The 54,117-nt window shown below is 62.6% G+C and carries 63 protein-coding genes, 1 tRNA gene and 3 pseudogenes (1 of these 67 only partly in view); 41 read left to right on the top strand and 26 right to left on the bottom strand.

Features of this window, described 5'->3' with window-relative positions:
• The 3 genes and pseudogenes from LVY65_RS10445 to LVY65_RS10435 all read left to right on the top strand — a co-directional run.
• Positions 1–375: the 3' portion of a DUF192 domain-containing protein gene (locus LVY65_RS10445; RefSeq protein ID WP_328282514.1), read on the top strand. The gene continues 81 nt to the left of window position 1, outside the view; the window shows 375 of its 456 coding nt (coding positions 82–456); its start codon lies off the left edge, out of view; the stop codon is at positions 373–375.
• 107 nt (positions 376–482) lie between these two features.
• Positions 483–866: an NADH:ubiquinone oxidoreductase subunit NDUFA12 gene (locus LVY65_RS10440; RefSeq protein ID WP_235068095.1), complete on the top strand. Its 384-nt coding sequence runs from the start codon at positions 483–485 to the stop codon at positions 864–866.
• A 149-nt stretch (positions 867–1,015) separates the two neighbouring features.
• Positions 1,016–1,249, top strand: a pseudogene (locus LVY65_RS10435) (DUF2155 domain-containing protein); the annotation flags it as partial.
• Here LVY65_RS10435 and aat read toward each other — a convergent pair.
• Both aat and arsC read right to left on the bottom strand, forming a co-directional pair.
• Entirely contained in the window at positions 1,243–2,043 is an 801-nt protein-coding gene (gene aat, locus LVY65_RS10430) for a leucyl/phenylalanyl-tRNA--protein transferase (RefSeq protein WP_235068093.1), read from the bottom strand. The pseudogene LVY65_RS10435 and the gene aat overlap by 7 nt on opposite strands.
• Before the next feature lie 13 nt (positions 2,044–2,056).
• A complete protein-coding gene (gene arsC / locus LVY65_RS10425) occupies positions 2,057–2,404 on the bottom strand; it encodes an arsenate reductase (glutaredoxin) (protein WP_235068091.1) in 348 nt (115 codons plus the stop codon).
• Between the two features lie 204 nt (positions 2,405–2,608).
• Here arsC and LVY65_RS10420 point away from each other — a divergent pair, with 204 nt between their 5' ends.
• Complete coding sequence (locus tag LVY65_RS10420; protein ID WP_235068090.1) at positions 2,609–3,169, top strand: YMGG-like glycine zipper-containing protein; 561 nt, start codon at positions 2,609–2,611, stop codon at positions 3,167–3,169.
• Complete coding sequence (locus LVY65_RS10415; RefSeq protein WP_235068089.1) at positions 3,169–4,512, top strand: L,D-transpeptidase family protein; 1,344 nt, start codon at positions 3,169–3,171, stop codon at positions 4,510–4,512. The genes LVY65_RS10420 and LVY65_RS10415 overlap by 1 nt, the downstream gene beginning before the upstream one ends.
• Here the strand turns inward: LVY65_RS10415 and LVY65_RS13365 are convergent.
• From LVY65_RS13365 to aroQ, 4 genes and pseudogenes are all read right to left on the bottom strand, one after another.
• Positions 4,509–5,234, bottom strand: coding sequence for an energy transducer TonB (locus tag LVY65_RS13365; protein WP_235068088.1), 726 nt, complete (start codon positions 5,232–5,234; stop codon positions 4,509–4,511). The two genes, LVY65_RS10415 and LVY65_RS13365, sit on opposite strands and share 4 nt — an antisense overlap.
• 31 nt (positions 5,235–5,265) lie before the next feature.
• Entirely contained in the window at positions 5,266–6,618 is a 1,353-nt protein-coding gene (gene accC / locus LVY65_RS10405; RefSeq protein WP_235068086.1) for an acetyl-CoA carboxylase biotin carboxylase subunit, read from the bottom strand.
• Between the two features lie 6 nt (positions 6,619–6,624).
• On the bottom strand, positions 6,625–7,107 hold the full coding sequence (accB, locus tag LVY65_RS10400) for an acetyl-CoA carboxylase biotin carboxyl carrier protein (protein ID WP_235068085.1): 483 nt from the start codon (positions 7,105–7,107) through the stop codon (positions 6,625–6,627).
• A gap of 52 nt (positions 7,108–7,159) precedes the next feature.
• A pseudogene (gene aroQ, locus LVY65_RS10395) lies at positions 7,160–7,597 on the bottom strand (type II 3-dehydroquinate dehydratase); the annotation flags it as partial.
• A 51-nt stretch (positions 7,598–7,648) separates the two neighbouring features.
• Here aroQ and thiS point away from each other — a divergent pair.
• Positions 7,649–8,641, top strand: a pseudogene (thiS, locus tag LVY65_RS10385) (sulfur carrier protein ThiS).
• Here the strand turns inward: thiS and LVY65_RS10380 are convergent.
• Positions 8,634–9,440, bottom strand: a complete 807-nt coding sequence (locus tag LVY65_RS10380) for a class I SAM-dependent methyltransferase (RefSeq protein ID WP_235068081.1) — start codon at positions 9,438–9,440, stop codon at positions 8,634–8,636. The pseudogene thiS and the gene LVY65_RS10380 overlap by 8 nt on opposite strands.
• A gap of 89 nt (positions 9,441–9,529) precedes the next feature.
• On the opposite strand from LVY65_RS10380, the gene LVY65_RS10375 reads away from it, so the two are divergent.
• Positions 9,530–11,509 (top strand): protein-L-isoaspartate(D-aspartate) O-methyltransferase, encoded by a 1,980-nt coding sequence (locus LVY65_RS10375; protein WP_235068080.1) that lies wholly within the window; start codon positions 9,530–9,532, stop codon positions 11,507–11,509.
• Between the two features lie 7 nt (positions 11,510–11,516).
• Here the strand turns inward: LVY65_RS10375 and LVY65_RS10370 are convergent, their stop codons facing one another.
• Positions 11,517–13,169, bottom strand: a complete 1,653-nt coding sequence (locus LVY65_RS10370) for a thiamine pyrophosphate-binding protein (RefSeq protein WP_235068078.1) — start codon at positions 13,167–13,169, stop codon at positions 11,517–11,519.
• 141 nt (positions 13,170–13,310) lie between these two features.
• Here LVY65_RS10370 and LVY65_RS10365 point away from each other — a divergent pair, with 141 nt between their 5' ends.
• Positions 13,311–13,625: an EthD family reductase gene (locus tag LVY65_RS10365; RefSeq protein WP_235068075.1), complete on the top strand. Its 315-nt coding sequence runs from the start codon at positions 13,311–13,313 to the stop codon at positions 13,623–13,625.
• Between the two features lie 50 nt (positions 13,626–13,675).
• On the opposite strand, the gene LVY65_RS10360 is transcribed toward LVY65_RS10365, so the two are convergent.
• Positions 13,676–15,103, bottom strand: coding sequence for an NAD-dependent succinate-semialdehyde dehydrogenase (locus tag LVY65_RS10360; RefSeq protein ID WP_235068074.1), 1,428 nt, complete (start codon positions 15,101–15,103; stop codon positions 13,676–13,678).
• Positions 15,104–15,184: 81 nt separating this feature from the next.
• Between LVY65_RS10360 and LVY65_RS10355 the strand changes: the two genes are divergently transcribed.
• The 19 genes from LVY65_RS10355 (at position 15,185) to nadA (ending at position 28,406) form a co-directional block, all read left to right on the top strand.
• Positions 15,185–15,487: an SCP2 sterol-binding domain-containing protein gene (locus tag LVY65_RS10355; protein WP_235068071.1), complete on the top strand. Its 303-nt coding sequence runs from the start codon at positions 15,185–15,187 to the stop codon at positions 15,485–15,487.
• A 4-nt stretch (positions 15,488–15,491) separates the two neighbouring features.
• Positions 15,492–15,845 carry an ACT domain-containing protein gene (locus LVY65_RS10350; protein ID WP_235068069.1) on the top strand — a complete coding sequence of 118 codons (354 nt, stop codon included), beginning with the start codon at positions 15,492–15,494 and terminating at the stop codon, positions 15,843–15,845.
• Between the two features lie 90 nt (positions 15,846–15,935).
• Positions 15,936–16,580 (top strand): glutathione S-transferase family protein, encoded by a 645-nt coding sequence (locus LVY65_RS10345; RefSeq protein WP_235068068.1) that lies wholly within the window; start codon positions 15,936–15,938, stop codon positions 16,578–16,580.
• An 88-nt stretch (positions 16,581–16,668) separates the two neighbouring features.
• Positions 16,669–17,142 carry a heme-binding protein gene (locus tag LVY65_RS10340; RefSeq protein ID WP_235068066.1) on the top strand — a complete coding sequence of 158 codons (474 nt, stop codon included), beginning with the start codon at positions 16,669–16,671 and terminating at the stop codon, positions 17,140–17,142.
• A gap of 55 nt (positions 17,143–17,197) precedes the next feature.
• Complete coding sequence (locus tag LVY65_RS10335) at positions 17,198–17,905, top strand: CoA transferase subunit A (protein WP_235068065.1); 708 nt, start codon at positions 17,198–17,200, stop codon at positions 17,903–17,905.
• Entirely contained in the window at positions 17,905–18,561 is a 657-nt protein-coding gene (locus tag LVY65_RS10330; RefSeq protein WP_235068064.1) for a 3-oxoacid CoA-transferase subunit B, read from the top strand. Before LVY65_RS10335 ends, LVY65_RS10330 begins: the two co-directional genes overlap by 1 nt.
• Complete coding sequence (locus LVY65_RS10325) at positions 18,558–19,409, top strand: aspartyl protease family protein (protein WP_235068063.1); 852 nt, start codon at positions 18,558–18,560, stop codon at positions 19,407–19,409. The genes LVY65_RS10330 and LVY65_RS10325 overlap by 4 nt, the downstream gene beginning before the upstream one ends.
• The gene (locus tag LVY65_RS10320; RefSeq protein WP_235068061.1) at positions 19,406–19,684 is read left to right on the top strand and encodes a DUF6694 family lipoprotein; all 279 of its coding nucleotides are present in this window, start codon (positions 19,406–19,408) and stop codon (positions 19,682–19,684) included. The genes LVY65_RS10325 and LVY65_RS10320 overlap by 4 nt, the downstream gene beginning before the upstream one ends.
• 11 nt (positions 19,685–19,695) lie before the next feature.
• Entirely contained in the window at positions 19,696–20,505 is an 810-nt protein-coding gene (locus tag LVY65_RS10315; RefSeq protein WP_235068060.1) for an N-acyl homoserine lactonase family protein, read from the top strand.
• Entirely contained in the window at positions 20,502–21,500 is a 999-nt protein-coding gene (locus LVY65_RS10310; protein ID WP_235068059.1) for an NADPH:quinone oxidoreductase family protein, read from the top strand. Before LVY65_RS10315 ends, LVY65_RS10310 begins: the two co-directional genes overlap by 4 nt.
• Positions 21,501–21,587: 87 nt before the next feature.
• Positions 21,588–21,914, top strand: coding sequence for a DUF1476 domain-containing protein (locus LVY65_RS10305; RefSeq protein WP_235068057.1), 327 nt, complete (start codon positions 21,588–21,590; stop codon positions 21,912–21,914).
• A 5-nt stretch (positions 21,915–21,919) separates the two neighbouring features.
• Positions 21,920–22,165 (top strand): BolA family protein, encoded by a 246-nt coding sequence (locus LVY65_RS10300; RefSeq protein ID WP_235068055.1) that lies wholly within the window; start codon positions 21,920–21,922, stop codon positions 22,163–22,165.
• On the top strand, positions 22,162–22,476 hold the full coding sequence (grxD, locus tag LVY65_RS10295; RefSeq protein ID WP_235068053.1) for a Grx4 family monothiol glutaredoxin: 315 nt from the start codon (positions 22,162–22,164) through the stop codon (positions 22,474–22,476). Before LVY65_RS10300 ends, grxD begins: the two co-directional genes overlap by 4 nt.
• A gap of 324 nt (positions 22,477–22,800) precedes the next feature.
• Positions 22,801–23,172 (top strand): BlaI/MecI/CopY family transcriptional regulator, encoded by a 372-nt coding sequence (locus LVY65_RS10290; RefSeq protein WP_235068051.1) that lies wholly within the window; start codon positions 22,801–22,803, stop codon positions 23,170–23,172.
• On the top strand, positions 23,169–24,683 hold the full coding sequence (locus tag LVY65_RS10285; protein ID WP_235068048.1) for a M56 family metallopeptidase: 1,515 nt from the start codon (positions 23,169–23,171) through the stop codon (positions 24,681–24,683). The genes LVY65_RS10290 and LVY65_RS10285 overlap by 4 nt, the downstream gene beginning before the upstream one ends.
• Before the next feature lie 301 nt (positions 24,684–24,984).
• Positions 24,985–25,779 (top strand): hypothetical protein, encoded by a 795-nt coding sequence (locus tag LVY65_RS10280; RefSeq protein WP_235068047.1) that lies wholly within the window; start codon positions 24,985–24,987, stop codon positions 25,777–25,779.
• A gap of 51 nt (positions 25,780–25,830) precedes the next feature.
• Positions 25,831–26,694: an MBL fold metallo-hydrolase gene (locus LVY65_RS10275; protein WP_235068045.1), complete on the top strand. Its 864-nt coding sequence runs from the start codon at positions 25,831–25,833 to the stop codon at positions 26,692–26,694.
• Positions 26,667–27,386, top strand: coding sequence for a DUF4230 domain-containing protein (locus LVY65_RS10270; protein ID WP_235068042.1), 720 nt, complete (start codon positions 26,667–26,669; stop codon positions 27,384–27,386). The genes LVY65_RS10275 and LVY65_RS10270 overlap by 28 nt, the downstream gene beginning before the upstream one ends.
• 18 nt (positions 27,387–27,404) lie before the next feature.
• The gene (gene nadA / locus LVY65_RS10265) at positions 27,405–28,406 is read left to right on the top strand and encodes a quinolinate synthase NadA (protein ID WP_235068041.1); all 1,002 of its coding nucleotides are present in this window, start codon (positions 27,405–27,407) and stop codon (positions 28,404–28,406) included.
• A 57-nt stretch (positions 28,407–28,463) separates the two neighbouring features.
• Here nadA and LVY65_RS10260 read toward each other — a convergent pair whose 3' ends face one another.
• Together LVY65_RS10260 and LVY65_RS10255 are read right to left on the bottom strand one after the other, a co-directional pair.
• Complete coding sequence (locus LVY65_RS10260; RefSeq protein ID WP_408021995.1) at positions 28,464–28,892, bottom strand: DUF4112 domain-containing protein; 429 nt, start codon at positions 28,890–28,892, stop codon at positions 28,464–28,466.
• 103 nt (positions 28,893–28,995) lie between these two features.
• Entirely contained in the window at positions 28,996–30,504 is a 1,509-nt protein-coding gene (locus LVY65_RS10255) for an ABC transporter substrate-binding protein (RefSeq protein ID WP_235068037.1), read from the bottom strand.
• A gap of 114 nt (positions 30,505–30,618) precedes the next feature.
• Between LVY65_RS10255 and LVY65_RS10250 the strand changes: the two genes are divergently transcribed.
• The 4 genes from LVY65_RS10250 (at position 30,619) to LVY65_RS10235 (ending at position 34,368) form a co-directional block, all read left to right on the top strand.
• Positions 30,619–32,613 carry a transglycosylase domain-containing protein gene (locus LVY65_RS10250; RefSeq protein ID WP_235068036.1) on the top strand — a complete coding sequence of 665 codons (1,995 nt, stop codon included), beginning with the start codon at positions 30,619–30,621 and terminating at the stop codon, positions 32,611–32,613.
• A gap of 158 nt (positions 32,614–32,771) precedes the next feature.
• Complete coding sequence (locus tag LVY65_RS10245) at positions 32,772–32,936, top strand: Flp family type IVb pilin (protein WP_235068034.1); 165 nt, start codon at positions 32,772–32,774, stop codon at positions 32,934–32,936.
• A 154-nt stretch (positions 32,937–33,090) separates the two neighbouring features.
• Positions 33,091–33,447 carry a hypothetical protein gene (locus LVY65_RS10240; protein ID WP_235068032.1) on the top strand — a complete coding sequence of 119 codons (357 nt, stop codon included), beginning with the start codon at positions 33,091–33,093 and terminating at the stop codon, positions 33,445–33,447.
• Between the two features lie 15 nt (positions 33,448–33,462).
• Complete coding sequence (locus tag LVY65_RS10235) at positions 33,463–34,368, top strand: ROK family protein (RefSeq protein ID WP_235068031.1); 906 nt, start codon at positions 33,463–33,465, stop codon at positions 34,366–34,368.
• Here LVY65_RS10235 and LVY65_RS10230 read toward each other — a convergent pair.
• From LVY65_RS10230 to LVY65_RS10200, 7 genes are all read right to left on the bottom strand, one after another.
• A complete protein-coding gene (locus LVY65_RS10230) occupies positions 34,357–34,767 on the bottom strand; it encodes a hypothetical protein (RefSeq protein WP_235068029.1) in 411 nt (136 codons plus the stop codon). The two genes, LVY65_RS10235 and LVY65_RS10230, sit on opposite strands and share 12 nt — an antisense overlap.
• A 125-nt stretch (positions 34,768–34,892) precedes the next feature.
• Positions 34,893–36,413, bottom strand: a complete 1,521-nt coding sequence (locus LVY65_RS10225; protein WP_235068027.1) for a hypothetical protein — start codon at positions 36,411–36,413, stop codon at positions 34,893–34,895.
• Positions 36,410–36,583 (bottom strand): hypothetical protein, encoded by a 174-nt coding sequence (locus LVY65_RS10220; RefSeq protein WP_235068025.1) that lies wholly within the window; start codon positions 36,581–36,583, stop codon positions 36,410–36,412. The genes LVY65_RS10225 and LVY65_RS10220 overlap by 4 nt, the downstream gene beginning before the upstream one ends.
• Positions 36,584–36,585: 2 nt before the next feature.
• Positions 36,586–37,098: a DUF302 domain-containing protein gene (locus LVY65_RS10215; RefSeq protein WP_235068023.1), complete on the bottom strand. Its 513-nt coding sequence runs from the start codon at positions 37,096–37,098 to the stop codon at positions 36,586–36,588.
• Between the two features lie 98 nt (positions 37,099–37,196).
• Complete coding sequence (locus LVY65_RS10210) at positions 37,197–37,778, bottom strand: NADPH-dependent FMN reductase (RefSeq protein ID WP_235068020.1); 582 nt, start codon at positions 37,776–37,778, stop codon at positions 37,197–37,199.
• A complete protein-coding gene (locus tag LVY65_RS10205; protein ID WP_235068019.1) occupies positions 37,775–38,923 on the bottom strand; it encodes a patatin-like phospholipase family protein in 1,149 nt (382 codons plus the stop codon). The genes LVY65_RS10210 and LVY65_RS10205 overlap by 4 nt, the downstream gene beginning before the upstream one ends.
• A gap of 1 nt (position 38,924) precedes the next feature.
• On the bottom strand, positions 38,925–39,749 hold the full coding sequence (locus tag LVY65_RS10200) for a 3-hydroxybutyrate dehydrogenase (RefSeq protein ID WP_235068016.1): 825 nt from the start codon (positions 39,747–39,749) through the stop codon (positions 38,925–38,927).
• Positions 39,750–39,991: 242 nt separating this feature from the next.
• Here LVY65_RS10200 and LVY65_RS10195 point away from each other — a divergent pair, with 242 nt between their 5' ends.
• The 3 genes from LVY65_RS10195 to LVY65_RS10185 all read left to right on the top strand — a co-directional run bounded on the left by LVY65_RS10195 (position 39,992) and on the right by LVY65_RS10185 (position 42,140).
• Positions 39,992–40,441 carry a cupin domain-containing protein gene (locus tag LVY65_RS10195; RefSeq protein WP_235068014.1) on the top strand — a complete coding sequence of 150 codons (450 nt, stop codon included), beginning with the start codon at positions 39,992–39,994 and terminating at the stop codon, positions 40,439–40,441.
• A gap of 99 nt (positions 40,442–40,540) precedes the next feature.
• The gene (locus tag LVY65_RS10190) at positions 40,541–41,737 is read left to right on the top strand and encodes an MFS transporter (protein WP_235068013.1); all 1,197 of its coding nucleotides are present in this window, start codon (positions 40,541–40,543) and stop codon (positions 41,735–41,737) included.
• Positions 41,730–42,140 (top strand): carboxymuconolactone decarboxylase family protein, encoded by a 411-nt coding sequence (locus tag LVY65_RS10185; RefSeq protein ID WP_235068012.1) that lies wholly within the window; start codon positions 41,730–41,732, stop codon positions 42,138–42,140. Before LVY65_RS10190 ends, LVY65_RS10185 begins: the two co-directional genes overlap by 8 nt.
• Here LVY65_RS10185 and LVY65_RS10180 read toward each other — a convergent pair.
• The 4 genes from LVY65_RS10180 to LVY65_RS10165 all read right to left on the bottom strand — a co-directional run bounded on the left by LVY65_RS10180 (position 42,107) and on the right by LVY65_RS10165 (position 44,466).
• Positions 42,107–43,000, bottom strand: coding sequence for a LysR family transcriptional regulator (locus LVY65_RS10180; RefSeq protein ID WP_235068011.1), 894 nt, complete (start codon positions 42,998–43,000; stop codon positions 42,107–42,109). The two genes, LVY65_RS10185 and LVY65_RS10180, sit on opposite strands and share 34 nt — an antisense overlap.
• Positions 43,001–43,091: 91 nt before the next feature.
• Complete coding sequence (locus tag LVY65_RS10175; RefSeq protein WP_235068010.1) at positions 43,092–43,727, bottom strand: DUF1109 domain-containing protein; 636 nt, start codon at positions 43,725–43,727, stop codon at positions 43,092–43,094.
• A complete protein-coding gene (locus tag LVY65_RS10170) occupies positions 43,714–44,283 on the bottom strand; it encodes a sigma-70 family RNA polymerase sigma factor (RefSeq protein WP_235068009.1) in 570 nt (189 codons plus the stop codon). The genes LVY65_RS10175 and LVY65_RS10170 overlap by 14 nt, the downstream gene beginning before the upstream one ends.
• Positions 44,284–44,304: 21 nt before the next feature.
• A complete protein-coding gene (locus LVY65_RS10165; protein WP_235068008.1) occupies positions 44,305–44,466 on the bottom strand; it encodes a hypothetical protein in 162 nt (53 codons plus the stop codon).
• A gap of 40 nt (positions 44,467–44,506) precedes the next feature.
• Between LVY65_RS10165 and LVY65_RS10160 the strand changes: the two genes are divergently transcribed.
• The 6 genes from LVY65_RS10160 (at position 44,507) to LVY65_RS10135 (ending at position 47,978) form a co-directional block, all read left to right on the top strand.
• Positions 44,507–44,785: a BufA1 family periplasmic bufferin-type metallophore gene (locus LVY65_RS10160; RefSeq protein WP_235068007.1), complete on the top strand. Its 279-nt coding sequence runs from the start codon at positions 44,507–44,509 to the stop codon at positions 44,783–44,785.
• 5 nt (positions 44,786–44,790) lie between these two features.
• Positions 44,791–45,633 (top strand): MNIO family bufferin maturase, encoded by an 843-nt coding sequence (gene bufB, locus LVY65_RS10155; RefSeq protein ID WP_235068006.1) that lies wholly within the window; start codon positions 44,791–44,793, stop codon positions 45,631–45,633.
• The gene (locus tag LVY65_RS10150) at positions 45,626–46,339 is read left to right on the top strand and encodes an HvfC/BufC N-terminal domain-containing protein (RefSeq protein WP_235068005.1); all 714 of its coding nucleotides are present in this window, start codon (positions 45,626–45,628) and stop codon (positions 46,337–46,339) included. Before bufB ends, LVY65_RS10150 begins: the two co-directional genes overlap by 8 nt.
• 20 nt (positions 46,340–46,359) lie before the next feature.
• A complete protein-coding gene (locus LVY65_RS10145; protein ID WP_235068004.1) occupies positions 46,360–46,815 on the top strand; it encodes a DoxX family protein in 456 nt (151 codons plus the stop codon).
• A 24-nt stretch (positions 46,816–46,839) separates the two neighbouring features.
• Positions 46,840–47,316, top strand: coding sequence for a YHS domain-containing (seleno)protein (locus LVY65_RS10140; protein ID WP_235068003.1), 477 nt, complete (start codon positions 46,840–46,842; stop codon positions 47,314–47,316).
• Between the two features lie 128 nt (positions 47,317–47,444).
• Positions 47,445–47,978: a hypothetical protein gene (locus LVY65_RS10135; RefSeq protein WP_235068002.1), complete on the top strand. Its 534-nt coding sequence runs from the start codon at positions 47,445–47,447 to the stop codon at positions 47,976–47,978.
• Positions 47,979–48,058: 80 nt separating this feature from the next.
• Here the strand turns inward: LVY65_RS10135 and LVY65_RS10130 are convergent.
• Positions 48,059–48,134: transfer RNA gene (locus LVY65_RS10130), tRNA-Ala, on the bottom strand.
• A 104-nt stretch (positions 48,135–48,238) separates the two neighbouring features.
• Complete coding sequence (locus tag LVY65_RS10125; protein WP_235068661.1) at positions 48,239–48,556, bottom strand: TIGR02300 family protein; 318 nt, start codon at positions 48,554–48,556, stop codon at positions 48,239–48,241.
• A gap of 124 nt (positions 48,557–48,680) precedes the next feature.
• Here LVY65_RS10125 and LVY65_RS10120 point away from each other — a divergent pair, with 124 nt between their 5' ends.
• Positions 48,681–49,313, top strand: coding sequence for a (d)CMP kinase (locus LVY65_RS10120; protein WP_235068660.1), 633 nt, complete (start codon positions 48,681–48,683; stop codon positions 49,311–49,313).
• On the opposite strand, the gene corA is transcribed toward LVY65_RS10120, so the two are convergent.
• Positions 49,310–50,278 (bottom strand): magnesium/cobalt transporter CorA, encoded by a 969-nt coding sequence (corA, locus tag LVY65_RS10115; protein ID WP_235068000.1) that lies wholly within the window; start codon positions 50,276–50,278, stop codon positions 49,310–49,312. The two genes, LVY65_RS10120 and corA, sit on opposite strands and share 4 nt — an antisense overlap.
• A gap of 239 nt (positions 50,279–50,517) precedes the next feature.
• On the bottom strand, positions 50,518–54,117 hold a 3,600-nt coding region (locus LVY65_RS10110; RefSeq protein ID WP_235067999.1), incomplete at its 5' end, for a beta strand repeat-containing protein.

Genomic DNA, 54,117 nt, shown 5'->3' with positions numbered 1-54,117 from the left:
GATCAAGTCCCGCTGACCATATCTTCGGGGAATCGCGAGCATCGCTTCACGGTCGAAGTTGCGCGGACGCCAGGCGAACAACAAACGGGGCTCATGAATCGCGCCAGCCTGTCGCCGGACCGAGGCATGATCTTCCCCTTCGATGCGCCGCAATATGCGAGCTTCTGGATGAAGAATACGCTCATCCCGCTCGACATGATCTTCGTCCGCGCCGATGGCACAATTGCCAATATCGAAGCGAATACCGTGCCGCTTTCGCTGCAGCCGGTATATTCCAACGAACCGGTCATGGCCGTGCTGGAAATCGCCGGCGGCCGAACGCTTGAGTTAGGCATCAAGGCCGGAGACAAGGTCAAATGGAGTTCCCCGGAATAGCTTGCCTCCCGGACAAGCCGCGGCCGAGCGCGAGGCAAGGCTCGCCCTCCAGGCAAGCTAGCATCGCGCTTGCCTAGCCACGCGTAACGGGGCAAAGGCGCTCGCCTATGGGAATGTTCGCAAACGCCTTCACCTGGTGGAACGGGGCCTCCTGGGGCACCACTTTCTTTTCTCGCCGCAACGGGGAGGAAGTCGGCCGCGACGAGGCCGGCAACATATATTTCCAGCATCGCGGGAATCCCGCCAGGCGCTGGGTGATCTATGACGGGTCGAACGACAGCAGCCGGGTGCCGCCGGGCTGGAACGCATGGTTGCGGGGGACAATAAACGACTTGCCGGACAAGTCATTGCCGCCGCGGCGCAAATTCGAACAGGCGCCGGAACCGAACCTTACCGGAACAATGGCCGCCTACCGCCCCGGCGGCTCGCTCGCGGCCAAGGGAATCCGGCCGGCATCGACCGGCGACTATGAGGCGTGGAAGCCCGAATAAGCGTGACTCGCGCCTTCGCCCTCTTGCCATTCGCGATTCTCGCCCTGACGAGCGCTTGCGACCGTTTCAAGCGATCTGACGAAGGCGGCAACCAGGTGGTGACAATCGACGTTCCCCGCGGTTCGGCGGAACAGCCGGGGGTCACTCCGATGGCCGAGCGGGTGGCGGTGCTGGGCTTGCTCAACAAGCGCAACGGCATCGTTCGCGACCTCACGCTGAAGCCCGGCCAGGCAATGCGCGTGAAGGACGTCACGGTCCGCCTGCGCGCCTGCGAAACCAGCGCTCCATGGGAAGCGGAAAAGCTGACCGGGGCCTTCGTCCAGATGGACGTGCGACGCACGGACGGCAAATGGGTGCGCCGCTTTTCCGGCTGGCTCTACAAGGAAAGTCCGTCGCTCAACGTGGTCGAGGACTCTGTGTACGACGTCTGGCCCAAGAGTTGCGCGATGATCTGGCCCGCCGGCCCTGCCGCACCCGCGGCGCCCGCCGCTTCCAGCAGCCGGTCGAGCGCCTCGAAGTCAGGGGGAAGCGACGCTTCCGGAGACGGATCGCCCACCGCCAACGGCGTTGCGCCGGGAGTGGAAACGGCGCCGCCGGCGGCTCCGCCCGCGGGCGACAGGGCCGACGACAGCAATCCGACATAGCGATCCCGGTTGACTGTCTTCGCACCGAGTGAAGCGAGGTGTGGGGTCATGAACTGGCAGTCGAGCAGCGTGAACTGCCCAACGCGCAGCCGAGCAACCAGCCAGGCCAGCGCAACCTTCGAAGCGTCGGTCATCCGGCTGAACATCGATTCGCCAAAGAAAGCCCGGCCGAGTTTCACTCCGTAAAGCCCGCCTACCAGCTGTCCTTCGTGCCAGCATTCGACCGAATGGGCGTGACCTACGGCATGGAGGCCGAGCGTTGCCCGCTCGATAACCTGGTTGATCCAGGTCTCTTCGCGGTCGGCGCAGGCTAGCAGCACTTCGTGAAAGGCCTGGTCGCGCGTAACGGTGAAGCATCCGGATCGGATGCGCTTGGCCAGCGAGTGCGAGAGATGGAAACCGTCCAGTGGAATGATCGCCCGAGCGCGCGGCTCGACCCAGAATATGTCGCCGGCGTTGCGGCTGTCGGCCATGGGGAAAATGCCGGCCGCATAGCCCCTGAGAAGCATCCTGGGATCGAGACCTTCGCTCATGCCGGCCTGGCCCTCACAGCAGTTGGCGTACTTCCTCTTGCGGGCGGCAGAGTCGGACGCCCTTTTCCGTTACAACCAAAGGACGCTGTATCAATATGGGATGTTCCATCATCGCGTCGAGAATGGCGTCGTCGGTGGCCGACGGGTCATTCAGGCCGAGCTCCTCGGCCAATGGTTCCTTCGCGCGCAGTCCCTCCCGGGCTGTCATTCCTGCCCGTGCATAGAGGCGCTCCAGCTCTTCGCGGCTGGGGGGCGCCTTAAGATATTCGACGACGGTCACTTCGACACCTTCATTAGTGAGAATTTCCAGTGTCTTACGTGACGTGCCGCACATCGGGTTATGGTAGATTGTCGCCTTCATTTCGCATCCGTTCATTTGCCGTTTTCAACGCTGCCACAGAGAGGCCCAGGATAATAGCGGTAACGACCAACGGACTATCCTGATCGTTGTTTCGCCGGAACCTCCTGCAATGAATCTCGTTTGGCGAGGGTGACTGGTGCACCGCTGCCGGGGGCGTCGGGTCCTGGGGCACGGTCCGTCAAAGACCACAAAGGGAGTCAGAAGATGCGTAAGTCAATGATGGCGATTTTGCTCGCCGGTACTGTTTCACTCGCCGCCTGCGCGACCGATAGCCAGACTGCGGGCAACGTTGCCCAGGGCGCGGCGGTCGGTGCGGCCGGCGGCGCGGCGATCGGGGCGGTTGTCCCGGGCGTCAACGTTATCGAAGGCGCTGCCATTGGTGCAGCGGTCGGCGGTCTTGCCGGCGCGGTTTGGGCCGACAACAACAATGACGGCTATGCCGACGGTTATGTCCAGAACGGGCAATATTATTCCGGAACGCCATCGGGCTATGACCCGACGCTTCGCCGCGTTGCAACAGGTGCGCTTGGCGGCGCCGCAATTGGCGCAGCGGCTGGCGCAGTGATCGGCGGCCTCAGCCCGATCGAAGGTGCCGTGATCGGCGCCGCGATCGGCGGACTTGCCGGAGCAGTCTGGGCCGACAACGATCGTGACGGCAGGGCCGACGGCTATGTCTACAACGGCCAATACTATCAGGGTACTCCGTCCGGTTATGCGCCGGCCGCAACCCAACCCGCTCCGCCAATGACTGGCGAACGCGGCTAATGAAGAACCGGATCGTCTCAGGATGGTCCGTAAAACCCGCCGGGCGCCCAGTGCGCCCGGCGGGTTTCGCATTGTTGGCCTTGGCAGGGTTGCTGGCAGTAACGCCGGCCCAGCCAGCCTTGGCCGCCGGTGCGCCACCGGCGTCAGAAAGAATTGATCCTGCGACCGGTCCGCAATGGATAACGTCAGACCAGCGTGCGGCCACCCGCCTTATCGCCCTGTTACAGAGCGCCGATTTCGACGGGCTCGACCCCAAGCGATTCAAAACTAAGGCGCTGCTCAAGGCATTGCGCTCGGCCTCCGGCGGCAGTTTGAAATCGGCCGACCGGGCCAACCTCCTGCTTGACCGCGCGCTAGTCGAATATGTGGCGGCGCTTCGCTCTACACCGTCCAAGGATTGGGCGATCGTCGACCGCGCTGCGATTCCCGCCGCACCCTCTGCGTCCGCCCTGCTTGCGCAGGCCGCGGCCGCACCATCGCTTGAACGTTGGCTCGACAGCATGCCGTTCATGCACCCCGATTATGCCGTTCTGCGCCGTGCGCTGGCAGCCTCCACCGGCGGAGGCGATGCCCGGGCGGAGGCAGTGCTACGCGTCAATCTGAACCGCGTACGCCTGTTGCCCGCTGCGGGACGCTATGTGCTGGTCAACATCGCCGCGCAGCGACTCTACATGTTCGATGGGCGCCAGCAGGTGGATTCGATGAAGGTCGTCGTTGGCCAGGGCCGCGACGACCGCAAGACGCCGATGATGGCCGGGACCCTGCAACATGCGTTGCTCAATCCCTATTGGAATGTGCCGCCTGACCTGGTCGGCGACGACGTGGGGATTTACGTGAAGAAATATGGCCTCGGCTACCTTAAGTCGCGAGGCTACCAGGTGCTGTCCGACTGGGGCAAGAACGCCTCCGTGGTCGATCCGGCGACGGTCGATTGGCTGGCAGTCATGGACGGCAAAGTGCAGATCCGGGTCCGCCAGCTACCCGGGCCGCGAAATGTACTCGGCAAGGTCAAATATACATTTCCCAATCCCTATGGCGTGTACCTCCACGACACATCGCAGCCGCAACTGCTAACGCATGAAGTGCGATTGTTCAGCGGCGGTTGCATCCGACTGGAGGATGCGGCCCGGCTCGGCCAATGGCTGTTCGGCCGCACGTTGAAGGCTACGTCCGATGCGCCGGATATCGAGGTGCCGCTCGACAAGCCGGTGCCGATTTACGTCGCTTATCTGACGGCGGTGCCCGACGGCACGTCGATTACCTATTTCGAAGACGTCTATGGCTGGGATGCGAAACAGCTGACCGAGTCCGGTGCCGGCAGCGACCACGTCGCCGCCAATTAGTAGCGACGGAAATTGATTCCCCAAGTGTAGTCGCTTCCCACCTCGCTTTGGATTGGTACGCCGGCGCTGTTCATCGCTGGACGAAAGCGCAGCCGTTCGGTGAGGAGTCGGCAGGTGGTTGCATCGAGTACAGGGCTGCCGCTCGATGCGATTATCCGGCAGTCGGCAATCCGGCCGCTGATCAGAACGGTGAAGCGTACGCTGACTCGCCCCTGGAGTTTATCGCGCAAGGCGGAACGCGGATAATCGCTGTTACGTAGCCCACCTGACAGCCACTCAGCGCGGGAGCCACCGCCTGCACCGCCTCCGCCACGGCCCGAACCGGTTCCGCCCGCACCCGGCCCGGCGCCCGCCGTCGCAGCGCCCGCATTGGGTGAGCTTCCGGTTCCGGCAATCGGAGCTGCCGGGATCGGGGATTGGGCCGGCACGATGATCTTGGGCTTTGGCATGACGACGGGCGTAGGATCGGCTTTCTTCCCCGCCGCCCCTTCTTCTCTTCTCTCCTGGCCTGGATGTGGCTCTGGCGGCGGAGGGGGCGGCTCCACAATCTCGATCAGGACCGGCAGAGTCGTATCCATCGTTCGGGGCGACGTGTCGGTCCGGACCATCAGCATTGCACCAATCATCACGGCATATACGGCCATGACGGCTGCAATGGCCTTCGCACGGTCAGGCCGAGACGGTTCGGCGCGGTAGCTGGACATGACCGTCCAGAAACGCACTTTGGGCCGGGATGGATGCTAAGCGAGCGGCCTATTCGACCGGATTTTCGTCCAGCCAGCGCTCGAGCCACTTGATCGTGTAATCACCGCTGGTGAATGCGTCGGTCGCGATGATCCGCTGGTGCAAAGGCACCGTCGTCTTCATTCCGTCGACCACAAATTCCTCAAGCGCGCGCTTGAGCCGCCGGATGCAACTCTCACGATCGATGCCATAGACGATCAGCTTGCCGATCATGCTGTCGTAATAGGGCGGTACCTTATAGCCGGCGTAGAGGCCGCTATCGACGCGGACGTGCATTCCGCCTGGCGCGACATAATTCTTCACCAGGCCGGGCGAGGGGGCGAAGGTCTGCGGGTCTTCGGCGTTGATCCGGCATTCGATCGCATGACCGTGGAGACTGACTTCGCTCTGCCTCACCGACAGCCCATCACCTTGAGCGACCCGGATCTGCTCGGCGACGAGGTCGATATCGCTAATCAGCTCGGTCACCGGATGTTCGACCTGCAGCCGAGTGTTCATCTCGATGAAATAGAATTTTCCATCCTCGTAGAGGAACTCGATGGTCCCGGCGCCACGATAACCCATCTCAGCCATCGCTTGGGCGACCAGCGCGCCCATTTCCGACCGTTGGTCGGCCGAGATTACCGGCGAGGGGGCCTCCTCGATAACCTTCTGGTGGCGTCGCTGGATCGAGCAGTCGCGCTCGCCGAGGTGGATCGCCTTGCCATTACCGTCGCCGAACACCTGAAATTCGATGTGGCGCGGGTCGCCGAGATATTTTTCCATGTAGACGGTCGGGTCGCCGAATGCGGCGTTTGCTTCCGCCGATGCCTGGCCCATCAGACTTTCCAACTGGTCTTCGTCCGGCACGACTTTCATGCCGCGCCCGCCGCCGCCTGAGGCAGCCTTGACCAGCACCGGGTAGCCGATTTCCTTGGCGATCTTCTTGGCTTCATCGACGCTGTGCAGTGGCCCGGGCGAGCCGGGAACGAGCGGCAAGCCAAGCTTCTCGGCGGTTCGCTTGGCCTCGATCTTGTCGCCCATGATCCGAATATGCTCGGGCTTGGGCCCGACCCAGATCAGATTATGGCTTTCGACAATCTCCGCGAACTGGGCGTTCTCCGAAAGAAAGCCGTATCCCGGGTGGATCGCGTCGGCGTGAGTGATCTCAGCCGCCGAGATGATGTTGGCGATGTTGAGATAGCTGTCCTTTGCCGGAGGCGGGCCGATGCAGACGGCTTCGTCGGCCAGTCGGACATGCATTGCGTCAGTGTCGGCGGTAGAATGGACCGCAACCGTCTTGATGCCCATCTCATGACAGGCGCGGTGAATGCGCAGGGCAATCTCGCCGCGGTTGGCGATCAGAAGCTTTTGGATTGCCATCGAAGCTTACTCGATGACGACGAGCGGTTGATCGAACTCGACCGGCTGGGAATCGCCCACCAGAATCTGGGTTACCTTGCCGCCCCTGGGGGCGAGGATCGGGTTCATCACCTTCATCGCCTCAATGATCATCAACGTGTCGCCCTGCTTGACCGGGGCTCCAACGGCAATGAACGGCTTGGCGCCCGGCTCCGGCGACAGGAAGGCGGTGCCGACCATCGGCGATTTAACTGCATCGACCGGCGCGGCGGCCGGCGCGACTTCGACGGCCGCAGCAGGCGCAGGCGAAGGGGCAGCCGGCGCAACGGCGGCAGGGGCGGGCGCATAGGCCATCACCGGCGCTGCCTCACGACGGACCTTGATCTTCCGATCGCCGTCCTCGACTTCGATCTCCGTCAGCTCGTTGGCTGACAGCAGCTCGGCCAGCTCGCGCAGCAGCGCGCCATCGACTCGCATCGCGTGCTTAGTGTCGCCGTTCGGATTGGCCATTTTGCGTTCCTTGTTCTTGTTTTCCGGCGGAGGTCGAGGCGCTCCCTACGCAAAGCCTGGCGGCCGCGTCCAGTGCAAGCACATAGCCTTGTGCGCCAAATCCATGAATTCCGCCCCTAGATACTGGCGCGATCAGGCTTTGCCGGCGGAAGGCCTCCCGGCCGTAGGGATTGGATAGATGGACTTCGATCACGGGTGGCTCGATCGCCGCTACCGCGTCGCGCACCGCGACCGAAGTATGCGTGAATCCACCGGCATTGAGGATCACGACGCCCGCCTTGCGCTCATGGGCCTCGTGAAGCCAATCGATCAGTTCGCCTTCATGATTGGTCTGCCTGGCTTCCACCGTCACGCGAAGCGCCGCGGCACGCTCGTGAAGCGTCATGATGATGTTGCTCAAGGTCTCGCGGCCGTAGACCTGCGGCTCCCGAGTTCCAAGCAGATTGAGGTTCGGCCCATTGAGGACGAAGATCAGCGGTGGCGTCGCCATGGGGAGCCCCTATATGGGCGTCGAGTTCATCCGTGAAGCGAAAGCGTAACAATGTCCCTCGACGGAACGTCAGGCGTGATGATCAACGGCGAGCATCGACGGGTGCCGGCTGGCACGACGCTTGCCCAACTGATCGCCGAAGTCGGGCTCGATCCACAGCGGGTCGCGGTCGAGCGCAACCTGGAAATTGTCCCGCGTTCGACCTTTGGCGAGGTGATGGTCGAGGATGGCGACGCATATGAAATCGTCCACTTCGTTGGCGGGGGTTGAGAGTTGACTGACAATTGGACCGTTGCGGGCCGCACCTTCACGTCACGGCTGATCGTCGGTACGGGAAAATATAAAGATTTCGAGCAGAACGCGGCGGCGGTCGAGGCATCGGGCGCGGAAATCGTCACGGTTGCGGTTCGCCGGGTCAATATCAGCGATCCCAAGCAGCCGATGCTGATGGATTTCATCGATCCGAAGAAGATCACCTATCTGCCCAACACCGCCGGCTGCTTCACCGCCGAGGAGGCGATCCGCACCCTGCGGCTGTCGCGCGAGGCGGGAGGCTGGACCCTGGTGAAGCTTGAAGTGCTGGGGGAAGCGAAGACGCTTTATCCGGACATGCTCGAAACCCTGCGCGCGACCGAAATCCTCGCGAAGGAAGGGTTCGAACCAATGGTCTATTGCGCGGACGACCCAATCGCCGCCAAGCGGCTGGAAGATGCCGGCGCGGTCGCCATCATGCCATTGGGCGCGCCGATCGGATCGGGACTTGGCCTTCAGAACCAGGTGATGATCCGGCTGATCGTCGAAGGCGCAAAGGTGCCGGTCCTGGTCGATGCGGGCGTCGGCACTGCCAGCGATGCGACGGTGGCCATGGAACTGGGTTGCGACGGCGTGTTGATGAACACCGCCATCGCCGAGGCAAAAGACCCGGTAATGATGGCGCGGGCAATGAAGCTGGCGGTCGAAAGTGGGCGGCTCGCCTATCTCGCGGGACGCATGCCCAAGCGCCGCTACGCCGACCCGTCGAGCCCGCTGGCGGGACTCATTTAGTCGCGATCACCAGATGTGCGGACATCGGCGCGTCGAGTCCGTCCGGGCCTTCGAATTTCGCCAATGCCTTGGCGGCGGCTTTTGTTACGCGATCGAGCGCGGCCGGATCGCGAGCCTCTATTTCGGAGCGCAGTGGGCTGCCCTGGCACATGCCGGTCGCGGCATCGAGCGCTGAAGGCAGTCGGCTACGATGGCCGATCGTCTCAAATTCAATGTCGTCGAACCCCGCCGCCGTCAGATCGGCCGTGATGATTTCCAGGTCGGCGTAGCCGAACGGCATGCGAGCGAGGAAAGCGGGCGGATCGTCCGGGAATTCCGCCGCGACCGCCTCGTGAATCGCTTTCGACGCCGCATTCATGTCGAGCGAGTCCCAAATCACAAGCAAGTAGCGGCCACCGGGTCTCAGTACCCGGAAGGCCTCCTGATTGGCGGCCTGCTTGTCGGGGTAAAACATCACTCCAAACTGGCAGACGATCAGGTCGAAGCTTTCATCGTCAAACGGCAGGTCCTGCGCGTCGACTGCCCGGTAATGGACCTTGTCGGATTGGAGGTGCTCCGCAGCAACCTCAAGCATCGCCGGGTTGAGGTCGGTCGCGACAATCCTCGCGTCGGGAAGAGCATGGTGAAGTGACTGGGTGACCACGCCCGTGCCTGCCGCCGTTTCAAGAACGTCGCGCGGCCCAAACTGTATCGCCCGGGCGGCGACATCGGCGGCGTAGGGCTCAAACAGCATCGGCACCAGGAGCCGGTCGTAGCTGTTCGGTATCGAGCCGGCGAATAAGGTGTCGGTCGCGGTCATGCGCAAACTCCCTCGTCCTGTGAGATTACGAGTTAGCACGTATAGGAACGACTTCCCAAGCGTGCGAATTTGCGCGGTGGAGGTGCGCCATGAGCGACTTCACCATGCTTCGCGAACGGATGATCGATCGGCAGATCGCTGCAAGAGGACTCGACGACCCCAAGCTGCTGGCGGCGTTTCGATCTGTACCTAGGGAAGAGTTCATCAGCCGCGACTATGCCGGCTACGCTTATGAGGATTCGCCGCTTCCGATCGAATCCGGCCAGACCATCAGCCAGCCCTACATCGTCGCGCTGACCATCGACGCGGCCGAGATCGGACCGGGCGACAAGGTGCTCGAGGTTGGCGCGGGCTCGGGCTATGCCGCGGCGGTTATCGGCCAAATTGCGGACCAGGTTATCGCAATCGAGCGACACGCCGAGTTGGTCAGGCTCGCCCACGATCGCATGCGGCGCCTTGGCTATGCCAATGTCCGCATCGTCGAGGGAGACGGCACGCTGGGCTGGCCCGAGGAAGCACCCTACGATGTCATCGTTGCCGCGGCGAGCGGAAGCCATGTCCCGAAGTCCTGGCTGGCGCAGCTGAAGCCCGGCGGACGGATCGTCGTGCCCCTCGGCGATCCGGGCTCGGCCCAGACGCTGGTCAAGGTGACCAAGCGTGAGGACGGTACGCTGGTGCAGGAGAACCTAGGAGGCGTGCGGTTCGTGCCGCTGATCGGCAAAGAGGGTTTTAGGGATAGCGGCAGCGCGGCGCAGATCGCCACGTTGCCGCAGATGGTTGCCGAAGCCGCCGAGCCGCTGCCCGATATTGAAGATCCTGCGTTCGCGGCGATGTTCGACCGCTACGCCGACGCCCGGGTCGTCTTGCTGGGCGAAGCAAGCCACGGCACGAGCCAGTTCTACCGCGCCCGTGCAGCGATTACCCGGCGGCTGGTAGAGAGGCACGGCTTCAACATCGTCGCGCTGGAAGCCGACTGGCCCGACGCGGCAACGCTGGACCGGATCGTTCGTCACCGGCCTGCAAGAGAAGGCGAGGAACGGGCCTTCGCAAGGTTCCCGGCGTGGATGTGGCGAAATCGCGAGTTCGACCATTTCGTCCGCTGGCTCCACGGCCATAACAAGGGCAAGGCGGCCGGGCAGATGGCCGGGCTATTCGGGCTGGACCTGTACAATTTGAGCGCTTCGATGCGCGCGGTGATCGACTATCTGGAAGGAGTCGATCCAGCCGCCGCCAAGGAGGCGCGCGAGCGTTATTCGTGCCTTGCTCCCTTCAGCCAAAACCCGGCCGCCTATGGGAGGCTGGCGATGAGTCACGGCTATGCCTTTTGCCGAGACGGCGCCGTCACCATGCTTAAGGAGCTGCTGCAAAGACGCCTGCGATATGCGCTGGAGGATGGCGAGGAATGGCTCGATGCGTCGGCCAATGCCCGGCTCGTCAAGAATGCCGAGGCCTATTACCGCGTAATGTACGAAGGATCGGAGGAAAGCTGGAACCTGCGCGATACGCATATGTTCGAGACGCTCTGCGCACTCCTCGACGCACATGGGCCCAACTCCAAGGCGGTCGTCTGGGCGCACAACAGCCATATCGGCGATGCGCGCTATACCGAGATGGGCATCGCTCGAGGCGAGCTGAACATCGGCCAGCTTTGCAAGGAGAAGTTCGGCAAACAGGTACGCAACATTGGCTTCGGAACACATGGCGGCACGGTCGCGGCCGCGGACGATTGGGACGGCCCGATGCTGGTCAAGCAGGTCAATCCGTCGATGCCGGAAAGCTATGAGCGGCTTTGCCATGAATGCGGGGTTGAACGCTTCCTGCTCGACTTGCGAGAAGGCGAAAACCACCGCGTCGCAACCAAGCTCATGGAGCCCCGGCTGGAGCGCTTTATCGGCGTCATCTACCGGCCCGAGACGGAGCGATGGAGCCACTACAGTCAGGCCATCCTGCCGCACCAGTTCGACGGTTGGGTGTGGTTCGACGAGACCGATGCGGTCACCGCGCTCCCGGGCGAGGCACGTCCGGGCGAACAGACCAGCGCCGACGAAACCTGGCCGTTCGGGCTTTAGTTCTGCGCTAGCGCGCCTGCAGCGCGGCGATCGTCATCTGGTTTGAAATCACTTCGACGTCGGTCACGCAGTGAAGCAGGCGAATGCCGCCGCGCTCCAGCGATCGGGCGAGGGCCGGACCGAATTGCTCAGTCGTCTCGACGCGCTCCGACCATCCGCCATAAGCCTCGGCCAATTTCACGAAATCGGGATTGCTGAGTTCGGTCGCGCTTATCCGTTTCGGATAATCGCGCTCCTGGTGCATCCGGATGGTGCCATAGGCGCCATTGTCGACCAGGATGACCAGCAGGTCGGAGCCATATTGCGCCGCCGTCGCCAGTTCCTGACCGTTCATCAGGAAATCGCCGTCACCGGCGACACAAACCACCGGCCGATCCTTGAAGCGCAACGCTGCGGCGACCGCCGCCGGAAGGCCGTAGCCCATCGTGCCGCTCGTCGGAGCCAATTGCGTCGGCATCGCGCCGTAGCGCCAGTAACGATGCCACCAGCCGGAGAAATTGCCGGCGCCGTTGCAGATGATGGTGTTGGTGGGCAGTGCCTCACGCATCGCCTTCACGCAGGGTCCGAGGTCGAGCTTCACACCGTCGCGCGGGGTTGGCTCGCTCCACTCCAACCACTCGCGATGTGCTTCCTCCCCGGCGTGGAAGCGGACCAGGTCCGGGTCATGCCAGTCGGCCGCCATTTCGGCGAACTCGCCCATGTCGGCGCAGATCGGGAGGTCGACCTTGAACACCCGGCCCAGCTCGTTCGGATCGGGGTGGACGTGAACCAGGATCTGGTCCGGATGGTCGGGCGTGATCAGCTTGTAGCCGTCGGTCGTGGATTCGCCGAGGCGTGCGCCGACGACCAACAGCAGGTCGGCTTCGCGGATACGCTGCTGCAGCTTGGGATTGGGGCCATAGCCGAGCTGACCGGCATAAACGCCGCACTCGTTCGAGATGGCATCCTGGCGGCGGAAAGCGGCGGCGGTCGGGATTCCATAGCGGAACGCAAAGGTCGCAAAATGATGCGCAGCGGCGGGACTCCAGTCGGCGCCGCCGATGATCGCCACCGGGTTGGTCGCATCCTTCAGCAGGTCGAACATCGCGCCCATCGCCCCGGCGCAGGGCGGTTCGGCAAGCGGCGCGATCTTGGGCCGGTCGATTGCTTCGACCTCATCGCGCAACATGTCTTCAGGCAATGCCAGCACCACCGGGCCGGGCCGGCCGGCGGTCGCGACGCGATAGGCGCGGGCGACATATTCCGGAATACGCCGCGCATCGTCGATCCTGGCTGCCCATTTGGCAACCGGCCCGAAGAAGGCGGCCATGTCAATTTCCTGGAAGCCCTCACGGTCCTTGTCGGCGCGATCGAGGTCGCCGACGAACAGGATCATCGGCGTCGAATCCTGGAAGGCGACATGGACCCCGGCGGATGCATTGGTGGCGCCAGGCCCGCGGGTCACGAATGCGACGCCGGGTTTCCCGGTCATCTTGCCGTCGGCATCGGCCATGTAGGAAACGCCGCCTTCCTGCCGGCAGACCACCAAGTCGATCTCCGGCGCGTCGTGCAGCGCATCGAGAACGGCGAGGAAGCTTTCGCCGGGTACGGTGAAAATTCGGTCGCAGCCCTGGATCTTGAGCTGCTCGACAAGGATTTGGCCGCCGGTGCGTGTCGTCATGGGGAGGCGCCTTAGCGACTAACCTCCCTTCCCTTCAAGGGACGGGAGAATGTGTCCGCCTTCCTTCCCGCAATATTCTCCCAGTCCAGCTACTTCCAAGCCGCTGGATGCGAGCCGCAAAACCGGCTAGGCGGCCGCCCCATGTACATCATCACCATCCACTATCCGAACGCCGACGGGGCGAATTTCGACTTCGACTATTACCGGACCAAGCACCTGCCCGAGGTCGGCAAGGCGTTCAAGCCGTTCGGGCTTGGCTATTCCAGCGTGCTGAAGGGCGAGGAGAATGTCGACGGCACGCCGCCGGCCTATCTCGTGACGTCCATCCTGAGTTTCCGCGATGAAAAAGGTGCGCGGGATGCGGCGGCGAGCGAAGGCGCAAAGGCGTTGGCCGCCGACGTCCCTAACTTTTCCAGCGTTGCCCCGGTCGTGCAGTTCAACACGTCGGTGCCGTGATTACTTCCCCTCTCTTCCAGCGAGGGGAGGAGCAGGACGCCGCGCTTCGGCTAAGCCTGGTGGATAGCCTTCACCACTTGGTAGCTCTCCAGCCCTTCCTTGCCGCCTTCCGAGCCGAAGCCTGAATCCTTGACCCCTCCGAATGGCGCATCCGCGACGGAGATGGCAAAGGTGTTGATCCCGACCATCCCGCTTTCGATCAGGTCGCCGATCAGATTGGCGCGGCGGCCATTCTCCGTGAATGCGAAGGCGGCGAGGCCGAAGGGCAGGCGGTTGGCCTGCTCGATTACCTCATCGAAGGTGGAGAAGGACTTGGTCACGGCAACAGGGCCGAACGGCTCCTCGTTCATGATGTTGGCGGTGTTGGGAACGTCGGCAAGCAGGGTCGGCTGGAAGAAGAATCCGCCTTCGCCCTTCGAACCGCCGGCAAGCACGCGGGCGCCCTTGGCTTCGGCATCCGCGATGAGAGCACCGACCGCCTCTGGCCGCCGCTCATTGGCGAGGGGACCCATTTTGGTATCTGCCTCGAGACCATTACCGATTTTCACCTCGGCAGTGCGTTCGGCGAAGCCCCTGAGGAAGGCGTCGTAGATCGATTCCTGGACGTAGAAGCGGGTCGGTGAAACGCACACCTGGCCGGCATTCCTGAACTTCTGCGGCACGACCATGTCGAGCGTCTTTTCGAGGTCGCAATCGTCGAAGATCAGTACCGGGGCGTGACCGCCAAGTTCCATCGTGATCCGGGTCATGCTGTCGGCGGCTAGTCGCATCAGGTGCTTGCCGACATTGGTCGAGCCGGTGAAGCTGACCTTGCGGATTTCCTTGCTGCCGATCAGCGTCGTGCTGATCAAGTCAGCGTCGCCGTGGACCAGTTGGGCAACGCCCTTGGGGATGCCGGCATCGGCCAGCGCGCGAAACAGCTCGGTGGCGACGCCAGGCGTGTCATGGGGCGGTCGCGAGATGACGGTGCAGCCCGCAGCCAGCGCGGCGGCGACCTTTTTGGCAAGCAGATAAATCGGGAAGTTCCACGGGCTGAATGTGGCGACCGGCCCGACCGGCTGGCGGATGACCCGCGATAGCTGGCCCGCCGGGCGGACAAGAGTGCGGCCATAGTCGCGCTTAATGTCCTCGGCGTACCAATCGAACAATTGCGCCGAGCCAAGAACTTCGAGGCGGGCTTCGTTGAGGACCTTGCCCTGTTCCTGGGTCAGGGTCGCGGCGATATGATCCGCCCGCTCGCGCAGCAGCGATGCGGCCTTGTGCAGGATCGCGCCGCGCTTCTCGACATCGGTCGAGCGCCATTCGGGGAAGGCGCGATCGGCAGCGGCGAGCGCCTCGTCCAGGTCGGCCCTGGTGGCGTAAGGCACCTCGGCGATGCCGCCGCCATTGGCAGGATTGATGACAGTGTGCGCGTCGCGGCCTTCGCCGCTTTTCCACACGCCGTCGATGAAGAGTTGGAGGTCTGTATCGTAGCTCATGACGTGGCAGATAGGCCCGCAAACGCTTGTCGCCAACCCATTGCGTCGCTAGTCGCAACTTAAAGCAATAGGAGAGCTTCGATGACCAAGGCGGAACTGCTGACGAAGATGCAGGATGCGGGGGCCTGGCTTCCGGGCAAGTCGGTAAAGATCGACTTTGGCGGCGATGACGGAGTGGTCCTGTTGGACGGCGTCAATTCGCAGGTGAGCGACACTGACGGACCTGCCGACACGACCATCAAAGTCAGCTGGGACGACTGGAATGCGCTGGCGACGGGCGCGCTCGATGGCATGACCGCCTTCATGACCGGCAAGCTCAAGGTCGAAGGCGACATGGGTAACGCCATGCAGCTGCAAAGCGTGCTCGGTAAGCTCAGGGGCTAGGGCAGTGGGCGGAGAGCGAGATCTCTCGCGACTCCTCAAAGCGCTGGATCCAAAGCTCTATCCGGATCGCTACAGCTTTTCCGCTGCGGCCGCGCCGACCCTTCGGGATAACCAGTTCGCGCTCATTCGCGAGGAGGAAGGCCTGACGCTCATCGGGCCGGATCCGTCGGGCGAGTGGGCCCGGATCAGCCTTGGCGTTCACTCAAGCCTTGAGGCAGTCGGATTGACCGCTGCGCTGTCGTTGCGCCTGACGGAATATGGGATCAGCGCCAATATCGTTGCTGGCCTTTTGCACGATCATCTGTTCGTACCCTGGGATCGCCGGCAGGATGCGCTCGACTGCCTGCGTTCCGCATAAGCCCGGCTTATTGTTTGCCCATGAAGATTTGATTCCGCCAGGCGCCCGGGACGTCCAAGCGGTGGCCGAAGTTTGGAGGAAGACCGACCGATGCTGAAGCTATTTCATTCGCCCGGCGCCTGCTCGATGATATCGCATATTGCGCTGGAGGAGGCAGGTGCAGACTTTGAGCCGGTACGGGTGATGCTGGCCGAGGGCGAACATTTGAAGCCCGAATATCTGGCGATCAATCCGCATGCGCGCGTGCCGGCATTGGCTACGGAGCGTGGCACGATCACCGAGAATATCGCGATCCTCAATTATATCGCCGATCGCTTCAAGGCGGCGGGATCGGTGCCGCGCGATGACGCATTCGAGGGGGCAAAGTGCAACGAACTGCTCGGTTGGTTCGCCTCGACCGTACACATCGCCTTCGCGCAGGTTTGGCGTGCGGCCCGATTCACCGATGACGAGAGCGTTTACCCCGCCATCCAGCAGGGCGGTCGACAGGCGCTCGAAAAACATTTTGAGGAAATCGAAGACAGGTGCGGTGAAGGTTGGCTGGTTGGCGACCGTTTCACCGCGGCGGACAGTTACGCGCTGACTTTCTTCCGCTGGGGCAATCGCATCAACCTCGACATGAGCCGGTTCCCGCGCTGGGCGGCGCTCAATCAGCGGCTCCTGAAGCAGCAGTCCGTGCAGCGAGTGATCGAGCATGAGCAGCTGGGAACCGAGTTGTTCCGGCCGGCGGCATAGCCGAACCGGCCATTGGTCGAAGCGTCATTGCGACGCGGCAATCCAGACTGGACTGCTTCGCTACACTCGCAATGACGGGAGGGAACCAATGCGCCTGCTGATCCTTTCGAGCATCCTGTTGGCGGCGCCAGCAACAGCCCAGCCCGCGCCAACGCTCGACGCCAAGGCCGCCCAGGCGATCGTCGTCGGCTGCTCAGCACATGCATCTGAAAAGAAGCAGAGCCAGGCAATTGCTGTGGTTGACGCGGGCGGTCATTTGGTTGCCGCACTCCGCATGGACGGCAACGGCAGCGGCATATTCGATTTCGCGCTGGCCAAGGCAGAAGCTGTTGCCGCCTGGGGATTTTCGACCGCGCAGATGCTTGAGGGTGCGCGGGGAACTCCGGGCTTCGCCGACGCGCCTCATGTCGTCATTGTCCCCGGCGGCGTCCCGGTATTCAGTGCCGACGGGAAAACGCGCATTGGTGCAGTCGGGGTATCGGGTGAGGAGCCCGCCTACGATGCCGCCTGCGCGGAAGCGGGAATAGCGGCGGCGGGCCTTCGAAGCAGCCGCGTACGCTGAGCTTCACTTGACCCTTGCCAGCGCGGACGGCAGAGCCGCGCGCAAGGAGATTCGGATGCAGAAGATCTACCCCGATGCTCAGGCGGCGCTCGACGGACTGCTGTTCGACGGCATGACCATCGCCGCGGGTGGCTTTGGCCTGTGCGGAATCCCCGAGCGGTTGATCGACGCGATCGTGGCCTCGGGGGTCAAGGATTTGACGATCGCATCCAACAATGCCGGGATCGACAACGAGGGCCTCGGCAAGCTGCTGCGGACGCGGCAGGTGAAGAAGATGATCTCGTCCTACGTCGGCGAAAATAAGGAGTTCGAGCGGCAGTATCTGGCCGGGGAGCTGGAGGTCGAGTTTTGCCCGCAAGGGACCTTGGCCGAGCGGATGCGGGCCGGCGGGGCGGGTATACCGGGCTTCTACACCAAGACCGGCGTCGGAACACAGGTTGCCGAAGGCAAGGAGATCAAGGATTTCGACGGCGAGGATTATATCCTCGAGCGCGGCATTCGCGCCGACCTCAGCATCATCAAGGGCTGGAAGGCCGACGAAAGCGGCAACCTGATGTTCCGCAAGACGGCGCGCAACTTCAACCAGCCGGCCGCCACATGCGGGAAGATCTGCGTCGCCGAAGTCGAGGAGATCGTCCCCGTCGGCAGCCTCGATCCCGACTGCATCCACGTGCCGTCGATCTATGTGAAGCGGCTGATCCTCGGCGCGCCATACGACAAGAAGATTGAGTTCACGACGACCCGTGAAAGGGAGACTGCCTGATGGCCACGCAAATCGAAGCGAAAGGCTGGGACCGCAACCAGATGGCGGCGCGGGCGGCGAAGGAGTTGAAGGACGGCTATTACGTCAACCTCGGCATCGGGATCCCGACACTGGTTGCCAACAACATCCCCGCGGGAATGGAAGTCACGCTGCAGAGCGAGAACGGCATGCTCGGCATCGGGCCGTTCCCCTATCCGGACGAGGTCGACGCGGACCTGATCAACGCCGGCAAGCAGACGATCAGCGAGCTTCCCACTTCTAGTTATTTCAGTTCGTCGGACAGTTTCGCGATGATCCGCGGCGGGCATATCGATTTGACCGTGCTCGGCGCGATGGAGGTCAGCGAGGGCGGCGACATTGCCAACTGGATGATCCCCGGCAAGATGATCAAGGGCATGGGCGGGGCGATGGACCTGGTCGCCGGGGTCAAGCGGATCATCGTCGTGATGGAGCACACTTCGAAGAACGGCGACCCCAAATTCATCCCGGCCTGTACCCTGCCGCTTACCGGCAAGAATGTGGTCGATATGATCATCACCGACCTGGCGGTGTTCGAGCGGCCCGATCACAATTCGCCGTTCAAGCTGATTGAGACCGCGCCCGGCGTCAGCGCCGAGGAAGTCCGGTCCAAGACTACGGCAAAGTACGTCGAATGAAGCGGCTTGCTCTCCTCGCCGCGCTGATCGCCGCGCCGGCACTGGCCGATGTGTCGATCCAAATCGCCGCGTCCGGCCACGCCACGGTCCCGGTGGAGGGCAGCTTCGGTGTACGCCAGTTCGTATTCGACACGGGGGCGGAAGGCAGTGCTGTCTATGCCAATTTCGCCGATGACGCAGGGTTGAAAGCGACCGGCACCGAAGAGCTGCAAGGCCAGACCGGAACCGCCGACGTGCAACTGATCAGCGTGGGCCGGCTAGCGCTCGATGGGTCGGCAAAGGATTCGATCGATGCGGTCAGGCTCGATCCAAGGGCAGACGGCGTGCCGTTGGCCGGCATTGTCGGCCTGGACCTGTTCGGCGACCGCACCGTCGATTTCGATTTGCCCCGCAAGCGGCTGGCGCTGTTTGCCCCCGGCCAACGGCCTGAAGGATTGGCTGGCCCCGGTATTTCGGCGACTCCGACCACCGGCAACCTGCTGACCATCCCGGTCAGGATCGGCACGGTCACCGCCACGGCGGTGATCGACACGGGCGCCCGCAAGACCCGGATCAACTGGAAGCTTGGCAACCAGCTCGGCATCAATCCCGACAAGATCGCCAAGGGCGACACGATCCAGGGCGCAACCAACACGGCTATTGAAACCGGCGCAACGCGGGTCGCCGACGTGCACCTGGGCGACCGCGTGCTGACCGATGCGCCGGTATTGGTCGCCGACCTGCCTGTGTTCGAAGCATTCGGCGTTGCCGACCGGCCGGCGATCATACTCGGCCTCGACTGGCTCGATAAGACAAGAATGGTGATCGACTTTCCTGGCCGGCTGATCTGGTTCGAGGCGCACGAGTGAGGTTCGCGGCCGTGCTGGCGCTGGCATTTCTCGTCGCCTGCTCGAAGCCGCCTACCATTATCGATGGCTCCAATGCCCAGGCCTTCGCGGAAACGACCGAGAAGGCGCGACGAGATTTGCCGATCAAGGACCGGCTGGCATTCGACACCGCCATCAGAACCATTGGCGGCCGCCGCTATGCCGACAAGGACCCGGACGCGACTGCCCGGCAATATTTTCACGGAATGACCGCGACCGAGGTCGTGGCCGAAGCGCACGCCCGCGGCATTGAATGATGGGGATGAAGATGAGGAAATGGATTTCGGCGGTTCTGGCGCTGATGCTTTCGGCCCCTGCGGCGGCACAGGCACCAAAGCTTCAGCTTTGGCGGCTGGATTGCGGAAAGATCCTGATCAAGGATTTCAACAGCTTCTTCTCCGATACGCTGGAATATAAGCCCGGCCCGCGGGAGGTCGTCGCCAGCTGCTACCTGATCCGGCACGGGGACGACTATTTGCTGTGGGACACGGGATATCCTGCGTCATTCAAGGGCAAGTCCGTCGATCGCGGCCCGGCGGTTGCATCGCTGGATGTGACCGTTGTCGAACAGCTTGCCAAGCTGGGCCTGAAACCGGCGGACGTCGACATTGTCGGCATCAGCCACATGCATCGCGACCACACCGGGCAGGCGGGTGAATTTCCCGGCGCCAAGCTAATTGTCGGCAAGGGGGATTTTGAACTGACCAAGGGCACGGACGACCCGTTCCAGGCCTGGCGGGCCGACGGCGCCAAGCTGCAGCTGATGCACGGCGCCGATATTGACATGTTCGGGGACGGAAGCGTCGTCGCATTGAACCTGCCCGGCCATACGCCGGATCATATGGCGCTGCTGGTCAGGCTTGCTTCGGGCAACGTCCTTCTTTCCGGCGATCTCTATCATTCGACCGAAGCGCGGGCGATAAAGGGCGTGCCTCCGTTCAACACCAGCCGGGCGGAAACCCTGGCCTCGATGGATCGGTTCGAGCGGCTGGCCAAGCATTGGAACGCCCGAGTGATCATCCAACATGAGCCGGCCGATGTCGCCAAGCTGCCAGCGTTCCCCAAGGCCGCCGAATGAGGGCGCTCCTTTCAAATGCCCCCGGTGGGCCGGAAACGCTTCAGCTGTCCGAGGTCCCCGATCCGGTCGCCGGGCCGGGGGAACTGCTGGTTCGCGTGCGGGCAACAGCGATCAACTATCCCGACGTATTGATCATCGAGAACAAATATCAGTTTAAACCGCCGCGTCCGTTCGCACCGGGCGGCGAGATCGCCGGCGAGGTTGAATCGGTGGGTGAGGGGGTCGAGGGTTGGAAGCCGGGAGATCGGCTGATCGCGGTCGTCGGCCATGGTGGGCTGGCGGAGAAAATCGCCCTTCCGGCAAAGGCCGCAATTCCGCTGCCAGAGGGCCGAACCGTCACCGATGGCGCGGCGCTTTTGCTGACCTACGCGACGTCGATCCACGCGCTCTATGACCGGGGACGGTTGAAGGCCGGGCAGACATTGCTCGTGCTCGGGGCGGCGGGCGGCGTCGGTTTGGCTGCGATCGAGCTCGGCAAGGCTCGAGGGGCTCGGGTAATCGCCGCAGTCTCGACCGAGGAAAAGGCGGCCGCGGCGCGCGAAGCTGGTGCCGACGACGCAATCGTCTATCCGCCGGGGCCGTTCGACAGGGACGGGCAGAAGGCGCTTGCCCAGCAGTTCAAGGATGCGGTTGGACCCAGCGGAGCGGACGTAATTTATGATCCGGTCGGCGGCGATTATGCCGAGCCGGCGCTGCGAAGCATCGCCTGGGAAGGCCGCTATCTCGTGGTCGGTTTTCCCGCGGGCATCCCGAAGCTACCGCTAAACCTGACCTTGCTCAAAAGCTGCGACGTTTGCGGGGTCTTCTGGGGCGCTTTTGCCGCACGCGATCCAAAGGCCAATGCGACCCATGTCGCCGAACTTTTCCGCTTATGGGAAGTAGGCAAGATCAGCCCCCGCGTCAGCGCCACTTATCCTTTTGAACGCGGCGGCGACGCGATCGCCGCCTTGGCCGCGCGCAAGGTCATCGGCAAGGTGGTCGTGACGCTCGACTAGGCCGCGAGGCCGAAGCCATGGCGGCCCGCCGCTGGACGGCGGGCGCATCAACGCCTATTTCACGGCCCGAACAGCAGGATTTTTGTAATGACTCAATTCGACGATCGTGAGCGCGCCTTTGAAGCCAAATTCGCACGGGACGAGGAAATGCAATTTCGCGTTATCGCCCGCCGCAACCGGCTGCTGGGCGAATGGGCCGCGCGTCTGATGGGCCTGTCGGAGGCCGAGACCGGCCCCTATGCAATGGATGTGGTTCGTGCCGATTTCGAAGAAGCCGGGGACGAGGACGTCATTCGCAAGATTTTCGGCGACCTCACCGCCGCTGGGGTCGAAATCGAGGAAGACCGGATCCGCGAAGCGCTTGGCCACAAGCTGGTCGAGGCGCGGCGGCAACTCATCGAATCGATGAAATAGCCATTATGCCAATGGCAGCGGACGAAATCGAAGCGCTGATCCGTGCCGCATTGCCGGACGCGGCGGTCGAAATACGCGACTTGGCGGGCGACGGCGATCATTATTCGGCGCGGATCGTTTCGGCGAGCTTTGCCGGGATGAGCCGGGTTCGCCAGCACCAGCTGGTGTACAAGGCGCTTGGCGGGCGTATGGGGGGCGAGCTTCATGCACTGCAGCTCGAAACGGCAGTGCCCTCGGGAGACCATGAATGAGTGATGTAAAGGAGCGCATCGACGCGCTTGTGAAGAGCAACGACGTGGTGCTGTTCATGAAAGGCAGCACGCTCTTTCCCCAATGCGGATTTTCCAGCCGGGCAGTAGCGATCCTCGACCATTTGGGCGTTCCGTTCGAGACGGTCGACGTTCTTCAGGATCAGGAAATCCGGAACGGCATCAAGGATTATTCGGACTGGCCGACCATCCCCCAGCTCTATGTGAAGGGTGAATTCGTTGGCGGATCGGACATCATGATGGAGATGTTTGAAAGCGGCGAACTGCAGCAGCTGGTCAAGGCAGAGGCGTAACGACTCCCTCCCCGACAGGGGTTGGGGAGGGAGCGCCCCGAAACAGTGCTAAAACTAAAAGGGGACGGCGAGGCGGGACCAGAAAACCGCTCTTGCCGTCCCCTTTGTGTTGGCGTGGAACCAAGTGGACGCAATATCTTTTGCAACCCGTGTGCCAAATGCGAATTTTGGCGTTTTTCTAGCAAAAAATAGCGGGCTCGGCTCAACGGCCGCTCACGTAACGTAAAAATTTCCGACGCTTTTCCGGCAAGCGAGAAAAATGCCAATGAGCCCGTTTACAACTGTAATCGACTCGATTACGGATGTAGTCGAAAGGGACCGCCGATGGACAAACGCATTAGCGATGCCGAGCTGGACGTAATGGAAGTGCTGTGGGAGGCGGCCGAGCCGCTGACCGCAGCCGACGTTGCCGAGCGGATTGACGTATCGCGCGGGTGGTCGTTGGCGACGGTCAAGACGATGTTGTCCCGGCTTGCGGCCAAAGGCGTCATTTCGCACCGCGAGGACGGGCGCCGCTTCCTTTACTCCCCCGCGATCCAGCGCGAAGCGTATGTCGGCAAGGAATCCCGCCGGTTCGTCGAACGATTGTTCGGTGGCCGTCTATCGCCGCTGGTTGCGCGCCTCGCCGAAGAGGATGGGCTCGACGATGAGGATATCGCGGCGATCCAGGCGCTATTGAAGGAGCTTAAGTCATGACCGACTGGCTGCTGGGAACGTTGCTTGCGACTTCCGGACTGATTGTCCTGGTCCTGTTGATCAGGGAGCCCGTCCGTCGCCACTTCGGCGCGCGCGTCGCATATGGGCTTTGGCTGATTCCGGCGGCTCGGCTGCTGATGCCGACGATCACGCATACTATCGAGCGCCCCGCGGTCATGACCGTCTCGCCAAGGCTTATAACCTCCCAGGTCAGCGTCGAACCGATGTTGCTTGCCAATATCGCACCACCCGAAACGTCATTGATCGACCAGATGGGTGGCTGGCCGACGATGCTGCTGACCATCTGGATATGCGTCGCATTCGGCCTGTTCGTGGCCCGAATGAACGCATTCCGCGTGGAACGTTCGGCAATCCTTGCCGGGGCTGACGAAATAGGCCGGATCGGTTCGATTCGCCTCGTGCGATCGCCTGACGTCAGCGGTCCGCTCGCTTTCGGAATTTTCGATCGGGTCATCGCCGTGCCCGCAAATTTCGAGAGGCTTTATGACGATTATGAGCGCCGACTGGCGCTCGAACATGAGCTTGCCCACCATCGCTCGGGCGATCTTATCGCCAATCTTTTCGCCTTTGTCCTCCTCTGCCTCCAGTGGTTCAACCCGCTCGCCTGGGTCGCACACGCTGCTTTTCGCTTCGATCAGGAAGCGGCGTGCGATGCCCGGGTGCTGGACAAGGCCAAGGCCTATGATCGCGCCGATTACGGCCGGGCGATCGCCAAGGCCGCTTCGGGACGGGCGCTGCTGTTCGCCAGCGCGCTTGATCGACGCAACACCTTGCACAGAAGGCTAAAATCCATGCTCACTAATCCCACCGCCGGCCGGCGCTTGGCCGGTCGCATGATGGTCGTGCTCGCCGTCGCGGTCGCCCTGCCGCTGACCGCGTCCCGGGCGATCAACTATGTCGACGTTCCGGTGCCAACCACGCCACCGGAACCCGTCAATCCTTTAGTCCCATCGGTTGCTCCGGCTCCGGTTGCACCGGCTCCGCCCCGGCCGGTCAAACCACTGCACGTCGGTGGCGAAACGATCATGATCAACGGACAATCCAAGGCATGGAGCGATCTAACGCCGGAAGACAGGGCGGACATACATCGCTCGATCGCGGAGGCTCGCGATGAGCTTGGCCGTAGTCGAATCGACCGCGAGGAAATCCAGCGCGAGATTCGCGAAGCAATGGCCGAAGCCAATTTCGACCGCGACGAGCTGCGCCGCGACCTTGCCGAAGCACAAGCCGACATCGCCGAGGCAATGAGGGAAATTGACGCCCACGCGGCCGATATCCGGCGGTCCGGCAGGGATCCGGAGCAAATCAAGGCAACAATCCGTAATTCGCTGAAGGGAATTGGGGATGTCGATGTCGAGGCGATCAAGCGCAATGCGCTCGCCTCAGTCGATCGTGGCCAGATTGAAGCGGGCATCGCCGCCGCTGAAGCAGGCGTTCGCGCAGCCGAAGCTGAGCTGGACCGGCTGGAGGCACTCGACCAGGGCGACTGACAAGCTCGAAGCGGCGCAGGGCGATTGCCATTTCGATGGCGCTTTGCGTGGCCGGGGCGTCCCGGGCAGGGAGGCTGCCTGGGACGCCCCATTTTTGAGAGTGCTTAAGTTCAGCTGGGATCAGCGGATGGAACGGCAGCTTAGCTGAGTTTACCGCGAGATCATTGCCTGCGTCGCGACTTTTGTCCGCTGGGCTTCTTCCGCGCTTGCACCAGCCTTGGTCGAAGTCCGACCATCGGCTAAGCCCTTGCTCAAGGCATGTCAGCCTTTGCCGCGTTCGGGTAAAAGCCAAAGGACAAAGATGAACTTGTTGCTGATCAATCTCGCGGCTGCACTTGCGTTGGTGCAAGGCTCGGCCACCGATAATAGCGCGCAGTCGCCTGACACCACTGCAGCAGCGATCGTAGCGGATTGCGGCGCCCGCAAATTCGAGACTAGCGTCGAAATTGAAAAGGACGGCCAAAAGCGCCTGACCAAGCTGAAGCTCTGCTCGGCCAAGGAGGCCGACCAGGCCAGCTGGGTGAGGACCCTGCAAGATGCGAAGGCGAAGATCGCCGCGCATCCCGACATTTCACAGGAGAGCAAGGCAAAGATCGCCGCCGAACTCGACGCCGAAATTGCCAAAAGCCTATCCGGAACCGATGCGGTGAAATCCGCGCCCGCTGTGCCTGCGCCTTTGACCGCTCAGCAGCCGGAACAGGCCGTGCTTCCGGCGCCCCAATCGACGCCTCCGATTTCTGCGCCGCCGAAAATGGCGACGTCGACCGCCAAATCGCTTTCCAAGCCGAGCCTGTCGATCCGATGCCTGGACGCCGGCGAGGATGGCGAGGGCAATCCATGCATGGTGCTGGAAAAGGACACGCGGCTTTCCGTCCACGCCGACGAGGACATATCCAGCGGCACCGTCCTGCGCTTTCTTCGCCGGGGCGATATGAGGGGTGAGGTCGCATTGGCGGCCATGCGGCAGGGCCAATCGATCCGATACAAGCTACCCGAGCGGCTCTGCCTGGGCGTGTCTTCCAGCAAGGTCGAGATTCAGATTCTGCGTTCGAACCAGCTCGTCGAAACTCTCGGGCCATATCGGCTGCGCTGCTAGCGGGCGCCCCTTTGTTGCCATGTGCGAGCGGCTCGTGGCACAGCCTCAAGCGTGGACGCACCCTACGCCATCGCCGAGCCGCTTGAACCGGGGGCCGTTCGGCTGCTCGCACGCAATCCTTCGCCCTTCACCTATTTTGGAACGCAAACCTATCTGGTCGGTGAGAGCGAGTTGGTGGCCATCGATCCGGGCCCCGATTTACCGCAGCATGTAGACGCAATACTGGATGCACTGGATGGCCGTCCGCTCGCGGCCATCGCTTGCACGCATACCCACCGGGATCATTCGCCGGCCAGCCGCGCGCTGAAAGAAGCAACCGGGGCACCGATCATCGGTTGCGCTCCACTTGCGCTGGAAAGCATCGGCCCGCGCGCCGATGCGAGTTTCGACAAGGATTATGCGCCGGATCGGATCCTGGCCGACGGCGAGACGATCGATTTCGATAACGGAAAGCGGCTATTGGCAGTGGCAACGCCGGGCCACACCAGCAATCATCTCTGCTTCGCCTATGGTGACGCGCTGTTTACCGGGGATCATGTCATGGGTTGGTCGACGACTGTCGTCGTTCCACCGGACGGTGACATGGCGGCCTATATGAAAAGCCTCGACGTGCTCCGACAGCGCGGCGACCGGATATATTACCCCGCACACGGCCCGGCCGTAACCAAGCCCGCGCAGCTGGTAAGAGGCATGATCGGCCACCGGAGGCAGCGCGAGCGGCAGATATTGAGGCTTGTTGCCGAACGCCCGCGAGACATTCCCGACATCGTCTCAAGCGCCTATCCCGGCCTGGATCAACGGCTCGTTCCCGCTGCGGGCGGTTCGGTCTATGCACATTTGCTGGACCTTCAGACGCGGGGGCTCGTTGAAGCAGGGGAGGGTGAGAAATGGATGAAGACAGCGGAATCCGGCTGAATCGTCCCCTCGCAATCGCGGCAGTTGTGGTCGCATTGCTGCTTGGCCTGGTCGTTGGCGGCGCGCTCGACATCGGCAAGCGCCTATTCGGCGGGCCCGATCCGGAAACCGTCGCGTCGTCCGCGCTGCAATCGATGCGTGCACAAAATCGGCTGGTCCCCTTTGTCGCGCGCTATGTTTCGGTGGTCAGCAGCAGGCAGGAAAGGCTCGGCGGCCTTGTAAGTTCCGAGCGCACCTTAATTCTACCGGGAGACGTTCGCTACGAACTCGACCTGGCCCAGCTCGGGCCGGACGATGTGAAGTGGGACGCGGCCAGCAACACGCTCAACGTCACGCTCCCCGAAATCGAGATTGCGGGACCCGAAGTCGATCTCGCCGCGGCGCGCGAATATGGCGAGGGCGGGGTGCTGAGTGTCGTTACCGACGCCGACCAGGCGCTCGATCGCAACAACCGCGCGCGAGCAGTCGCTGACTTGCGGAAGCAGGCCGCTTCGCCGGTACCCATGCGCCTCGCCCGTGAGGCCGGCCGGCAGGCGATGGAGCGTAGCTTTGCACTACCGCTCCAGGCCGCGGGTTTCGACAGCGCCAAGGTGATTGCGCGCTATGCAAGTGACGGTACCCCGGTTACCGAGCCACTTGACCGCAGCCGTGCCTATAACGATGTGCTAGAAGACGCACAGGCGCGCCGCTGATTGTAAGGACGTTTCGCCATGACCGCCCAGACCCAGAGCCTTAAGGGGCTTGATCTCCTTAGCGAGATTCAGCGCCTCAAGAAGGAGCGCAATGCGGTCATCCTGGCGCACTATTATCAGAAGCCCGAGATCCAGGATCTCGCCGATTTCGTCGGCGACAGCCTTGACCTCTCGCGCAAGGCGGCCGCCACGGATGCCGATGTCATTGCATTCTGCGGCGTCCGCTTCATGGCCGAGACGGCGAAGATATTGTCGCCCGAGAAGATCGTCGTCCTGCCCGATATGGACGCCGGCTGCTCATTGGAAGACAGCTGCCCGCCCGACCAGTTCAAGGCGTTCCGCGAGGCTCATCCAGACCATATTGCGCTGACCTACATCAACTGCTCGGCGGCGGTAAAAGCGCTCAGCGACATCATCGTGACAAGCAGCAGCGCCGATGTGATCCTCAAGCAGATTCCGAAGGACCAGAAGATCATTTTCGGGCCCGACCGGCATCTGGGCGGCTACCTTGCGCGCAAGACCGGGCGCGACATGCTGCTGTGGCCGGGCATTTGCATCGTCCATCAGGCGTTCAGCGAGACCGAGCTCTTGAAACTGAAGGCCGAGCATCCCGGCGCGCCGGTTGCGGCGCATCCCGAATGCCCGCCGCATATCATCGAGCACGCCGACCATGTCGGCTCGACCAAGTCGATCCTCGATTTCGCGATCAATAGCCCGTCGCAGACTATCCTCGTCGCGACCGAACCGCACATCATTCACCAGATGGAAAAGGCGGCGCCGGACAAGACGTTCATCGGGGTCCCTGGCGGCGACGGCAACTGCAACTGCAACATGTGCCCCTATATGGCGCTGAATACGCTCGAGAAGCTTTACCTGGCCCTTCGCGACCTCCAGCCGAGAATCGAGCTATCGCCAGAGGTCATGGCGAAGGCGCGTATCCCCTTGGAGCGCATGCTGGAGATGGCCGGCCGCACCGTCGGCCAGGGGGACGTGGGCAAGCCGAAGATTTCAGGGGACTGACCTACGCCCAGTGCCTGCAAGGGTTTGGCGCTGCGAAATGGCGAACGGCCAGCGAAGTCACCGCCTTGCCGAGACGTCGATCGTCCTCGTTTCCGGATGGTGCTTGTCGAGGTGCTGCTTGATGATCCGCACGTTCCGCGTGTTCGATCGGAAGAAGAAGTCGGGGATCGCACCGACCCATGGGATTAGGCCAAGAAGCATGTCGAAGCCGATGTTGCCGGCCATTCGCGCGACTTGCCATTTTGACATGCGGAGGTTGCGCGCTTCCCAAGCAATGTAGCTTCCCAGCGCGGCAGCAGAAATGGTGCCGATCCCGGGGATAATATCGAGGATGACGTCGAGGCCGACGGGCTTGTTGATTCCGGGAATGACGAACATCCGTTCCAGCAGTTGCTCCATCGCCTCGATCCGCTGCCTGACGGAACCGGGATCGGAACCAAGGCCCGGTATCTGCCTGCGCATCTTTGGCGTTGGTTGATCGAGCATTTCTGTCATCGCAGTCGGATATAGCTACGGACCGTCGGCATTCAAACCGGCTGGACCGCAATTCAAGGAAGCCTCGCGTAAGCGCGAAGCGCATTTTCACTCTTTACCGACTGCCCCCGCCGAAGCTGCTGTCGGTCAGACCGACGAGTGTATGGCGCGCAAACGGGTTCTCCGCGAAGCCCGGAACGCGGCCCGAGACCAGCGACCAGCGGATTGGCGCGGCGATCGGGATGAAAACTTGCCGATCGTCCATCAGTCGAGCCGCCTCCAAAAACAGCGATGCGCGTTGCCTGCTGTCCAGAGTCGTCCGGGCATCGGCCAGCAAGGGCTCGGCTTCCTCAACGCAGATCGTTGCAATCTCGCAACGGAAGCGCCGCAGGAACCATGCGGGCGATGAGGAAGGCGCCACCTCGTCGATCCAAACCAGGTCAGCTGAGGCAGCGCTCGGCGCGCGATCCAATTTGATGCCCAAGGGGCCCCAATCGTAGCGCAGTCGGGCGAGGAGATAATCTCCCCCCGGTCCATCCGGCACCGCGATCCGAAATGTCGGCCGAGCGCCATTGCGGAACAGCCGGTTCGCTTCCGCGAGCAGTGACGCGCGACGATCCTCCACTGGCTGGTTAACCCAATCGGGCTGCTGTGGTGGGCCGATGCCTTCGAGCCCCGCCTGAAGCAACGTCGCACGGGGGACAAGTCCGCCCACGCGGAGCCCGGCAACCAGAGCGGGCCGGTCAATTGCCCGGCTCAACAAGTGTCGGACCTCAACATCCTGAATCACGTCGTTGCGCTTGGTAGGTGCCAATCCAAACAGGCCTGCGACCGGGTCAAAGCGCAGTGCCCCCCGCGGCATTTTTTCGCGGAAGGCGTGAGGCAGGTCAGCGACCGTTCCCCCAAGCACCAAATCAAGATCTCCATCGGCAAATGCCGCGACAAGTGCCTTGGCGTTGCCGCCGCTGATCCGAACCTTTTCGACCGGATCCTCGGCATCGGGGATATGGATGCGATGGGTGACAAGCAATTCACCGGGCTTGGTCTCGGCCGGCGGAATTGTCGCCCGTTCGTCATCGGTTGGCGGAAGGAACGGCCCAGTACCGACACTTGCCCGGACCAACCCGAATTCGGGCTGGGCAAGCAGTTGCAGCAGGTTGGGGCGCGGCGAGCTGAGGCGAATTTCGATTACCCGCTCCGTCATCGGCACAATCTCGCTGACCGCGCCCAACGTATCTTTCAGAGGATTGCTGCTAGCCGGCCTTAACTGCCGCCTGAGGATACGTGCGACCTCATCAGCGCTGATCTTGCGCCCGTCGGGCCATTGACCGGTCTGCAGGCGGAAAATGTAGCTAAGACCGTCGTCGCTGACATTCCATCGTTCGGCGAGGCCGGGGACGACTTGGCCGCGCTCGTCGAAGCGCACCAGCCCCTGCGCCATGTTCGCCCGCACCAGCGCGTCGCCGGGCGAAAGCGGGGCTTCGACCGTTTCGACCAGCCTGGGAGTCGGTCCGATTGCAGCGACTCGCGTGATTCCACCGCTTTGTCGATCGCATCCGGCCAGCAGCAACGATCCCGCTAGCGACGCGGTCAACAAGCAGCGGGTCAGGACGCAGGCAGCCATCGGCTTACGGGTTTAGCTTTAAACCCCAGTTCATCAACCACTGGATATTCCCGCCCAACTGTTTTACTTAACTAAGGCAGTGCGGGTGCCCAATGGCGCGCCGGAAGGGGAGAGATGGCGGACGATCATGGCATTTGGCAGCGCGGCGGCGTTGCCGTCGAAAATCTGCCAGATCCCATTCCAACGGCCGCCTCGGCAGGTGGTGCCGGCGCGTCGGCCGACGGTAAGCAGCAACGGCACCGCCGCAGTTGGTGGCGCCTGGGGTTCACGGCACTCGGCGCGCTGCTGCTCGTCACCCTGTTGTGGCTGATCGTCACCGCGCCCCTTAGCCGTGCCCTAGAGCCGCTTAAGGATCCTGCCATGCTCCTGGTGTCGGCAGAGGGGCGGCCGATCGCAAGGCGAGGCGCAGTCAAGGATGAGCCGGTCGAGGTGGCGAAGCTCGACCCCCTGACCCCCGCGGCATTTATTGCAATCGAGGACCGCCGCTTTCGTAGCCACTGGGGCATCGATCCGCGCGCCATCGGGCGGGCGATGGTCGCCAATCTGAAGGCCGGCGGCGTTCGCCAGGGCGGAAGTACACTTACCCAGCAGCTCGCCAAGACAAGTTTCCTTTCCGCCGACCGATCGTTGAAGCGCAAAGCGCAGGAAGTGATCATTGCCTTCTGGCTGGAGGGTTGGCTCACAAAGGATGAGATTCTCTCCCGGTACCTTTCCAGCGTCTATTTCGGCGACGGCGTTTATGGGCTGCGCGCCGCCTCGCGTCACTATTTCGGCCGAGAACCGGAGCGGCTGAACCTCGCCCAGTCCGCCATGCTTGCGGGTATGGTCCAGGCTCCGTCACGCCTTGCCCCGACGCGAAACCTAGCGTTGGCGCAGCGGCGCAGCAGGCTGGTGCTCCAGGCAATGGCCGATACGGGCATAATTTCGCAGGCCCGTGCGAGAGCGACGCTTTCGGCTCGTCCTGTCGGCGATAGCAATGGCAGCGTCCCGACCGGCACCTATTTCGCCGACTGGGTCGCTCCTCAAGCCGCCCAGGCTTTCGATGCCGATTATGGCGAAGTTCGAGTGCCGACCACGCTCGATGCCGATTTGCAGCGATTGGCAGTGCGTGCCGTTGCCCAGGCCGGGATCGGCGATGCCCAGGCGGCGCTCGTCGCCATGCGCCCCGATGGGCGAGTAGTCGCCATGGTTGGCGGTCGCAATTACGGCAAGAGTCCCTTCAACCGCGCAACCCAGGCACGGCGCCAGCCCGGTAGTGCATTCAAGCTGTTCGTCTATCTCGCTGCCCTTAGGGCCGGCTACACGCCCGACAGCATGATCGACGACCGGCCGATCACCGTTGATGGCTGGTCGCCAGGCAATAACGATGGGGTTTATCGCGGCTCTATCACCCTGCGCGAAGCATTCACCCGATCCAGCAACGCCGCCACAGTTCGACTGGCCGAGCAGGTCGGCCGGCAAAATGTGATCCGGGCAGCCCGCGACCTTGGCATCGACTCGCCCCTGACAGACCGGCCAAGCCTTTCGCTTGGTACTTCGGGTGTCAGCTTGCTGGAGCTGACCGCGGCATATGCTGCAATTGCCGGCGGTCGCTATCCGGTCGAGGCGCGCGGACTGCCGCTGGATGAGGAGGACGGAGGCATTTCATCCTTCTTCGCTCGCGGCGGGCGGCTGGACGACCGCCGAGATCGGGCGCCCATGCTCGATTTGCTGTGGTCCGCCGCCAATCGCGGGACCGGTCGCCGCGCCGCCATATCTACCGCCACATTCGGCAAGACCGGCACGACCCAGAATAATCGTGACGCGCTGTTCATCGGTTTTGCGGAAAACCTCGTCGTCGGCGTGTGGGTCGGCCGAGACGATAACCAGTCGCTGGGCAGAATTACGGGGGGCACCGCCCCGGCCGATATCTGGCGTCGCTTCATGTCATCGGCCGTGGCGATTGACGGTCGCCGCGGCCCGCCGCTACACGATGGCTTCCGCATCCCTGAGCGCCGTCAGCCTGCAAGCGGCCAGCGCAAGAGCCCGTTGCCCGAAGACTGGAGCGATGGGGGCGAAACGATCCGCAAGATCATCAGCATGGTGGAGCAGCTGATCGGCGAAAAGTGACCCTTCAAAGGGCTCAAAAGGTTAATTTTCGGAAACCGGCTGCTTTAAAGCTTTCTCAACCCTTCAGGTCGTAATTCTCTCCTCGACCGACGCGCCGTTTCGTTTCGCGGAGGTGGGGAAATGTGGATCCCCTTTGTGGAGCCTGAAGGAGACCAGAGATGGCCAAGTTTCTGAAGCTGATCAAGAATAACAAGGGTGCGACCGCGATTGAGTACGGCCTGATTGCCGCTCTCATTGCCGTTGCCGCGATTGCCGCTATGGGCAACATCGGTAACCAGCTGGGCAGCACCTTCAACGAAGTGTCGACCGAACTCGACACCTAATCGTTCGAAGATTAGCCAAAAGAGGCGGCGGCGTCGAAAGGCGCCGCTGCTTTTTTTGTGCCTCAAGAACCAGCAGACGTTGAAGCTTTGGCGTTAAGTCCCAAGATTCGCTAAGTCCGGGCGTGTGGCGGGCGACGATCAAAGGAATTCGGCCATGCATCAAGTCCTAGCCATGCTGCTGGCCTCGTTGGTCGCTTTGCCCGGAACGGCGCTTGCGGAACCCGCGCCGGCGCCGCCGGACACGGGAATTTCGTCCGAGCATCGCCTTAGCCCTGAGGAAATCGAATCGGTTCTCAATGATGCGGCACGCAGGCGCGAGCTTGCCGAATCTTCGGACGATAGGCTGCCTCCGCCCATTCACGGCGAAATTGGCTTTTCCATCGGCACCGGCGGCTATCGATCTGCCTTCGGCACTGCGGTCGTTCCGCTGCCCGGCGCTGGCGTCGCGATCTTGTCGTTTGGGACGGATCGATTGGGGTCGGAGCCCAATTTCCATCATCAAGATCGATAGCTCGCTGTTGTCCGAATGACGCGGACCTATCTGGCAGGCATTGAAACGGGCGGGACCAAGATCCTTGCTCGCGTATGCGATTTGGCCGGCCGCGCGGTCGCGGATGGGAAGTGGGCGACGACATCGCCTGAACGCGCTGCCGAGGATGCGCTCGACTTCCTGATTTCCTCTGTTCCCGACGACGGCAGACTGGGCGCAATCGGAATTGCGGCGTTCGGTCCGCTGATCGTCGATCCGGAATCTCCCGACCATGGCCGGATGCTGGCGACGACCAAGTCCGGCTGGGCCGGCAGTAATCTTTGTCGCGATCTCCAGGAGCGATTGGGCGTTCCGGTGGCTGTCGACACCGACGTCAACGCCGCCGCAATCGCCGAGCAGCAACTCGGCGCGGGCGCAGGCTTTCCTTGCGTTGCTTACGTCACGGTCGGCACCGGGATTGGCGCGGGGCTGTCCAATCGTGGGCAAAGCCTTACTGGCGCACTGCACCCGGAAGCAGGGCACCTGCGCCTCGTCCGCCGCACTGCAGACGATATGCCGAGCGTCTGCCCATACCATTCCGATTGCGCGGAGGGGCTGGTGTCCGGCCCCGCAGTGCGACGACGCTTAGGTGAGGGGAGGGAACTGGCCAGCGATCCCTCCTTGCGTGAGCTTGTCGCCGACTATCTTGGGCAGCTGGCCGCAGCGCTTGTACTGGCCTGGTCGCCGCATCGAATAGTCTGGGGCGGCGGCGTGATCTGCGCCGCGCCGATAATTGGGGAGATCGAGGCCGCCATGCTTACATCGCTTGGCGGTTACGGTGTCGGCCCTGCGGCGAGTCAGCGAGGGTTTTGTGTCCAGGCCGCGCTGGAGCATGCAGGGCTGGAAGGCGCATTGCTGATCGCACGCAAGCTGCAATCCGGTAGCGAGGGATTAAATGCCTGACGACCTGGGTTTCCGCTTCCCGATCAGCAAGATTGCGGCAAGTCCCAATGCAGCCGTGAGATCGTAGGCCAGGCAAAAAGCAGGCCACCATTCGGGAACGCCGCGCCCTTCGAGCAAATGGCTTCGAGCGAAGTCGAAAACACCGTGCATCGCCAATCCGGCAACGACGATCCACAAGCTGGTCCTGAATCCCAGGATTGCCGCGACGGCGAAGAGTGCGAACATGACCAGTTCGGTCAACAGGCCGGCATTGTCCCCCACCATCACGGCGAACAGGATATAGTAGGAAGCGATGATGATCAGGACGAACGGGTAGAAAGCCCTGTCGCGGTCAAAGCCGACCAATCGAGCGAAGGTTGCCACCGTCAGTGCAAGAGCGATTCCGACGAACGTTGGCATCGGCCGAAATTAGCCCGCTTCGGCCGATAGGCAAGGTCCGACTAAGTGATGGGCGGATGGCGGAGCGGAAGTGGCGCCCCGGCACGCCGGTTTCGCAATTGTCTAAATTGAGCCCAACGAGGACATTAAATCGAGCTCGAACGGTTGCGGCTCAACCCATTTGCCGCCTCAATTTCGCTGACCTTGGCCGTCAACCGTTGCAGAGATGCCAAAGTAATATTCTGCTCTCGTTCGCGTTCGACCACGGAAAAGACCGTTCTCTGTAGCGCCGGCGCGATTGCGGCCAGCGCATCAAGCTCATCCTTGCCATAAAGACTTTGATCGGGCCGCGGGCCGAGCAGCAGCCATCCGCAAACGGCCCCGAAGGGAGAGCGCAGCGCCATCCGGACGGGGAAATGCTCGTCGTCGTCCTGATCGAGCAGTTCGATGGCCGCCGGAGCCTGCCATCGGCGAAGCCAACGCTGGCCCGCCGGCTTTGGCATTCCACAAATCGACGCCAGCCTGCCTTCGACCACAAGGGCAATCCTGGTCGAGTGAATCGCCTGCTCGATCCGCGGCAGGACAGCGGAGCCCATCCGTTCGATCGACGAAGTCCCCGACAGGGCGCTAAGCAAGTCGGGCAGCTCGGACCTCAGGCCCATTAGATCCTTCTGAAAATGCGCCTCTGCCCAACCGCTGATCCGGCTGTGAAGTGGAGTCAGCAGGGCCGCTGCAATCGCAGCTGCGATGCCTCCCGAAAGGTCGCCGATGTCAGGGCCGAAATAGCGCTGGCCTAGCGCCTGGATAATCGCCTCGCTGCCGGCAAAAATTGCCACGAGGGCCAAAGTGAGACCGGCATAGGCCGCGGAGCGGCTGATGGCCGTTTCGGCGTCATAGAGGCGGTAGCGCAGCAGAGAGGTCAGAAAGCCCAGCGCAATGACGACAATGCCAAGTTGAAACAGGGCTTCGAGGACAATCGTGCCGCTCATCGGCATGGTCGTACGAGTGGTGATGGCCGCGCCCGCCCGGGCCGCTAGAATCAGTGCGATGCCGGCGACCAGCCCAAGCGCCACCCATTTGAGTTGCTGCTTCGCCATGTATGAGGACAGCGCCTTGTAGCGAGCCATCAAAGCGGTGAGCGTCATGAGGACGCAACCGATCGCGAGCGGGAGAAAAGCCCGCGTGGGAAGCAGGTCCAGTGCTTCGAGGATGCCGATCAGGAATACCAGAAGGATCGCGGCAGCGACCGCTCGGGTCCATCTTGGCGCCCACTGTCCGTCGGGGAAAAGCAGCAGGGCGAAAGCAAACAGAAGGAACCGGCATCGGTCGAGCAAGATCGGCCAGGCGGAGGCCGTGCCGGCGAAATCGACGCTGCTGCTGGCTGTCCAGAGCAGGAAGGAGAGGCCCAGCATCGCCGCCACGGGATCGGTCCGGCGGCGGCGGAACAGGATCGACGAAACGGCGATCAGCACGATCGACTTGGTAAGTCGCAGTCCAAGGATCAGGGCATGCGTGCCGGGTTCGAACAGCGCATAGCTCGCCGCCAGCACCGCCAGTGCGAACAGCGCCCACCAAGCGATCCGGTAGGCAGCGAAAAGCCTCCCGCCGAGCGGCGGAAGGCCATTCGATGCGACCGGGAGAAAGAGAGTCGCCAGCACACTTGTCATTGCATGCGCGATGCTGCCGCCAGCTTCTGAAGGATACCGTCGATCTGCCGGAGCTGATCCCGCGGCGACTTTCCTTCCAGTTCCTTGCGGTTGAGATAGGGATAGATGGCGGCCAGATCCCGGCGTGGCAGGTCGGGGGCGATGCGGCCGATAGGTGTGACACTGATCATGATTATTTCCTTGCGGCTGAGGCAATTGAGGCGGCGACTTCGCTCGCCATTGCGATCTGCGGGTCGCGGTCCTGAAGCTGGTAGCGGTCCGCAACGAAGCGGAAGTCGGACCAGCTGATCCAGACCGTGCCGTCGCTATCCTCGGTGACGAGCATGCGGACCGGCCAATCGAGGCCCGCCAGCGGGTTGGCCTGGAGGAACTGAACACCGAGCGGTGGATTGCCGAACAGCAGCAGGGTCGATCGGCCGATTGGCAAATCGGCGCCGGCGCCAAGCTTCTGATGGTCGATCTCGTCGAAGAAGCGAATACCCTTGGTTGCGATATCGGCCTTCAGCCGGGCAATCGTCTGGTCGAAGCCGAAATCGCTGCGCTGCCGGATAACGCCCTGGGCCGGAGCGGTGGCCACTGGGGTTGCCGCCTGCGCGGTGGGGATCAGTGGAGCTACGCCTGACAGGGGGCCGGTCGCAAGCACAATGGCTACAACCGCCGCCGGAGTTAGTTTTTTGCGGGCCATCTCAACTCTCCTTTGGAACAGTTGAGATTCTGACCTTTTGGATCGCGCAGGTGAAATCGCGATTGCCTATGGTTTCGATGCTCCAGCCGTATCGGGGCTTAATATGGAGTTCCGCCTGTGCGTGCTTCTGCCAGCGCGCCGGCATACCAGAGGAATTCATCGAGAAAGCGATTGGCGGATCGGTCCACGATCGGCTCCCGCGCCATGCCGTTCTCGTCGATTGCCTCGGCGATACGTGGGATCGGCAGAAGGCTTGGAACGCTCGACATGCCAAGCTCCGCAAGCGTCATGCGCAGCTGCATCGCCGCGCGCACTCCACCAAAGCCACCTGCGGAGTAACAAACAATCCCTGACGGTCGCCAGAAATACTCTTCAAGAAAATGATCAAGCAGGTTCTTGAGCGCGGGCGGAATGCCGTGATTATATTCGCCGCTGACGACAAGGAATCCGTCGACGCGGCGATAGATTTCGGCCAACCGCTCGAGCGTTTCCGGCGCGCCGCCCTTCGGATGTTCCTTGTACATCCGGTCCAGGAGCGGCAGCTGCAACTCAAGCGGGTCGACCAGGTGAACCGTGTGGCCTCGTCGCTCGAGTTCACGAACGACAAGTTTGGCGGCGCGCGAGCCCATTCGGTCGCGCCGCACCGATCCCAGAAGAACTGCGATGGAGAGGCTGTTCATCGGCCATCCGCCGCGGGCGTTTCGACCATTTGACCGCCCTTGGCCTCATGCAGGATGAAGCCTTCAAGTTCGTCGACCGGCGCCCGCCATGGCGCCTTTTCGAGTGTTTCCATCGTGTCGCGGTAACCGGCTTCGCGGCGACGGCGGATGCCGCTGGCGCTGAAGTCGATGTCCTTGCTGTGGTCCTCATGATCGAGCACAGGTGCAAGCAGGCGCACCACATGCATGCGGGTCAGGCAGCCATAGCTTGCCAGCTCCGAAATGTGATTGTCGCGCCGCTTTTCCTCGGGAAGCATCTTGGTGAGCTCGGCGATGATGTGGCGCATTCGATGGATCTGCCGCTGCCGCTGGATATGCGAAACCGCGCGGCTCGAATATTGGACGTCCTTCTGGCGGTTCATCACCTCCCAAATCGTCTCCGGCTCCGGACCGTGTGGGTTCCAGATGTGGACCGCGAAGACCAGGCTGTCGCGACGCGGCTTGTCATCGAACACTACCTCGACGGGCGTGTTCGAAAGGATGCCGCCATCCCAATATAGCTCCCCTTCGATACGAACGGCGGGAAACGCGGGAGGCAGTGCACCCGACGCCAGTATATGGTCGAGCGCAAGCGGCATGTCGCGGCTATCGAAATAGCGCATCTCCGCGGTGCGGACGCAGGACGCCCCAACCGTGATCCGAGTGCCGCCGTGATTGAGTTGGTCGAGATCAACCAGTTCACCCAAAGTGCGGCGCAACGCCTTGACCTGGTAATAGCCGGCTTCTTCAGGACCCAGATTGTTGTGCGGGCTCATGAAGGCCATCGGGTTGGGGCTGAAGAAATTGGGCACGCCGCCGGTAATGGACATGAGGTTGCGGGTCGCGGTCGTCAGCCAGGACGGCATGCCCGCGGGTACGAACTGATCGTTCTGAACACGCGACCAGAAGTCGCTCAGCTTTTCGACCCGGTCGCCGGGCTTGCTGCCGGCGATCAGAGCGGCGTTGATCGCGCCGATCGAGGTTCCGATTACCCAATCTGGCGTAATCCCGGCCTCGTGCAAAGCCTGGTAGACGCCGACCTGGTAGGCACCCAGCGCGCCTCCGCCCTGGAGGACAAGGACAGTTTGGCCGAGCGCGGAGACCTCCTTGGTGAGGGAAATGGTCATCTCAGTGCGCCGTCCAGCCGCCATCGACCGGCAGGGCAGTACCAGTGATGGATTGCCCACCTGGGCCGCACAGGAAAACAGTGAGCGCGCCCAGCTCCTCGACGGTCGCGAAGCGCTTGTTCGGCTGCGCTGCCAGCAAGACATCGCGGATGACTTCGTCGCGGCTGATCCCGCGCGCCTTGGCGGTATCGTCAATCTGGTTTTCAACTAGCGGGGTCCAGACATAGCCTGGACAGACAGCGTTGCAGGTAATGCCATGCTCGGCGCCCTCGAGCGCGACCGTCTTGGTCAAGCCGACAACGCCATGCTTTGCCGCCACATATGCGCTCTTAAACGGCGATGCGACCAGGCCATGGGCCGAAGCGACGTTGATGATCCGGCCAAATCCATTCTCCTTCATCGACGGGAAGGCGGCTCGAATGGTGTGCCAGGCGGACGACAGGTTGAGCGCGATGATCGCGTCATATTTTTCAGGCGGGAAGGTCTCGATCGGGCTCACATGCTGGATACCGGCATTGTTGACGAGGATGTCGACCTGGCCGAAGTCGGCGATGGTATCTTTGACCAACTGCCGCGCTTCATTGCCGTCCATCAGGTTTGCGCCATTGTAGGCGATGCGACTGAGCGGGCAGCCTTTCTCCAACTCTGCGCAGACGAAATCGATTTCCTTCCGATCACCCAGGCCGTTGATGACTACATCCGCGCCGGCACGGGTGAGCGCGCGCGCGATGCCGAGGCCGATCCCGCTGGTCGAGCCAGTAACGATCGCCACTTTTCCGGCAAGCGGCCGAGTAAGGTCGGTCCGGTCCATGGTTTGCACGTCCATCTGGCATCTCCTGAAAATAGGCAGGGCCTTAGAATGCCGTTTCGACGCCGCAGACGAAAATTCAGTTTGTGCATCGACTCCATGCCGACTCGCGATTTCACGAGCCGGGGGTCGCTCCCCTATTTTTGAAGGACGTCGCGGATCTTGCCTCAAGCCGATGGCGGCCGGGAATGACAATGGAATCCCGCCCATCCACGAGCCGGACACCGCGACGACCATTTTGATTTTTGAAGGAAACGGCAATGTTCAACATCACGAAATCGTCGCTTGCGGCCGGCCTCATTGCCGCGATCGCGCTTGGCGGCGCTACTCCCGCCCTGGCCAGCCAGTGCCCCGCCGGGGGCACCAATGCATTAGCCAACGCGCCGAAAGAACCGAAGGACGTCACCGATACCGTTATCGGTTCGGTCGATCTGGGCAAGGAAATCAATGTCGAAGGCCGCCAGCTCCGCACCCGCCGGCTGGTCGTTCAGCCGGGCGGCATCGTGCCGCTTCACAGCCATGCCGATCGTCCGGCACTGATCGTCACCGTTAGCGGCTCGATCACCGAGCATCGCTCCGATTGCTCGGCCCCCATTGAACACCACGCCGGCGACATCAGCCGCGAGGCCGACGGAATTTCGCATTATTGGATCAACCACGGAACCGAGCCGGCGGTCCTGCTGTCGTCGGATGTGTTCCACGGCAAATAAGCCTCCCCGAGCCGGCTGCACCAACGCCCTCTCAGCCGGCAACCCCTGGCGTCCCGCCCCAGCCCCCGGGCGGGACGCCAAATCGCCGATAGGCTTGCCATGAACCAGATCGCCATCTCTGCCGTCGCTCCGCTACCGGCACTATCGCCGGCACGATCGCTGCTGATCGCGGTGATCGGCTTTCTGACTCTGGTCGACCTGTTCGCTACCCAAGCGATCTTGCCCAGCCTGGCTGCCGAATATGGCGTGATACCATCCGAAATCGGTGTCGCCGCCAATTCGACCACTTTGGGCATGGCGGTGGCCGGTCTCCTCGTCGGTGCGTTCAGCGCCAACGTCGAGCGCAAGCGGGCAATCACGCTAAGCCTCCTGATATTGTCGGTGCCGACTGCGCTGCTGGCCTTTGCGCCAAACCTGACGATCTTCGCGCTTCTGCGTGTGACCCAGGGTCTGTTCATGGCCGCTGCGTTCACCTTGACGCTTACCCACCTTGCGGAACGCTGCGAACATCGCACCGCAACTGCGCTGGCCGCCTATGTGACCGGTGTGGTTGCCAGCAATTTGATTGGCCGCCTGACCGCCGCATTTGTCGCCGGGCTGGTCGGCGCCACTTCGAGCTTCCTGTTTTTCGCGGCGCTGAATGTCGCCGGGGCAGTGCTGGTCGCTTTCGCCCTGACCCGTAACGAGCCTGAGGCGATGACGGAGCACGGTCGCTTCTGGTCCGCCTGGGCACGGCACCTGGCTCGGCCGGAGTTGCTGCGGACCTTTGCCATCGGCTTCCTGATCCTGTTCGCCTTCATCGGCGTCTTTACCTACGTCGGATTCGTCCTAATGCGCCCGCCCCATGCTTTGTCGATGGGTGCGCTAGGCCTCGTCTTCCTTGTGTTCGCGCCATCGATGGTGACCACGCCAGCGGCTGGACGCATAACCGACCGATATGGTCCGGGCGTAACGATCCCCGCCAGCCTCGGCATCGCCTTGGCAGGGCTGGCACTTATGGTCCTGCCGAGCCTCACGTTCGTCATTGTCGGAATGACCCTTGTCGGCATCGGCACCTTCTTCGCCCAGGCAGTGGCGACGGGCCATGTCGGTCGCGTCGCCGAGGGCGACAAGGCTGCCGCAAGCGGGCTCTATCTATCGTCCTATTATTGCGGCGGCCTTTTCGGCGCCGCCATTGTTGGCCAGCTGTTCGACCGCTTCGGATGGAATGCCGCGGTCGCTGGTACGTCTGCCGCACTTGGGTTGGCGGCATGGCTCGGCCGCAAGCTTCGCATGAAAAGGAAAGTCCATGAGTGAGCGTTATATGCGGGGGATTGAAATTGCAGAGCAACTCGCGGCGGAGAAGCTCGAAGAGTTTACGACCAGCCGGGTTGCCGAACTCGCGCCCGACTTCGCGCGCATGGCCATCGAGTTCCCGCTGGGCGACCTTTATGCGCGCAATGGCCTCGATCTTCGCAGCCGCGAAATTGCCGCCATTTCGTCGCTGGCGACGTTAGGCAATGCCGACCCGCAGCTTCGGATCCATATCCAGGCGGCGACCCAGGTCGGGCTGACCAAGGCCGAAATCATCGAAATCCTGATGCAGACCGCGATCTACGCGGGCTTTCCCTCTGCGCTAAATGCGCTGGCGTCCTGCCACGACCTGCTGACCGAAGAACGACCCTGTCAGGCGGCGAGGCGGGTCGCCGGCCAGGGATAGCGTCGGGCTTCCTGCACAAAGGCGCCAACTGCCGGGGAATGAGGCCGGCCGCGCACCGTCGCCAGGTAGATAGTCCGACTGAAGCTGGGATCGACCAGCGGCCGCACGACCAGGTCCGGATCCGTGACTGCAAATTCGGGGAAAAATCCGATACCCAACCCGGCCTTTATCATCCCTTGCACCCAGTCGTCGCGCGGCGAGCTGAACACCTGGCGCAGGAATACGCCCCGGCTGAACAATTCTTTGCGCACAGGCTCGAACACTTCGCAGTTTGTTCGGCTGACATAGGGTTCCTTGTCGAGCTCTATGGCGCGGATCGGGTTGCTGGCGCACAGCCGATGGTTTGGCGGCAGCACGATTACGAAATTTTCTTCGAAGATCGGCAGCTGATGCAGCGATTCTGGAAGCTCTTCGGGAACGCCCACGATCGCCACCTCGAGATCGCCCTTTTCAAGCATCTCGATCATCTGCGGCGCCCCAGAATCAATGACGCGGACTTCCACATTGGGATGGGCGGCCTGAAAGCGGATCATGAGCTGCGACACCAGTTGCGGACCAATGGTGCACATTGTGCCGATGGTGAGCGTGGCTTTTTCCAGCTTCTTGGCTGCCTTGGCCTGTTCCTTTGCGGCCCGGCACTGATCATCGACGCCTTGCAGATAGGGCAGCATCATGCGCCCCAGTTCGGAAAGATGCGTATTCCCGCGTTCCCGATGGAACAGCGGTCCGCCGAGTTCATGCTCAAGCTGTTGAATGGCGCGGGTCAGCGCCGGCTGGCTGACATTGCACTTTTCAGCCGCGCGCGTGAAATTCAGCGTTTCTGCGAGCGCCACAAAATAGCGCACCTGCTGCATTTCCATAGGATGCGGTCCCTCTTGCGAGTGTAAAATCCTTACACCGGCGACGCCGGGCGGCGCCATACCGATTGTCTATCGAAGCCATGTTGCCCCGCTACCAGCGCAGTATCCTTGGTCCCAGCAACGCGCCGGCAACTGCCGGAATCAGGATCGCCGGCGTGTATGCGGCAAGCAGGAACGAGGCAGTCGTTTCCGTGCAGTATAAGGCATATGCCACGGCTGCGGCCGCACCGGAGCTCAGACCAGCGAGAAACCCCGCGAGCGTCGGCCGGGTCGGCGCAAGCACCCGGTAGGCCCACATCGTTCCGGCGAGGACCGGGACGCAGGAGAGCGTGACAGCTGTCAGGCAGGAACGGAATGACGTGCCAAATAGCAGCGGCTGTCGACCCGCCGGGTCGACCGAGGTCAGTTCGATTGCAGCCACCACTGCAATAACCAGGAAAGGCAGGCTGATTAGGGCCAACCGCGGCCCTAAGTGTTGACCGGGTCGACCGGCCGCGAGCGCAGCCAGGGTGGAAATGATCGCCAGCGCGAGCGTGAAGCCCAGCTTCAGTCCAAAAGGAGCGACCCCCGTCCTTGCGACGGCAGCCAGTGGCTGGCCGACGATCAACATCAGCCCGCCGAGCGCGATGAGCCAGCCCGCGAACATTGCCGCCGCCATGCGCCGTGCTGGACGTACCGTTGGCCAGGGGCCTCGGGAGAGCTCGGCAATCAGCTCATCGGTCCGCATCCGCGCCCCCTTTTATTGCCGCAATCAACCGGCCCAGGCCACGATGGACATTCACCTTGACCGCCGGTTCGCTTTGCCCGCTCAACTCGGCGGTCTCACGGACGGAATATCCTTCGATGCGGGTAAGCCGGATCGCCGTCGCTTGCTTGGACGGCAATTCGGCGAGCAGCTCCGCGATATCGACCTGAGCGAGCAGGGCATCGAATCCTCCGTCGTCGACGGGCTGAAATCCATCGTCGGTTGATAGGCTCGCCAGCTGTTTGTCGCGTCGCAGGAAATCGATCAGCCGATAGCGAGCAATACCATGCAGCCATGCGGTGAACGGGAGCGTCGGGTCGTAGCTTGCCCGCTTATTGTGAATGGCCATCAGCGTTTCCTGCACCAGGTCCTCCACATCCGCGTCGCGGCCGGACAGGCGGCGCCGAAAATAGGAGCGCAGTCGTTCGGCGCTGAGCCGAAGCAGCGTTTGATAGGCGCCTGCGTGCCCGCCCATGCTGGCGACCATCAACGCGTTCAACTTAGCCTCTAGTGCCTGCACGGTGCTTGTCGGGTTCATTCGGCCGCCTTGCGAAGTTGGTTACAGCAGCGGCCCGAACGGCGCGATTATTTTTGGACCGCGTAACCAAGCAGAGCTTTTGCGCGAATGCTTAGCAGCGGCCGCCTGGGATCGCTCATCGGCGGAATGCATCGAGATCATGCGCAAGCGGCATTTCAATTTGACCCGCCGAAGCTCGATCATCCGGCCGTCCTTATCGCCTTTACCAACCGAGGAGAGTCTAATGAACAAGCTCACCAATATTGCCGTCGTAACGGCCCTGACCGCATTTGCCGCAACCTCGGCAACGGCCGGCCCTGCCAAGCCCCAGCCGAATGCCGACAAATGCTATGGCGTCTCACTGGCCGGAAAGAATGACTGCGCGGCAGGACCGGGCACCAGCTGTGCCGGCACGTCCAAGCGCAATTATGCAGGCAACGCCTGGAAATATGTCGCCAAGGGCACCTGCACGGCCATCAAGACCCCCAAGGGCCACGGTTCGCTGACCCCGAAGGCAGCCTAAACGCCATGACCCCGACCGCCGGACTGGGCTTCAAGCCCGTGCATTACGAGCAGGCATTGGCCTGTCCGGCGGCGGGCCTATGGTTCGAAATCCATGCCGAAAATTACATGGTCGATGGCGGTCCGCGGCTGGCCATGCTCGAGGCGCTAAGAGCTTCCTTCCCTTTGTCTGTTCATGGCGTCGGATTGTCGCTTGCCGGCACCGCGCGACCCGACGGTGAACACCTCTCGAAACTTAAGCGGCTGGTAGACAGGTTCCAGCCCTTCCTCCTGTCCGAACATCTCGCCTGGTCGCGGCACGAGGAGGTCAGTTTCCCCGACCTGCTGCCTTTCCCGCGCACCAACGAGGCGCTGGAGACAATTGGTCGCAATATCGACATCACCCAATCGGCCCTTGGCCGGCAAATCCTGATCGAAAATCCGTCGCTCTACATGCAGCTTGAGGGGCACGAGTGGCCAGAATCATTGTTCCTTGCCGAGTTGGTCAGGCGCACTGGCTGCGGCTTGCTAATTGACGTCAACAACGTCTTCGTCAGCGCCAATAACCTCGGCTTCAACCCGGTCTCCTACCTCGACGCACTGCCTCGCGCCGAGATCAGCGAAATCCATTTGGCCGGCCATTCGGAAGATCCGCTGCTGGGCGGTTCATTGCTGATCGATAGCCATGACACCCCGGTTTCGGCCGAGGTCTGGAAGCTCTACGACTGGTTGCTGGCCCACCGCGGCACCGACCGGCCGCCGACGCTGATCGAGCGGGACGACAACATCCCTGAGTTCGACACGCTGCTTATCGAGCGCGACAAGGCGGCGGCAATGATGGCTGGTCAGCGCGAGGTGGCCAATGCCTGACCTCGCCGATTTCCAGGCCAATTTCGCCCGGGCCATCCTCGACGATGACTCGTTCGACAGATTGTCCGGCCAAAAGGCTTTCGCAGTCTATCGCAACACCTGCGCTCGCGGTGCGGTCGAAGCGCTTCGTGCCGCCTACCCGACGGTCGACATGCTGGTCGGCGAGGAGATGTTCACCCAAGTCGCGCTCGACTATCGCCGGGAGCATCCGCCGCGAGGCCCGGTCCTGTCCGAATATGGCGGCGAGTTCGCCACCTTTCTCGCGCGTCAATCGTGGACCGGAGAGTTGCCGTATCTGGCCGATGTCGCTCGGCTCGATCGGCTGTGGCTCGAATCCTTCCTTGCATCCGAACCGGCCGGCATCGAGCGATCCTACAGCCGCGGATCGAGGGTCGCGCTTCACCCCGCGACGCGTTTCGCCTGGCTGGCGATGCCGGCGATGAGCATCTGGCAGGCCCACCGCAATCCGCACGGCCTTGTCGAGCTGGACCCGGTGTGGGCCGACGAATGGGCGCTGTTCACCCGACCGGGGCTTTCGGTTCGAGCCGAACTCATCGATGCTCCCTACTACCGTCTATTGCTGGCTTGCGTCGCACCCGCGCCAGTTGCCGAGGTTGTATCCGCAGTCGCGGCAGAATTTCCGCGAGCCGATGTTTCCGAGCTTCTTCATCGTGCCGTCGCATCCGGCGCCATCATCATTCAATGACCAAAGGAGAGGACCATTTCATGGCCACGATCGCTCAATCCGAACCCCGATCGCGCTACCAACTGCTGACCGATTTGGCGGAGCACGCGCTGCCGGCTTCAGCCCTTTTGCTAGTGCAACGCCTGGGAATCGCGGCGGTCTTCTTTCAGTCTGGCAGGACCAAAGTCGAAGGGATTTTCACGATCCCCGACACCACCATCGAGTTGTTTCGCAGCGAATATGCGCTGCCACTCCTGCCTCCCGAGCTCGCCGCCTACATGGCGGCGGGGGCCGAGCACCTATTCCCGGTCCTACTGGTGCTCGGCCTTTTCACCCGCCTGTCGGCCGCCGCGCTGCTCGGCATGACGCTGGTCATCCAGACCTTCGTCTATCCCGACGCCTGGCCGACTCATCTCAGCTGGGCTGGGTTGATGCTGCCGCTCATCGCGCTCGGCGGCGGCAATTGGTCGCTCGACCGGCTGCTCCGGATTTCCTGACCCACCTACCATTTGGAGAATGATATGCGTTCCTTGTTTCTGCGCCTGACGTCGCTTGCCCTTTTGGCGGCCCCATTGCCCGCGGCGGCCCAGGCGGCCAACAGCCCCGCGCCGGAGATCAGCGTCGAGGCGGATCATCTTGCCGCTCGCGGTTACGACGTCACCGCCTATTTCCTCCAGGGCCGGCCGTTGCGAGGCAGCAAGGCGCACCAGACCCAGTACAAAGGTGCGACCTGGCAATTTGCATCGGCGGCTGCACTGGCCAAGTTCAAGGCCGATCCGGCAGTATATGAACCGCAGTTCGGCGGCTACTGCGCCTGGGCGGTGAGCCAGGGCTACATCGCCCCGGGCGACCCCGAGCAGTGGAAGATTGTCGACGGAAAGCTGTATCTAAATTTCAACGCCCGGGCGAAGGAGTTGTGGGAAGCCGACCAGGACGATGCGATCCGGCGCGGCCAGGCCAACTGGCCAAAAGTGCTGACCAACAACCAAAACAACTGACCAGGTGGGAGGCGGGTGGATCCCCTGCCTCCCACTTTCACTTTATCGATATGATGCGAGAGCGGCATTGGAACCGCGCCGCTAGATCCGGGAAAATGATCGTCGAACCGCTTCTAAAGGAGTCGACGATGACCCAGGATTTATCCTCCCGGATGCTGTCCGAAATGAAGGAGTTCGCGACTTTCACCGCGGCCGAGCAGCGCTTCATCCGCCGGTCGCTCGACGTCGGCCTCGGCCGGCGTGACGCGGTCGAATGCTGGGCCCGTCGTCCCGTCGAAGCCGCCAAAATCGCGGAACAGTCAAAGCGCTACCGGATTCTCGACCTCATCCGCGCCTGTGTCCCGGACGACATCGGATTGGACGACACAGAGTTGTTCATCGGCCCGCTAATCGCCCTGTCCGCCCGAGACCTTGAAGAAGGCAAGATCGCAAGCTTCGCGGCATATCGGTTTCTGTACGAGCGACTGATCGGTCCAACCATTCGGCCTTGGCTGCCGAGCGTCTTCTGCGCCGCTGCCGCACTGCCATTTCTTCATCCGGATTCGCGCAAGACGCTTTTGGGATCAATCAAATCTCATGAGGCGACGGCTCCCGGCTGGTCGAGCCGGGAAGCGGCGTTCTTTCCGGAATGGGTCGAGAAGGTCCCTGAATCGGTTAACTGAGACGGCCAATCAAGATCGCGACAATGCCCGCTTTGGGTCGAACCCGGGCATCACCGGATTTCCGCGACATTCTGGACGGATGGTGGAGCCGAGGGGGATCGAACCCCTGACCTTCGCAATGCCATTGCGACGCTCTCCCAGCTGAGCTACGGCCCCGTCCCGGTACCCATCAAAGTATTACTTTGATGGGACCCTGTCCGGAGGCGCCTTTAGGGGATGCTTTCCCGTCTGCCAACGGGAAAATTCAACCCCCGGACGCCTTAACTTTCCTCATCGCCGTCGCCGGTCGTGACTCCCAGGTCATCCTCGCCAGTGGCCAGGTCAACCTCGTCGTCGGCGCTCGGCTCCTCATCTTCGTCGGGAACCAGTTCCTCGGCGGCCAGGTCCTCGTCGGCTTCCTTGACCTTCTCGGGCGCGGCGACTTCGAATGGCAGCGGCTGCTTCGACTTCAGCACTGGCTCGGGCAGCCAGGCGTTGCCGCAATTGATGCAGGTAACCGGATCATCCTTGCCGAGATCGTAAAAGCGGGTCGAGCATTTGGGGCAGCTACGCTTGGTGCCCCATTCGGGATTGACCATTGGGTCAGTTCTCCATGGTGAGTTGGCGGGCACCGCGTCGGGCCCATGCCGGATCGGCGGGCGCCTTGCCATACCGCCAAGCCCCTGTCAAAGCGCCGCAAGCATGAACCGACCCGCCAACCCCATCGTCATCGCCGTCGACGGTCCCGCCGCCAGCGGCAAGGGGACCATCGCCCGGGCGCTGGCCAGGCACTTCGGCCTGCCGCACATGGACACGGGGATGCTTTACCGGGCCGTCGCCCTCAGCATGTTCCGCTTCGGCGGCGATCCGGGAAGCGAATTCGAAGCGGTTCGCGCTTGCGACGGGGTCGCCCAAATCGACCCGACCGACGAAGAGCTTCGAAGCGAGGTGGTGAGTTCGATCGCCAGCCGCATTTCGGCCTATCCGGGCGTTCGCGCGGCACTGCTGGAACGGCAGCGGAGCTTCGCGGCGGGGGCCGACGGCGCGGTGCTCGACGGTCGTGACATCGGCACCGTCATTGCTCCCCACGCGACTGCCAAACTGTTCGTCACTGCTTCGCCCGAAGTTCGTGCCCGCCGTCGTGTCGCCGAGCTGCTCGCCCGCGGAATGCCCTCCCATTATGAGGATGTGCTGATCGACATCCGAGCACGGGACGAGCGGGACAGCGGGCGGGAAGCAGCGCCATTGGCGAAGGCCGAAGATGCCGAACTGCTCGACACCAGCGAGATGAGCATCGAAGAAGCCATTGCCGCCGCGATCGGGCTCGTCGAGGCGCGCGTCAAGGCTCGCGCCTAGAGCCAGCCCACGCGCCGGAACCGCCGGTAGAGAAGGGTGCAGATCGCGACGATGATCGCGACCACGACGTAATAGCCATATTTGGTCGACAATTCCGGCATATATTTGAAATTCATGCCGTAAATGCCGGCGATCGCCGTTGGTACCGCGAGGATCGCGGCCCATGCCGCCAGTTGTCGGGTGATGGCACCGGTGCGCTGCTGCTCCAGCAGGCTGCTCAACTCAAACACGCTGGTCAGAACCTCACGAAGGCCATCGACGCGCGCCTGGACCCGGCGAATATGGTCCTGAACGTCGCGGAAGTAGATGCGCGCCTCCGCGTCGATGCACGGCAGATCTTGCCGCACCAGCTTCTGCGCCACCTCGCCCATCGGCCCGAGCACCCGCTGAAACCGGATCAGCTCGCGGCGCACGGTGAAGATGCGGTTGACCTCTTGCCGGCCAAGGAAGCTGTCGATGGCCTTGGTCTCCATCTCCAGCACTTCCTCCTCCAGGTCTTCGATCAGCGGGACATAGCCGTCGACGATGTAGTCGAGGATCGCATGGAGCAGATAATCGACCCCGTGCATCAGCAGGCGCGGCGATTGCTCCAATTGCGCGCGCAATGCCGTGTGGGCGCGGGTCGATCCGTGGCGGACAGTGATAATGTGGCTATGGCCGACGAAGATGGCGGTTTCGCCGTAATCGATATGGTCTTCCATCAGGTGCGCGGTTCGGGCGACGACGAACAGCTGATCGTCGTACACGTCGATCTTGGGCAGCTGGTTGGCCTTGAGCGCATCTTCGATCGCCAGCGGGTGGAGGTGGTAGCAATTGGCGAGGGAGTGCAATTCCTCTTCGGTCGGGTCGGCGATGCCGATCCAAACGAATTCGCTCTTGTCCTCGCGGCAGTCGACGGGCTCGTCGATCGAGACCTCGCGGATGCGGTGCCCGTCGCGATAAAGATATGCAGCAACGACCGTCATTGGAATTGCTTTAGGGCGTTGCGGCGCGATCGGCCAGCAGGGACGAACGGCGGGCGGGGAGAAGGGCTTACGTTCACTAAGTTCACAAAAGTCTCGGGATGAGGCGCCATTTTTGCGAAGTTATGGCGAAGAAGGGCGATCAAATAGCGGGCGAACGCAAGGCTGCTGCTCATTGCCCGCAGGAATGAAATAGCTTCCTACTAGTCAAGCATTGCCTCGACCACGCTCACTCCGGGCCATCACGCCTGGGCGGGCATGTCCGGGTGCAGCGCGACATGCTCGACGCCCAGAGCATTGCCCATTCCGAACCCGAAGCCGCTGCCATGCCATTCGGCGGCGGCCGGGCCAGCGTGACCGGCGAACGCAGCGAACGCGGCCTGCGCCGCATCGACCTGGCCGTTGTTCGCATTTGACGGGAGCGTCGCCGCAAGGATGGCGTCGATGGCCGATCCCTGATTGCCGTCAGCCAGCGCTTCGGCGACCACCGACGCGGCGGTTTCACCCGCAGCGGCTTTCGCCGTTCCGGCATCGTCGAATGCCGCGACGAGCGCTTCGGCCGATGGCATCGCTACCATCGCCGGAGCGATCGCCGGTCCCGAGGCGTCCGAACCCCGGGGCTCTGTTCCCGCCGCTAGCGGAGCCAACTCGGCGGGTACGCTTGCATCCGATCCGGTGATCGAATGGTTCGCGTCGGTGGAGGATGCAGTGGCGCTGGTGTGGAGCGCGGCGGAACCCGCAGCCTGGCTGGCGCCGGCGACAAATGCTTCCAACTGCACCGGTCCGGCAGAGCTATCCGCCGCCTGATCGGCAACGATGGACGGGGACGGCAGGGATTCCTGTTCCCCTTGCTGCCCATGATTGCCTTGCGAGCCGGGTTCATGCGCCGCGGCCGCAGTGGCGGCAAACCCCATCGCCGCGACCGCGGCGGCGATGACGTTGCTATTGGCCGAGACTGCTGCGGTACGAAGCTCGGCCTCCGCCACGCGACCGCCGGTTGCGAACACTGCGTCGGCCAGGACCCCGGTCGAGCCGTCCGTGCGGGTGAAGCTGCCGGTACCGACCACGCTGACGTCTCCGCCGGCGGCCGAATAGCCGACTCCGTCGGAACTGAGCGAGATGCTGGCAATGCCTTCAGCGGTAAGCGACTGAAGCTCGCCCGCGTCGACCTGGCCGTCGCTGTCCGCGTCCTGCCACACGCCGAACTCGGCGAAGTTGGCATCGGCGGCCGAGAGCTGGCCGTCGCCATTGCTGTCGTAGCGGGCCAGGCCTTCAAGGTCGCTGCCGTCGGTTGCGAAGACGATCTCGTTGGCCGAGACCAGCCCATCATGGTTGGCGTCGCGGACCAAGATGCCGTCCTGCGGCCCGACCCATGCGGTTGACACCGTGCCACCGCCATAGTCGAAGTGTGCGCCGGCATCGGTGCCGATGAAGCTGACCACGCCGTCGCCATTGAGGTCGAGCGCGATCGGGGGAGCGACGGGCGCAACCGCAATATCGGTCACCACGCCGCCATCGACGTAGCGGATGGTTGGAGTGACTCCAGTGTTGATGGTGCTGACGGTGACCCAGCTATTACCGCCACCGTCGAGATCGACCTGAATGAGACCGGTAGTGGTCACCCTCAGATAGCCATCGGCGATGGGATTGACCGGACCTGGGACATTCAGGATCGCGGTAATGTCGACAATGTCGCCGGCTGCATAATCGGTGATGGAATCCACGGCGTTGAGCGGCGTACTCAAGACGAACGTGTCGTTGCCAAGACCACCCGTCAGCGTATCCGCGCCCGTACCGCCGACGAGCGTGTCGTTGCCGCCAGCGCCGTCGAGAATATCATTTCCGCCATCGCCGCGAAGGATGTCGTTGCCCGAGCTACCAGTCAGCGTGTCGGCGAAGACTGTGCCGATCACGCCTTCCATGTTGCTGTAGGTGTCGGTGCCAAGCCCGGCGCCCGAAGCGTTGAAGGCGGTGCCGACGCTACTTTGGACTAGTGTGAAGGTGATCCCAGCGGTGCCCTCCCTGAAATCGATCAGATCAACACCGCCAGCACCGTTCAATGTATCATTACCGCCTCCACCGCGAAGGATGTCGTTCGCGGTGTTGCTGCCTGTGATGGTATCGTTGAGGTTTGTTCCAATTACACCTTCCATGTTTTGGTAGGTGTCGTTCTGGCCGAGGCCCGCGGTATCGTTGGTGATCGAGTGTGATCCGGCGGTCTGATCCAGCGTAAAGGTCATGCCAACCGTGCCGTCAGAGAAGTCGAGCAAATCCTCAGTGCCATTGCCTCCGTTCATGGAGTCATTGTTTCCGAGACCACCCCGCAAGATGTCATTGCCGTCGCCGCCACTAAGCGTGTCGTTTCCGTCGCCGCCAATCAGCAGGTCATTGCCCGCATTGCCATTGAGCGTGTCATTATTGAGACCGCCAACCAACGTGCCCAACGCCGAGCCGTCGGATAGATTGTCGTTATTTGCGCCGCCGTCGAGGTATGATCCTTGATATGATAGGGCTGACAGATCGATAGTCTGGGCACCGGCTCCGCCGGTTACAACGTTTAGCGTGACCGTGCCGGAAGCTGTTCCACCTGCGCCGTCCGAAGTAGTGTAGTTCAGCGTGACCACTGTTGGCGTTGGAACGAGACCTCCCCCAGCACCCGTCGTGAACGTGAATGTCCCATTGGAATTTAAGACGATCGAACTACCCAGTGAACCGGTAGCCAACGTCAGGCTGGTCAGCGTCAGCGCTAGTCCGTCCGGATCGGTGTCATTGTTGAGAAGAACGTCATTCGAAAAAGTGACCGCAGTGTTGTTGGTCGCCCAAAGCGTGTCAGCATTTGCAGTCGGAGCCACATTCTCCGCGGCATTCGTGACCGTGACGGCAATCGCCTGGTCGTCGCTTGCCGTTCCATCCGAGGCGCGGACGATCACGTCATAGACGTTGTTTCCCGCAACCGACGATCCGCCGGCTACGTCGGTCGGATTTTCGAAGTCCGGAGCATTGACGAACGAAAGCGCGCCCGTGTTCGGATCGATCGTGAACTTGGCGGAGTCCGCTCCGCCGACGATCGAATAGGTGATGTTCTCCACATCGACGTCGGTCGCGACGACCGTGGTTACGGCCGTCGTATTTTCGGCGACCGAAACGCTGGCCGTGTCTCCGCCGCCATTAGACGTGATAACCGGTGCGTCATTCACGCCGTTGACGGTGATCGTCACGGTCGCCGCCGCCGAGTTGGCGGTGCCGTCGTTGGCGACGTAGTTGAAGGTGATGACCTTGCTTTCGCCGGTGTCGAGCCCCTGGTCGGCCGCGATCGGCGTGTAGCTGTAGCTGCCGTCGGGGTTGGGGGTCACCGTGCCGTCGGCGGCCGCCACTCCGTTGATCTTCACCGATCCGGCCACCAGCTGGTAGGTCAATGGCTCGACGTCGACATCGGTAGCAGCCGGAACATTGCCGCCGATTGAGGCGTCGTTTTCGGTACCGCTGGCGCTGCCGTTGCCGCCGGTCACCGGCGCGTCGTTGACGCCGTTGACGGTGATGGTGACCGTCGCCGCGCCTGAATTGGCGGTGCCGTCGTTGGCGACATAGTCGAAGGTGATGACCTTGCTCTCGCCGGTGTCCAATCCCTGGTCGGCCGCAATCGGCGTGTAGCTGTAGCTGCCGTCGGGGTTGAGGGTCACGGTGCCGTCGGCGGCCGCCACTCCGTTTATCTTAACCGATCCCGAAACCAGCTGGTAGGTCAGGGCATCGCCGTCGACGTCGCTGGCGGCCGGGACGTTGCCGCCGATCGACGCGTCATCCTCGGTTCCGCTGGCGCTCGACGGGCCGCCGCTGACTGGCCC

The organism is Sphingomonas cremea (assembly GCF_021502585.1).
Classification (GTDB): domain Bacteria; phylum Pseudomonadota; class Alphaproteobacteria; order Sphingomonadales; family Sphingomonadaceae; genus Sphingomicrobium; species Sphingomicrobium cremea.
The sequence above is the reverse complement of the archived record's forward strand: the minus strand, read 5'-3'. Positions and strand labels throughout refer to the sequence as shown.

Coding starts and splice junctions, on each gene's coding strand:
- LVY65_RS10440 (WP_235068095.1), top strand. CDS start 483: ATGGGAATGTTCGCAAACGCCTTCACCTGGTGGAACGGGGCCTCCTGG.
- aat (WP_235068093.1), bottom strand. CDS start 2,043: ATGAGCGAAGGTCTCGATCCCAGGATGCTTCTCAGGGGCTATGCGGCC.
- arsC (WP_235068091.1), bottom strand. CDS start 2,404: ATGAAGGCGACAATCTACCATAACCCGATGTGCGGCACGTCACGTAAG.
- LVY65_RS10420 (WP_235068090.1), top strand. CDS start 2,609: ATGCGTAAGTCAATGATGGCGATTTTGCTCGCCGGTACTGTTTCACTC.
- LVY65_RS10415 (WP_235068089.1), top strand. CDS start 3,169: ATGAAGAACCGGATCGTCTCAGGATGGTCCGTAAAACCCGCCGGGCGC.
- accC (WP_235068086.1), bottom strand. CDS start 6,618: ATGGCAATCCAAAAGCTTCTGATCGCCAACCGCGGCGAGATTGCCCTG.
- accB (WP_235068085.1), bottom strand. CDS start 7,107: ATGGCCAATCCGAACGGCGACACTAAGCACGCGATGCGAGTCGATGGC.
- LVY65_RS10380 (WP_235068081.1), bottom strand. CDS start 9,440: ATGACCGCGACCGACACCTTATTCGCCGGCTCGATACCGAACAGCTAC.
- LVY65_RS10375 (WP_235068080.1), top strand. CDS start 9,530: ATGAGCGACTTCACCATGCTTCGCGAACGGATGATCGATCGGCAGATC.
- LVY65_RS10370 (WP_235068078.1), bottom strand. CDS start 13,169: ATGACGACACGCACCGGCGGCCAAATCCTTGTCGAGCAGCTCAAGATC.
- LVY65_RS10365 (WP_235068075.1), top strand. CDS start 13,311: ATGTACATCATCACCATCCACTATCCGAACGCCGACGGGGCGAATTTC.
- LVY65_RS10360 (WP_235068074.1), bottom strand. CDS start 15,103: ATGAGCTACGATACAGACCTCCAACTCTTCATCGACGGCGTGTGGAAA.
- LVY65_RS10355 (WP_235068071.1), top strand. CDS start 15,185: ATGACCAAGGCGGAACTGCTGACGAAGATGCAGGATGCGGGGGCCTGG.
- LVY65_RS10345 (WP_235068068.1), top strand. CDS start 15,936: ATGCTGAAGCTATTTCATTCGCCCGGCGCCTGCTCGATGATATCGCAT.
- LVY65_RS10340 (WP_235068066.1), top strand. CDS start 16,669: ATGCGCCTGCTGATCCTTTCGAGCATCCTGTTGGCGGCGCCAGCAACA.
- LVY65_RS10335 (WP_235068065.1), top strand. CDS start 17,198: ATGCAGAAGATCTACCCCGATGCTCAGGCGGCGCTCGACGGACTGCTG.
- LVY65_RS10330 (WP_235068064.1), top strand. CDS start 17,905: ATGGCCACGCAAATCGAAGCGAAAGGCTGGGACCGCAACCAGATGGCG.
- LVY65_RS10325 (WP_235068063.1), top strand. CDS start 18,558: ATGAAGCGGCTTGCTCTCCTCGCCGCGCTGATCGCCGCGCCGGCACTG.
- LVY65_RS10315 (WP_235068060.1), top strand. CDS start 19,696: ATGAGGAAATGGATTTCGGCGGTTCTGGCGCTGATGCTTTCGGCCCCT.
- LVY65_RS10310 (WP_235068059.1), top strand. CDS start 20,502: ATGAGGGCGCTCCTTTCAAATGCCCCCGGTGGGCCGGAAACGCTTCAG.
- LVY65_RS10305 (WP_235068057.1), top strand. CDS start 21,588: ATGACTCAATTCGACGATCGTGAGCGCGCCTTTGAAGCCAAATTCGCA.
- LVY65_RS10300 (WP_235068055.1), top strand. CDS start 21,920: ATGCCAATGGCAGCGGACGAAATCGAAGCGCTGATCCGTGCCGCATTG.
- grxD (WP_235068053.1), top strand. CDS start 22,162: ATGAGTGATGTAAAGGAGCGCATCGACGCGCTTGTGAAGAGCAACGAC.
- LVY65_RS10290 (WP_235068051.1), top strand. CDS start 22,801: ATGGACAAACGCATTAGCGATGCCGAGCTGGACGTAATGGAAGTGCTG.
- LVY65_RS10285 (WP_235068048.1), top strand. CDS start 23,169: ATGACCGACTGGCTGCTGGGAACGTTGCTTGCGACTTCCGGACTGATT.
- LVY65_RS10280 (WP_235068047.1), top strand. CDS start 24,985: ATGAACTTGTTGCTGATCAATCTCGCGGCTGCACTTGCGTTGGTGCAA.
- LVY65_RS10270 (WP_235068042.1), top strand. CDS start 26,667: ATGGATGAAGACAGCGGAATCCGGCTGAATCGTCCCCTCGCAATCGCG.
- nadA (WP_235068041.1), top strand. CDS start 27,405: ATGACCGCCCAGACCCAGAGCCTTAAGGGGCTTGATCTCCTTAGCGAG.
- LVY65_RS10260 (WP_408021995.1), bottom strand. CDS start 28,892: ATGCTCGATCAACCAACGCCAAAGATGCGCAGGCAGATACCGGGCCTT.
- LVY65_RS10255 (WP_235068037.1), bottom strand. CDS start 30,504: ATGGCTGCCTGCGTCCTGACCCGCTGCTTGTTGACCGCGTCGCTAGCG.
- LVY65_RS10250 (WP_235068036.1), top strand. CDS start 30,619: ATGGCGGACGATCATGGCATTTGGCAGCGCGGCGGCGTTGCCGTCGAA.
- LVY65_RS10245 (WP_235068034.1), top strand. CDS start 32,772: ATGGCCAAGTTTCTGAAGCTGATCAAGAATAACAAGGGTGCGACCGCG.
- LVY65_RS10240 (WP_235068032.1), top strand. CDS start 33,091: ATGCATCAAGTCCTAGCCATGCTGCTGGCCTCGTTGGTCGCTTTGCCC.
- LVY65_RS10235 (WP_235068031.1), top strand. CDS start 33,463: ATGACGCGGACCTATCTGGCAGGCATTGAAACGGGCGGGACCAAGATC.
- LVY65_RS10230 (WP_235068029.1), bottom strand. CDS start 34,767: ATGCCAACGTTCGTCGGAATCGCTCTTGCACTGACGGTGGCAACCTTC.
- LVY65_RS10225 (WP_235068027.1), bottom strand. CDS start 36,413: ATGACAAGTGTGCTGGCGACTCTCTTTCTCCCGGTCGCATCGAATGGC.
- LVY65_RS10220 (WP_235068025.1), bottom strand. CDS start 36,583: ATGATCAGTGTCACACCTATCGGCCGCATCGCCCCCGACCTGCCACGC.
- LVY65_RS10215 (WP_235068023.1), bottom strand. CDS start 37,098: ATGGCCCGCAAAAAACTAACTCCGGCGGCGGTTGTAGCCATTGTGCTT.
- LVY65_RS10210 (WP_235068020.1), bottom strand. CDS start 37,778: ATGAACAGCCTCTCCATCGCAGTTCTTCTGGGATCGGTGCGGCGCGAC.
- LVY65_RS10205 (WP_235068019.1), bottom strand. CDS start 38,923: ATGACCATTTCCCTCACCAAGGAGGTCTCCGCGCTCGGCCAAACTGTC.
- LVY65_RS10200 (WP_235068016.1), bottom strand. CDS start 39,749: ATGGACGTGCAAACCATGGACCGGACCGACCTTACTCGGCCGCTTGCC.
- LVY65_RS10195 (WP_235068014.1), top strand. CDS start 39,992: ATGTTCAACATCACGAAATCGTCGCTTGCGGCCGGCCTCATTGCCGCG.
- LVY65_RS10190 (WP_235068013.1), top strand. CDS start 40,541: ATGAACCAGATCGCCATCTCTGCCGTCGCTCCGCTACCGGCACTATCG.
- LVY65_RS10185 (WP_235068012.1), top strand. CDS start 41,730: ATGAGTGAGCGTTATATGCGGGGGATTGAAATTGCAGAGCAACTCGCG.
- LVY65_RS10180 (WP_235068011.1), bottom strand. CDS start 43,000: ATGGAAATGCAGCAGGTGCGCTATTTTGTGGCGCTCGCAGAAACGCTG.
- LVY65_RS10175 (WP_235068010.1), bottom strand. CDS start 43,727: ATGCGGACCGATGAGCTGATTGCCGAGCTCTCCCGAGGCCCCTGGCCA.
- LVY65_RS10170 (WP_235068009.1), bottom strand. CDS start 44,283: ATGAACCCGACAAGCACCGTGCAGGCACTAGAGGCTAAGTTGAACGCG.
- LVY65_RS10165 (WP_235068008.1), bottom strand. CDS start 44,466: ATGATCGAGCTTCGGCGGGTCAAATTGAAATGCCGCTTGCGCATGATC.
- LVY65_RS10160 (WP_235068007.1), top strand. CDS start 44,507: ATGAACAAGCTCACCAATATTGCCGTCGTAACGGCCCTGACCGCATTT.
- bufB (WP_235068006.1), top strand. CDS start 44,791: ATGACCCCGACCGCCGGACTGGGCTTCAAGCCCGTGCATTACGAGCAG.
- LVY65_RS10150 (WP_235068005.1), top strand. CDS start 45,626: ATGCCTGACCTCGCCGATTTCCAGGCCAATTTCGCCCGGGCCATCCTC.
- LVY65_RS10145 (WP_235068004.1), top strand. CDS start 46,360: ATGGCCACGATCGCTCAATCCGAACCCCGATCGCGCTACCAACTGCTG.
- LVY65_RS10140 (WP_235068003.1), top strand. CDS start 46,840: ATGCGTTCCTTGTTTCTGCGCCTGACGTCGCTTGCCCTTTTGGCGGCC.
- LVY65_RS10135 (WP_235068002.1), top strand. CDS start 47,445: ATGACCCAGGATTTATCCTCCCGGATGCTGTCCGAAATGAAGGAGTTC.
- LVY65_RS10125 (WP_235068661.1), bottom strand. CDS start 48,556: ATGGTCAATCCCGAATGGGGCACCAAGCGTAGCTGCCCCAAATGCTCG.
- corA (WP_235068000.1), bottom strand. CDS start 50,278: ATGACGGTCGTTGCTGCATATCTTTATCGCGACGGGCACCGCATCCGC.